Source organism: Bradyrhizobium sp. USDA 376 (assembly GCF_054063675.1).
In genome coordinates this window covers 7,610,673-7,666,034 of sequence record NZ_JBSSGN010000001.1, presented here as the reverse complement: position 1 = coordinate 7,666,034, position 55,362 = coordinate 7,610,673, and the positions used below count along the sequence as shown (strand labels likewise).

Annotated in this window: 56 protein-coding genes and 1 pseudogene (2 of these 57 running past the window's edge); 32 read left to right on the top strand and 25 right to left on the bottom strand. The window is 65.5% G+C overall.

The genetic code is table 11. The features are described from left to right. Positions 1-869, bottom strand: partial view of an ABC transporter substrate-binding protein gene (locus tag ACVJ19_RS36115; protein ID WP_453953794.1) — the 5' portion only. It extends 499 nt beyond the left edge of the window; the window shows 869 of its 1,368 coding nt (coding positions 1-869); it begins with the start codon at positions 867-869; the stop codon falls past the left edge of the window. 264 nt (positions 870-1,133) lie between these two features. Here ACVJ19_RS36115 and ACVJ19_RS36110 point away from each other — a divergent pair, with 264 nt between their 5' ends. The 4 genes from ACVJ19_RS36110 to ACVJ19_RS36095 all read left to right on the top strand — a co-directional run bounded on the left by ACVJ19_RS36110 (position 1,134) and on the right by ACVJ19_RS36095 (position 8,748). Continuing rightward, positions 1,134-2,933: an ATP-binding protein gene (locus ACVJ19_RS36110; protein ID WP_456739494.1), complete on the top strand. Its 1,800-nt coding sequence runs from the start codon at positions 1,134-1,136 to the stop codon at positions 2,931-2,933. A gap of 290 nt (positions 2,934-3,223) precedes the next feature. After that, a complete protein-coding gene (locus tag ACVJ19_RS36105) occupies positions 3,224-5,035 on the top strand; it encodes a caspase family protein (protein WP_453953792.1) in 1,812 nt (603 codons plus the stop codon). Between the two features lie 25 nt (positions 5,036-5,060). Next, complete coding sequence (locus ACVJ19_RS36100) at positions 5,061-6,911, top strand: caspase family protein (protein ID WP_453953791.1); 1,851 nt, start codon at positions 5,061-5,063, stop codon at positions 6,909-6,911. Between the two features lies 1 nt (position 6,912). Next, entirely contained in the window at positions 6,913-8,748 is a 1,836-nt protein-coding gene (locus tag ACVJ19_RS36095; protein ID WP_453953790.1) for a caspase family protein, read from the top strand. Positions 8,749-8,789: 41 nt separating this feature from the next. Here the strand turns inward: ACVJ19_RS36095 and ACVJ19_RS36090 are convergent, their stop codons facing one another. After that, entirely contained in the window at positions 8,790-9,962 is a 1,173-nt protein-coding gene (locus tag ACVJ19_RS36090; RefSeq protein ID WP_453953789.1) for a M20 aminoacylase family protein, read from the bottom strand. A 134-nt stretch (positions 9,963-10,096) separates the two neighbouring features. After that, entirely contained in the window at positions 10,097-11,404 is a 1,308-nt protein-coding gene (gene purB, locus ACVJ19_RS36085) for an adenylosuccinate lyase (protein ID WP_453953788.1), read from the bottom strand. Between the two features lie 562 nt (positions 11,405-11,966). Between purB and ACVJ19_RS36080 the strand changes: the two genes are divergently transcribed. Continuing rightward, positions 11,967-12,554 (top strand): TetR family transcriptional regulator, encoded by a 588-nt coding sequence (locus ACVJ19_RS36080; protein ID WP_453953787.1) that lies wholly within the window; start codon positions 11,967-11,969, stop codon positions 12,552-12,554. 419 nt (positions 12,555-12,973) lie between these two features. Here ACVJ19_RS36080 and ACVJ19_RS36075 read toward each other — a convergent pair whose 3' ends face one another. Continuing rightward, complete coding sequence (locus ACVJ19_RS36075) at positions 12,974-13,627, bottom strand: response regulator (protein WP_453953786.1); 654 nt, start codon at positions 13,625-13,627, stop codon at positions 12,974-12,976. Between the two features lie 7 nt (positions 13,628-13,634). Beyond that, the gene (locus tag ACVJ19_RS36070) at positions 13,635-15,005 is read right to left on the bottom strand and encodes a sensor histidine kinase (protein ID WP_453953785.1); all 1,371 of its coding nucleotides are present in this window, start codon (positions 15,003-15,005) and stop codon (positions 13,635-13,637) included. A 200-nt stretch (positions 15,006-15,205) separates the two neighbouring features. Here ACVJ19_RS36070 and ACVJ19_RS36065 point away from each other — a divergent pair, with 200 nt between their 5' ends. From ACVJ19_RS36065 to ACVJ19_RS36045, 5 genes are all read left to right on the top strand, one after another. Beyond that, positions 15,206-15,991 carry a MotA/TolQ/ExbB proton channel family protein gene (locus ACVJ19_RS36065; RefSeq protein ID WP_453953784.1) on the top strand — a complete coding sequence of 262 codons (786 nt, stop codon included), beginning with the start codon at positions 15,206-15,208 and terminating at the stop codon, positions 15,989-15,991. Next, positions 15,988-16,674: a hypothetical protein gene (locus tag ACVJ19_RS36060; protein WP_453953783.1), complete on the top strand. Its 687-nt coding sequence runs from the start codon at positions 15,988-15,990 to the stop codon at positions 16,672-16,674. The genes ACVJ19_RS36065 and ACVJ19_RS36060 overlap by 4 nt, the downstream gene beginning before the upstream one ends. After that, positions 16,667-17,272, top strand: coding sequence for a hypothetical protein (locus tag ACVJ19_RS36055; RefSeq protein ID WP_453953782.1), 606 nt, complete (start codon positions 16,667-16,669; stop codon positions 17,270-17,272). The genes ACVJ19_RS36060 and ACVJ19_RS36055 overlap by 8 nt, the downstream gene beginning before the upstream one ends. Positions 17,273-17,389: 117 nt before the next feature. Continuing rightward, positions 17,390-18,130: a metallophosphoesterase family protein gene (locus tag ACVJ19_RS36050; RefSeq protein WP_453953781.1), complete on the top strand. Its 741-nt coding sequence runs from the start codon at positions 17,390-17,392 to the stop codon at positions 18,128-18,130. Between the two features lie 6 nt (positions 18,131-18,136). Further along, positions 18,137-19,558, top strand: coding sequence for a serine/threonine protein kinase (locus tag ACVJ19_RS36045; RefSeq protein WP_453953780.1), 1,422 nt, complete (start codon positions 18,137-18,139; stop codon positions 19,556-19,558). 107 nt (positions 19,559-19,665) lie between these two features. Here the strand turns inward: ACVJ19_RS36045 and ACVJ19_RS36040 are convergent, their stop codons facing one another. The 5 genes from ACVJ19_RS36040 to rpe all read right to left on the bottom strand — a co-directional run bounded on the left by ACVJ19_RS36040 (position 19,666) and on the right by rpe (position 21,637). Further along, a complete protein-coding gene (locus ACVJ19_RS36040; RefSeq protein WP_453953779.1) occupies positions 19,666-19,857 on the bottom strand; it encodes a hypothetical protein in 192 nt (63 codons plus the stop codon). 19 nt (positions 19,858-19,876) lie between these two features. After that, the gene (locus ACVJ19_RS36035) at positions 19,877-20,050 is read right to left on the bottom strand and encodes a hypothetical protein (protein WP_453953778.1); all 174 of its coding nucleotides are present in this window, start codon (positions 20,048-20,050) and stop codon (positions 19,877-19,879) included. A 5-nt stretch (positions 20,051-20,055) separates the two neighbouring features. Continuing rightward, the gene (locus ACVJ19_RS36030; protein WP_212343183.1) at positions 20,056-20,196 is read right to left on the bottom strand and encodes a hypothetical protein; all 141 of its coding nucleotides are present in this window, start codon (positions 20,194-20,196) and stop codon (positions 20,056-20,058) included. Positions 20,197-20,286: 90 nt separating this feature from the next. Beyond that, positions 20,287-20,886 carry a hypothetical protein gene (locus ACVJ19_RS36025; RefSeq protein WP_453953777.1) on the bottom strand — a complete coding sequence of 200 codons (600 nt, stop codon included), beginning with the start codon at positions 20,884-20,886 and terminating at the stop codon, positions 20,287-20,289. 49 nt (positions 20,887-20,935) lie between these two features. Further along, a complete protein-coding gene (gene rpe, locus ACVJ19_RS36020; RefSeq protein WP_453953776.1) occupies positions 20,936-21,637 on the bottom strand; it encodes a ribulose-phosphate 3-epimerase in 702 nt (233 codons plus the stop codon). Between the two features lie 256 nt (positions 21,638-21,893). On the opposite strand from rpe, the gene ACVJ19_RS36015 reads away from it, so the two are divergent. Further along, positions 21,894-22,688, top strand: a complete 795-nt coding sequence (locus ACVJ19_RS36015) for an EF-hand domain-containing protein (protein ID WP_453953775.1) — start codon at positions 21,894-21,896, stop codon at positions 22,686-22,688. A gap of 157 nt (positions 22,689-22,845) precedes the next feature. Here the strand turns inward: ACVJ19_RS36015 and ACVJ19_RS36010 are convergent, their stop codons facing one another. Both ACVJ19_RS36010 and ACVJ19_RS36005 read right to left on the bottom strand, forming a co-directional pair. After that, the gene (locus tag ACVJ19_RS36010) at positions 22,846-23,844 is read right to left on the bottom strand and encodes a P1 family peptidase (protein ID WP_453953774.1); all 999 of its coding nucleotides are present in this window, start codon (positions 23,842-23,844) and stop codon (positions 22,846-22,848) included. 54 nt (positions 23,845-23,898) lie between these two features. Then, positions 23,899-26,709 carry a PAS domain S-box protein gene (locus ACVJ19_RS36005; RefSeq protein ID WP_456739493.1) on the bottom strand — a complete coding sequence of 937 codons (2,811 nt, stop codon included), beginning with the start codon at positions 26,707-26,709 and terminating at the stop codon, positions 23,899-23,901. Between the two features lie 236 nt (positions 26,710-26,945). Here ACVJ19_RS36005 and ACVJ19_RS36000 point away from each other — a divergent pair, with 236 nt between their 5' ends. Then, positions 26,946-27,332: a response regulator gene (locus tag ACVJ19_RS36000; RefSeq protein ID WP_018645858.1), complete on the top strand. Its 387-nt coding sequence runs from the start codon at positions 26,946-26,948 to the stop codon at positions 27,330-27,332. 80 nt (positions 27,333-27,412) lie between these two features. Here ACVJ19_RS36000 and ACVJ19_RS35995 read toward each other — a convergent pair whose 3' ends face one another. The 5 genes from ACVJ19_RS35995 to ACVJ19_RS35975 all read right to left on the bottom strand — a co-directional run bounded on the left by ACVJ19_RS35995 (position 27,413) and on the right by ACVJ19_RS35975 (position 32,509). Continuing rightward, entirely contained in the window at positions 27,413-28,531 is a 1,119-nt protein-coding gene (locus ACVJ19_RS35995; protein ID WP_453953772.1) for a branched-chain amino acid ABC transporter substrate-binding protein, read from the bottom strand. 150 nt (positions 28,532-28,681) lie between these two features. Then, positions 28,682-29,425 (bottom strand): ABC transporter ATP-binding protein, encoded by a 744-nt coding sequence (locus tag ACVJ19_RS35990; protein ID WP_212343200.1) that lies wholly within the window; start codon positions 29,423-29,425, stop codon positions 28,682-28,684. Further along, on the bottom strand, positions 29,422-30,264 hold the full coding sequence (locus ACVJ19_RS35985) for an ABC transporter ATP-binding protein (protein WP_453953771.1): 843 nt from the start codon (positions 30,262-30,264) through the stop codon (positions 29,422-29,424). The genes ACVJ19_RS35990 and ACVJ19_RS35985 overlap by 4 nt, the downstream gene beginning before the upstream one ends. Beyond that, entirely contained in the window at positions 30,261-31,580 is a 1,320-nt protein-coding gene (gene livM, locus ACVJ19_RS35980) for a high-affinity branched-chain amino acid ABC transporter permease LivM (protein WP_453953770.1), read from the bottom strand. Before livM ends, ACVJ19_RS35985 begins: the two co-directional genes overlap by 4 nt. Before the next feature lie 11 nt (positions 31,581-31,591). After that, the gene (locus ACVJ19_RS35975) at positions 31,592-32,509 is read right to left on the bottom strand and encodes an ABC transporter permease subunit (RefSeq protein ID WP_453953769.1); all 918 of its coding nucleotides are present in this window, start codon (positions 32,507-32,509) and stop codon (positions 31,592-31,594) included. Between the two features lie 281 nt (positions 32,510-32,790). Here ACVJ19_RS35975 and ACVJ19_RS35970 point away from each other — a divergent pair, with 281 nt between their 5' ends. Both ACVJ19_RS35970 and ACVJ19_RS35965 read left to right on the top strand, forming a co-directional pair. Beyond that, a complete protein-coding gene (locus ACVJ19_RS35970; RefSeq protein WP_453953768.1) occupies positions 32,791-32,958 on the top strand; it encodes a hypothetical protein in 168 nt (55 codons plus the stop codon). A 264-nt stretch (positions 32,959-33,222) separates the two neighbouring features. Further along, positions 33,223-33,762, top strand: a complete 540-nt coding sequence (locus ACVJ19_RS35965) for a hypothetical protein (RefSeq protein ID WP_453955272.1) — start codon at positions 33,223-33,225, stop codon at positions 33,760-33,762. Here the strand turns inward: ACVJ19_RS35965 and ACVJ19_RS35960 are convergent. The 3 genes from ACVJ19_RS35960 to ACVJ19_RS35950 all read right to left on the bottom strand — a co-directional run bounded on the left by ACVJ19_RS35960 (position 33,724) and on the right by ACVJ19_RS35950 (position 36,395). Further along, positions 33,724-34,116 carry a carboxymuconolactone decarboxylase family protein gene (locus ACVJ19_RS35960; RefSeq protein WP_024340834.1) on the bottom strand — a complete coding sequence of 131 codons (393 nt, stop codon included), beginning with the start codon at positions 34,114-34,116 and terminating at the stop codon, positions 33,724-33,726. The two genes, ACVJ19_RS35965 and ACVJ19_RS35960, sit on opposite strands and share 39 nt — an antisense overlap. Before the next feature lie 127 nt (positions 34,117-34,243). Next, positions 34,244-35,026 (bottom strand): 3-oxoadipate enol-lactonase, encoded by a 783-nt coding sequence (gene pcaD / locus ACVJ19_RS35955; protein ID WP_453953767.1) that lies wholly within the window; start codon positions 35,024-35,026, stop codon positions 34,244-34,246. A gap of 13 nt (positions 35,027-35,039) precedes the next feature. Continuing rightward, the gene (locus ACVJ19_RS35950) at positions 35,040-36,395 is read right to left on the bottom strand and encodes a 3-carboxy-cis,cis-muconate cycloisomerase (RefSeq protein ID WP_453953766.1); all 1,356 of its coding nucleotides are present in this window, start codon (positions 36,393-36,395) and stop codon (positions 35,040-35,042) included. Positions 36,396-36,579: 184 nt separating this feature from the next. On the opposite strand from ACVJ19_RS35950, the gene ACVJ19_RS35945 reads away from it, so the two are divergent. From ACVJ19_RS35945 to adhP, 11 genes are all read left to right on the top strand, one after another. Then, the gene (locus ACVJ19_RS35945) at positions 36,580-37,026 is read left to right on the top strand and encodes an SRPBCC family protein (RefSeq protein WP_018645847.1); all 447 of its coding nucleotides are present in this window, start codon (positions 36,580-36,582) and stop codon (positions 37,024-37,026) included. A 149-nt stretch (positions 37,027-37,175) separates the two neighbouring features. Continuing rightward, entirely contained in the window at positions 37,176-37,661 is a 486-nt protein-coding gene (locus ACVJ19_RS35940) for a (2Fe-2S)-binding protein (RefSeq protein ID WP_008137528.1), read from the top strand. 27 nt (positions 37,662-37,688) lie between these two features. After that, complete coding sequence (locus tag ACVJ19_RS35935) at positions 37,689-38,495, top strand: FAD binding domain-containing protein (protein WP_453953765.1); 807 nt, start codon at positions 37,689-37,691, stop codon at positions 38,493-38,495. Positions 38,496-38,556: 61 nt separating this feature from the next. Further along, on the top strand, positions 38,557-39,480 hold the full coding sequence (locus tag ACVJ19_RS35930) for an AAA family ATPase (RefSeq protein ID WP_453953764.1): 924 nt from the start codon (positions 38,557-38,559) through the stop codon (positions 39,478-39,480). A gap of 121 nt (positions 39,481-39,601) precedes the next feature. Beyond that, positions 39,602-40,804, top strand: a complete 1,203-nt coding sequence (locus ACVJ19_RS35925; protein WP_453953763.1) for a vWA domain-containing protein — start codon at positions 39,602-39,604, stop codon at positions 40,802-40,804. A gap of 10 nt (positions 40,805-40,814) precedes the next feature. Then, on the top strand, positions 40,815-41,138 hold the full coding sequence (locus ACVJ19_RS35920) for an XdhC family protein (RefSeq protein WP_008564652.1): 324 nt from the start codon (positions 40,815-40,817) through the stop codon (positions 41,136-41,138). 2 nt (positions 41,139-41,140) lie between these two features. Then, positions 41,141-41,842 carry an XdhC family protein gene (locus ACVJ19_RS35915; RefSeq protein ID WP_453953762.1) on the top strand — a complete coding sequence of 234 codons (702 nt, stop codon included), beginning with the start codon at positions 41,141-41,143 and terminating at the stop codon, positions 41,840-41,842. Continuing rightward, positions 41,839-43,443 carry an NTP transferase domain-containing protein gene (locus ACVJ19_RS35910; protein WP_453953761.1) on the top strand — a complete coding sequence of 535 codons (1,605 nt, stop codon included), beginning with the start codon at positions 41,839-41,841 and terminating at the stop codon, positions 43,441-43,443. The genes ACVJ19_RS35915 and ACVJ19_RS35910 overlap by 4 nt, the downstream gene beginning before the upstream one ends. Positions 43,444-43,644: 201 nt before the next feature. Beyond that, the gene (locus tag ACVJ19_RS35905; RefSeq protein WP_453953760.1) at positions 43,645-44,034 is read left to right on the top strand and encodes a DUF4189 domain-containing protein; all 390 of its coding nucleotides are present in this window, start codon (positions 43,645-43,647) and stop codon (positions 44,032-44,034) included. 141 nt (positions 44,035-44,175) lie between these two features. After that, positions 44,176-44,586, top strand: a complete 411-nt coding sequence (locus tag ACVJ19_RS35900; RefSeq protein ID WP_453953759.1) for a DUF2000 family protein — start codon at positions 44,176-44,178, stop codon at positions 44,584-44,586. Positions 44,587-44,734: 148 nt separating this feature from the next. Then, the gene (gene adhP, locus ACVJ19_RS35895; RefSeq protein ID WP_453953758.1) at positions 44,735-45,760 is read left to right on the top strand and encodes an alcohol dehydrogenase AdhP; all 1,026 of its coding nucleotides are present in this window, start codon (positions 44,735-44,737) and stop codon (positions 45,758-45,760) included. A gap of 240 nt (positions 45,761-46,000) precedes the next feature. Here adhP and ACVJ19_RS35890 read toward each other — a convergent pair whose 3' ends face one another. The 3 genes from ACVJ19_RS35890 to ACVJ19_RS35880 are packed head-to-tail and all read right to left on the bottom strand — an operon-like array spanning position 46,001 to position 47,220. Then, positions 46,001-46,414: a GFA family protein gene (locus tag ACVJ19_RS35890; RefSeq protein WP_453953757.1), complete on the bottom strand. Its 414-nt coding sequence runs from the start codon at positions 46,412-46,414 to the stop codon at positions 46,001-46,003. 12 nt (positions 46,415-46,426) lie between these two features. Continuing rightward, entirely contained in the window at positions 46,427-46,888 is a 462-nt protein-coding gene (locus ACVJ19_RS35885; protein WP_453953756.1) for an SRPBCC family protein, read from the bottom strand. After that, the gene (locus ACVJ19_RS35880; RefSeq protein WP_011088398.1) at positions 46,885-47,220 is read right to left on the bottom strand and encodes an ArsR/SmtB family transcription factor; all 336 of its coding nucleotides are present in this window, start codon (positions 47,218-47,220) and stop codon (positions 46,885-46,887) included. Before ACVJ19_RS35880 ends, ACVJ19_RS35885 begins: the two co-directional genes overlap by 4 nt. A gap of 108 nt (positions 47,221-47,328) precedes the next feature. Between ACVJ19_RS35880 and ACVJ19_RS35875 the strand changes: the two genes are divergently transcribed. From ACVJ19_RS35875 to ACVJ19_RS35850, 6 genes and pseudogenes are all read left to right on the top strand, one after another. Continuing rightward, positions 47,329-48,024 (top strand): TetR/AcrR family transcriptional regulator, encoded by a 696-nt coding sequence (locus ACVJ19_RS35875; RefSeq protein ID WP_453953755.1) that lies wholly within the window; start codon positions 47,329-47,331, stop codon positions 48,022-48,024. After that, on the top strand, positions 48,021-48,809 hold the full coding sequence (locus tag ACVJ19_RS35870) for an HlyD family secretion protein (protein WP_453953754.1): 789 nt from the start codon (positions 48,021-48,023) through the stop codon (positions 48,807-48,809). Before ACVJ19_RS35875 ends, ACVJ19_RS35870 begins: the two co-directional genes overlap by 4 nt. Beyond that, on the top strand, positions 48,806-49,738 hold the full coding sequence (locus ACVJ19_RS35865) for an ABC transporter ATP-binding protein (RefSeq protein ID WP_453953753.1): 933 nt from the start codon (positions 48,806-48,808) through the stop codon (positions 49,736-49,738). Before ACVJ19_RS35870 ends, ACVJ19_RS35865 begins: the two co-directional genes overlap by 4 nt. Beyond that, positions 49,735-50,898 (top strand): ABC transporter permease, encoded by a 1,164-nt coding sequence (locus tag ACVJ19_RS35860; protein WP_453953752.1) that lies wholly within the window; start codon positions 49,735-49,737, stop codon positions 50,896-50,898. Before ACVJ19_RS35865 ends, ACVJ19_RS35860 begins: the two co-directional genes overlap by 4 nt. A 110-nt stretch (positions 50,899-51,008) precedes the next feature. Further along, positions 51,009-52,315, top strand: a pseudogene (locus tag ACVJ19_RS35855) (adenylate/guanylate cyclase domain-containing protein). 555 nt (positions 52,316-52,870) lie between these two features. Further along, positions 52,871-53,785: a PhzF family phenazine biosynthesis protein gene (locus ACVJ19_RS35850; RefSeq protein WP_453953751.1), complete on the top strand. Its 915-nt coding sequence runs from the start codon at positions 52,871-52,873 to the stop codon at positions 53,783-53,785. 45 nt (positions 53,786-53,830) lie between these two features. Here ACVJ19_RS35850 and ACVJ19_RS35845 read toward each other — a convergent pair whose 3' ends face one another. Beyond that, positions 53,831-54,292, bottom strand: coding sequence for a DUF488 domain-containing protein (locus tag ACVJ19_RS35845; protein ID WP_453953750.1), 462 nt, complete (start codon positions 54,290-54,292; stop codon positions 53,831-53,833). Positions 54,293-54,301: 9 nt separating this feature from the next. After that, positions 54,302-55,138 (bottom strand): DUF72 domain-containing protein, encoded by an 837-nt coding sequence (locus tag ACVJ19_RS35840; RefSeq protein WP_453953749.1) that lies wholly within the window; start codon positions 55,136-55,138, stop codon positions 54,302-54,304. 102 nt (positions 55,139-55,240) lie between these two features. Here ACVJ19_RS35840 and ACVJ19_RS35835 point away from each other — a divergent pair, with 102 nt between their 5' ends. Further along, positions 55,241-55,362, top strand: the 5' end (the start) of a protein-coding gene (locus ACVJ19_RS35835; RefSeq protein WP_453953748.1) for a hypothetical protein. The gene runs 259 nt beyond the window's last position; 122 of the gene's 381 nt are visible here — the first part of the coding sequence; the start codon lies at positions 55,241-55,243; the stop codon falls past the right edge of the window.

Sequence of the window (55,362 nt, the reverse complement as noted above, 5' to 3'; positions counted from 1 at the left end):
CGCCCCTGCAGGAAGTCGTCCAGCACGTGGTACCATTCATAGCTGCCGACGCCGCCAGGCCCGGCCTGGCTGAGCAGGCGTCCGTACATCTCGACGGCCGCGATCGCTTCGGAGCTTGCGAAAACGGCCTTGTTGTCCTTGACCATGGCGCCGCCGTAAGAGAACACGAAGCCCATGGCCGGCGGGGAGGAATTGCCGCCGGCCTGGGCTCGCATAGCGATCCCCGACATCTCGCTGGACTTGAGCGCCTTGGCGGTCACCAGCAGCTCTTCGAACGTCTGCGGGACCGGCAGGTTCTTGGCCGCCAGCGCGTCCCCGTTGATGAACATGGTCATCGCTTCGGAGGTGATCGGCATGGCGTACCGTTCGCCGTCAGACCACAGCGGGAAGGCCCGAGCGGTCTTGAGCAGGTCGTTCTCGTCATACCAGCCGAGATCGGTCAGCGATTTGTTGGAATAATAGCCGTTCAGCGGCTCGAGCCATCCTCCTGAGATGCCCTGGCCATAGGTCGTGAACATGAAGACGTCGGGCGTCGTACTGCCGCGGGCAAGTCTGATCGGCAGGGCGCCGAGATATGTGGTTTCGAGTTGGAAATCGATGGTGACGTTGATGCCGGTGAGCCGGGTGAACTCCGGCAGCAGCGGCGTGATCGCATTCGACCAGGGATGGATCGCGCCCGAAAGAGAGATCGTCTGTCCCGCAAACTGCTTCCAATCGATGTTCGCGTTGGCGTAGGTCGCTGCGCGATCCTCGGCGAAGCTCCAGCGCGGCAGCGCGGCCAGCGTCGGCAAGACTGCGCCCGCTGCCCCCAGGCCCTTGACGAAGCTGCGACGGCTGGTCGGAATTCGACCGCTCTGTGCATGCGTCATACTGGCTCTCCCTGCGACGGGCCATCATTCGCAACACGAGCCATACCGGTGATGTGCGGCCCTCGCGCGACGACTGACGGCCAAACCGGTGTAACCTTGGCGGCGAGAATGTCGGGTTCTCGCCCCACCTAACCATGCTATTATTCTATCATGCTCTGGCGTCGACACCAGAAGACGCGCTGTCACACGAGCATCGAAGACCCAAGGCCGATGTCAGTCCCTGCTGTGGTCCCGTCTTTGCGATGGCTGGCTCGTCCGCTGATCGTGGCGGTCGTGGCGCTTCTGACGCTGTTCGCTGCGACGGGGTTTCTCGGCCTGCAATATCAGCAGGAGCGGCAGGCGGCCCATGACCTGCTTGGGCATAGCCGCCAGGTGCTCGAAACACTCGATCGGTTGCGTTCGATCACCGCCGAGCTGGAGACCGAACGGCGCGGGTATCTAATGACCCTCGACCCAACCTATCTCAAAGCCTACGGCGTCTCCGACGAAGGTGTGCGGCGCGAGGCGCAGGCGCTGCAGGCGCTGGTCGCGGACGATCCGTTGCAGAGTCTGCGCGCGCAACATTTGGCGCTGACCGTTTCGGCAAAGCTGCGCGAGATCGACGAGATGGTGAAGACCGCCGGCACGTCCGGGCAGGCGGCGCTGGCGATGATCCGCAGCATGGACGAGATCCGCTCGCAAATCGATCAGATGGTGGATCACGAGCGCTTTCGGCTCGCCGACCGGGAGACGCATGCCGAAGCATTCGAGGAGCGCTGGACCTGGCTGATGGCCGGCGCCGTTGTCCTCGTCGTCGCGCTGGCGGGGGCGGCGTTGGCGCTCGCGCGGCTCGAAGCGAAGCGGCGGAGACAGGCGACCGAGGAGAACGTTCAACTGCAGAGCGATCTTGCAGCGCGAGACATCAAGATCCGGCGCCTGTTCGACTCCAACATCATCGGGATCATCATCTGGGAAGTCGAGGGACGCATTCTCGAGGCCAATGACGCGTTCCTGCGCATCGTCGGATACGACCGGGACGATCTCGCCTCAGGGCGCCTGCATCGATTCGACCTCACGCCGCCGGAATGGCGCGACCGCGACGTGCAAACCGTGGCGGAATTGAAGCGGCTCGGGACGGCCCAGCCATTCGAGAAGGAATATCTGCGGAAGGATGGAAGCCGTGTCTCCGTGCTGATTGGCGGGACGATGTTTGCACAAGGTGGAGATCAAGGCGTCGGCTTTGTCCTCGATCTGACGCCTCTCAAGCGGGCAGAGGCCGAAGCTCGCGAACACGAGCGGCTCTACCGCGAAGCCCTGATGGAGCTCGCGCACGCAAATCGCGTCACCACGATGGGGCAGCTCACGGCTTCGATTGCCCATGAGGTCAACCAGCCTATCGCCGCGATCGTGGCGAACGCCGAGGCCGGGTTGAATTGGCTGGAGGCTCAACCGCCAAATCTGGAGCGGGTTCGACAGACGTTCGGCTGGATCACCGGCGATGGCATGCGAGCCGGCGACATCATCGGCCGGATCCGGGCGCTGATAAGGAAAGCGCCGCCGCAAAAGGAGGATATGGACATCAACCAGGCCGTGCTCGAGGTCATCGCGCTGACCCGCAGTGAAGCGTTCAAGCACGGCGTCTCGGTACGAACGCAACTTGCCGAAGGCTTGCCGGCCATTCAGGCAGATCGGGTTCAACTTCAGCAAGTGGTGCTCAACCTGATTGTCAACGCGATCGAGGCGATGGGCGCGGTTGGCGACGAGGAGCGCGAGTTGCTGATCAGCACCGATCGGGATGTATCGAACGGCGTGCATGTCACCTTGCGGGATTCCGGTCCGGGACTGGATCCGAAGAATGTCGAGTGCCTGTTCGAGGCCTTCTACACCACCAAGCCGACAGGCATGGGGATGGGCCTCGCCATCTGCCGCTCGATCATCGAGGCGCATGGCGGACAGATGTGGGCCGGCGCAAACGAGCCTCGGGGCGCCGTCTTTCAGTTCACCCTGCCGCTCGCCTCAGACGAGGCCACATCCCGCCTGTTGGAGGCGGACGAGCCAACGGGCCTGCGCTCTGTGGCCCGCTGACGGGGCCGCGTAACCTGTTCTTTTGCGGCTACGCAGCTGCGCAGCACGCGCCTTTCGCGATCCGGGCCGTGGTACAACCGCAGGAGGTGAGGCGGCATCAGACCTCAGCCTGGCCGGACCGGAGAGCGGCGCTTCGTCGCACGATCACCAAGCTGTCCGTGATGCCTTGTGTGACAATAGTCACATAAGGAGGATTTGGCATTCGGCCATGCTGCGAATAGTCTCATGGAATTGCATCCGGGGGGACGCAAGTGATTCCGGTTCGGCTATTTGCTTTGTTGATATTTGCGATGAGCCTTGCCTGCGGACCGGCGCATGCCGACCGGCGGGTCGCGCTCATCATAGGCAATTCCGCCTACAAGAGCGCGCCCAAGCTCGGCAATCCCGTGAACGATGCCACGCTGGTCGGCGGCATGTTCAAGAAGGCCGGCTTCGATTCCGTCGACGTCAGGCTGGATCTCAGCGCCAGCGAGATGCGGCGCATGCTGCGTGAGTTCGCCGGCAGGTCGCGCGATGCGGAGATGGCGGTGATCTATTACGCCGGCCACGGCATCGAGCTCGACGGCAACAATTATCTCATTCCGACCGACGCGACGCTGGAGACGGACGGTGACGTGCTCGACGAGACCATCCCGGTCGAGCGGGCGCTGTTCGCGGTCGAGCCGGCCAAGCAGCTGCGCCTGATCATCCTGGACGCCTGCCGCGACAACCCGTTCGCGAAGACGATGAAGCGCACGCTGGCCTCGCGCGCCATCGGACGCGGCCTCGCCAAGGTCGAACCGACCAGCCCCAACACCATGATTGCGTTCGCAGCCAAGGCGGGATCGACCGCATCGGACGGCGATGCCAGAAACAGCCCGTTCGCTGCCGCGCTGGTCGAGCACCTGCCGAAGCCGGGACTCGATCTGCGCAAGGCCTTCGGCTTCGTGCGCGACGACGTGCTCAAGGCGACCGGCTACAAGCAGGAGCCCTATGTCTACGGCTCGCTCGGCGGCGACGACGTGCCCCTGGTCGCGAAGCAAACCCCGACCGGTCCCCAGGCAAATCCGCAGGAGGCCATTCGCAGGGATTACGAGCTCGCTCTCCAGCTCGCGACGCGCGACGCCTGGGAAGCGTTTCTGGCGCAATATCCCGATGGCTTCTATGCCAACCTCGCCAAGGGCCAGCTGAACAAGATCGGCGCCGAAGAGACGCGTGCTACGGCCGAACAAAAGGCCAGGGCGGCCGAGCAGGAAAAGGCGAGGCTGATTGCCGAGCGCGCCCAGAAGGCCGAGCAGGAGAAGGCGGCCGCCGCCGCCAAGGCGGCCGAAGAGGCGCGGATCGCGGCGGAGAAGAAGAAGGAGATCGAGCAGGCAAAAGCTGAAGCGGCCGAACGTGAGCGCAAAGCGGCGGAGGCGGCGGCTGCGAAGGCGCTGGCCGAGAAGCAGGCGGCAGAGAAGGCCAAGGCCGAGCTTGCTGCAAAGCAGGCGGCGGAGAGAGCAGAGCAGGCTGCAAAGCCGGCGGTCGACCGGCAGTTACCGGAAGTCGAGCAAAAAGTCGCGGCGCTGTCGCCCGGGCCGACATCGCCATTGTCCCCTGCCGATCTCACGAAATCCGTGCAGAGCGAATTGCGCCGTGTCGGCTGCCTCACGTCGGCTGCGGAAGGCGAGTGGACGTCGGCCGCGCAGCGTTCGCTGACGCTGTTCAACAAATATGCCGGCACCCAGTTCGACGTGAAGCTTGCCAGCGTCGACGTACTCGATGCGCTCAAGGCGAAGCCGGGGCGGGTCTGCCCGCTGGTGTGCAATTTCGGCTTCAAGGCCGACGGCGATCAATGCGTGAAGATCACCTGCCGCGCCGGCTATCGCGTCGGTGACGACAACGAATGCGAGAAGATCCAGGAGAAGAAGCCGGTCGCGACGCGGGAAGATTCGCGGAAGCGGGACGCAGACCGGAAGGCAACCGAAGCTGCGCCGTCCAAGCCGGAAGCGAGCGGGCAGATCTTTTGCAATTCGGCGGGATGCCGCCCAGTGCAGAAAGGATGCCGGCTCGTGAGCGGAGTTATCCCGGGAAGGGTTAGCCCCAACGTCGCTACCGGCGGCAATTACGAGGTCTGTAACTAATCGTGCAGTCGAACAAAACCGCCGGATGAATTGCGTGGCCATCGCTCGATATTTCTGCTTATTGATATTCGCAGCTCTCGTGACTTGCGCGCCGGCGCAGGCCGAGAAGCGGGTCGCGCTCGTCATCGGCAATTCCGCCTACAAGAGCGTGCCGAAACTTGCCAATCCGGCGAACGACGCCGGCTTGATCGGCGGCATGCTGAAGAAAGCCGGCTTCGACACGGTTGACGTCCGGCAGGACCTGAGCGCGCCCGAAATGCGCAAGGCGCTGCGCGAGTTCGGCGCGCGCACGCGCGATGCGGATGTCGCCGTGATCTACTACGCAGGCCACGGTCTCGAAGTGGACGGCACCAATTATCTGATCCCGACCGATGCGGCGCTCGAGACCGACACCGACGTTTACGACGAAGCGTTGCCGATCGATCGCGTGCTGGTGAGCATCGAGCCCGCCAAGCAGCTTCGGCTCGTCATCCTCGACGCTTGCCGCGACAATCCCTTCGCCAAGACGATGAAGCGCACCGTGGCCTCGCGCGCGGTCGGGCGCGGGCTCGCCAAGGTCGAGCCGACCAGCCCGAACACCATGATCGCGTTCGCGGCCAAGGCCGGCTCGACCGCGTCCGACGGCGATTTTCGCAACAGCCCGTTCGCGGTGGCGTTGAGCGACCATTTGCCGAAACCCGGGCTCGACCTGCGCAAGGCCTTCGGGTTCGTCCGCGATGATGTGCTGAGGAGCACCGCGAACAAGCAGGAACCCTTCGTGTACGGCTCGCTGGGCGGCGATGACATGCCGCTGGTTCCTGCCAGGCCGGTCGCAACGGGTCCGCAGGCAAATCCGCAGTCGGAACTCAGGCGAGACTACGAGCTCGCGCTCCAGCTTGCGACGCGCGACGGCTGGGAAGCGTTTCTGGCGCAGTATCCCGACGGCTTCTATGCCAACCTCGCCAAGGGGCAGCTGAACAAGATCGCTGCCGAAGAGACGCGCTCGGCGGCCGAACAAAAAGCCAAGGCGGCCGAGCAGGAAAAGGCGAGGCTGATTGCCGAGCGCGCCCAGAAGGCCGAGCAGGAGAAGGCGGCCGCTGCCGCAAAGGCGGCCGAAGAGGCGCGCATCGCGGCGGAGAAACAGAAGCAGATCGAGCAGGCGAAGGCTGAAGCGGCCGAACGCGAGCGCAAGGTGGCAGAAGCGGCGGCTGCGAAGGCGCTGGCCGAGAAGCAGGCGGCGGAGAAGGCCAAGGCCGAGCTTGCCGCAAAGCAGGCGGCCGAGAGGGCCGAGCAGGCTGCAAAGCCGGCGGCCGACCGGCAGTTACCGGAAGTCGAGCAAAAAGTCGCGGCGCTGTCGCCCGGGCCGACGTCACCATTGTCCGCGGCTGAGCTCACGAAATCCGTGCAGAGCGAATTGCGCCGTGTCGGCTGCCTGGCGTCAGCCGCGGAAGGCGAGTGGACGTCGGCCGCGCAGCGTTCGCTGACGCTCTTCAACAAATATGCCGGCACCCAGTTCGACGTGAAGCTTGCGAGCGTGGACGCGCTCGATGCGCTGAAGGCGAAGCCGGGGCGGGTCTGCCCGCTGGTCTGCAATTTCGGCTTCAAGGCCGACGGCGATCAATGCGCGAAGATCACCTGCCGCGCCGGCTATCGCGTCGGTGACGACAACGAGTGCGAGAAGATTCCGGAGAAGAAGCCGGTCGCCACGCGCGAGGATTCGAGGAGGCGGGACGCGGACCGGAAACAGACGGAGGCCGCGCCATCCGCACCGCAGGCCTCGGGGCAAATGATCTGCAACGCCGCCGGATGCAGACCGATCGCCAAGGGATGCCGGCTCGGAACGGCCAACCACCCTTCCAATCCCGCGAATAAAATACCGGCCGAAATATGCAACTGACATGACGCATACCGTTCGGACTTCCTCCTTTGTGCTCGGAGCACTGTTTCTTGTGCTTGGAATCTGCCTCGGCAGCAGCCCTTGTCTTGCCGAGAAGCGGGTCGCGCTCGTCATCGGCAATTCCGCCTACAAGAGCGTGGCGAAGCTTGCCAATCCGGCGAACGACGCCGGCTTGATCGGCGGCATGTTGAGGAAAGCCGGCTTCGACACGGTCGACGTCAGGCAGGATCTGAGCGCGCCCGAAATGCGCAAGGCATTGCGCGAGTTCGGTGCGCGGACGCGGGATGCCGATGTCGCCGTGATCTACTACGCAGGCCACGGCCTCGAAGTGGACGGCACCAACTACCTGATTCCGACCGATGCAGCCCTTGAGACCGACACCGACGTTTACGACGAAGCCCTGCCGATCGATCGTGTGCTGGTGAGCATAGAGCCCGCCAAGCAGCTTCGGCTCGTCATCCTCGATGCCTGCCGCGACAATCCCTTTTCGAAGACGATGAAGCGCACGGTGGCTTCGCGCGCGGTCGGTCGCGGGCTTGCCAAGGTCGAGCCCACCAGCCCGAACACCATGATCGCGTTCGCGGCCAAGGCCGGCTCGACGGCGTCCGATGGCGATTCCCGCAACAGCCCGTTCGCGGTGGCGTTGAGCGACCATTTGCCGAAACCCGGGCTCGACCTGCGCAAGGCGTTCGGGTTCGTCCGCGACGATGTGCTCAAGGCGACCGGCTACAAGCAGGAGCCGTATGTCTATGGTTCCCTCGGCGGCGACGACGTGCCGCTGGTGCCGGCGAAGCCGGCGGCCGTTGCCGGTCCGCAGGCCAATCCGCAGGACAGCGTGCGCAGGGACTACGAGCTTGCGCTTCAGGCCGGCCTGCGTGAGGCCTGGGAAGCATTCCTGCAAACCTATCCGGACGGCTTCTATGCCAATCTCGCACGCGTGCAGTTGAAGAAGATTGCCGCCGAGGAGGAGCGTGCGCAGGCGACGGAGAAGGCGCGGCTGGCCGAGCAGGAGAAGGTGAAGCTCGCCGCTGAACGCGCCCAGAAGGCGGAGCTGGAAAAGGCCGCCGCGGCCGCCAAAGCTGCCGAAGATGCGCGCATCGCCGCGGAGAAGCAGAAGCAGATCGAGCAGGCGAAGGCTGAAGCGGCCGAACGCGAGCGCAAGGCGGCCGAGGCGGCTGCTGCAAAGGCGCTCGCGGAGAAGCAGGCGAACGAAAAAGCCGCAGCCGAGGCCAAGACGAAGCAGGCCGCGGACAAGCAAGCCGCCGATGCCGAGAGCAAAAGGGTTGCAGCGCTGGCGCCGCCGCCGAGCCCCTCGCTGCCGGGCGATCTCCCCAGATCCGTCCAGCTCGAGCTGCGCCGCGTCGGCTGCATGAAGGCTGAGCCGAACAGCGAGTGGAGTGAGACCGCACAACGTTCGCTGACGCTGTTCAACAAATACGCTGGCACGAAATTCGATGCGAAACTCGCGAATGCCGACGTGCTCGAGGCCGTCAAGGCAAAGGCCGGACGGGTGTGCCCCTTGATCTGCGACCACGGCTTCAGGGCGGATGGCGATCAGTGCACCAAGATCGTCTGCCGCGCCGGCTATCGCGTCAGCGACGACAATGAATGCGAAAAGGTCCCGGAGAAGAAACCCGTTGCAACGAGTGGTGGGTCTAGCCGTCGCGATGAAGAACGGAAGCGGACGGAGTCCACGCCTGCGGCTCCTCAGGCAAAGTCGACAGGGCAGATAGTCTGCACCAATGCCGGCTGCCGGCCGCTGCGTCCAGGTTGCAAGCTGGGGCGGTCTCCGTCGGTTGCCGTCAACGGTGGCGGACTGACTGAAGTCTGCGACTAACGGGCAGCGGTTGCCGCCCGTTAGCTGCGAAGTGGCTCGGTTTAACCCGCCGGCATCCGCGTCTCGATCATGCGCACCCAGAACGAGGCGCCGTGGCCGAGGATGTTGTCGTTGAAGATATAGGCCGGGTGGTGGCACTCGTTGCCGTCGCCCATGCCGACCAGCACCATGGCGCCGGGACGCGCTTCGAGCATGAAGGAGAAATCCTCGGCGCCCATCATCGGGATGAACCTGTCGTTGACGCGATCAGTGCCGACGATGTCGCGGGCGACGTCGGCGGCAAGGCCGGCTTCGCGCGCATGGTTCATCGTCACCGGATACATCCGCGTGTACTTGGTCTCGGCCGAGCCGCCATAGGCGCGGGCGACACTCTCGGCGACCTCGCCGATGCGGCGCTCGACGAGATCGCGCACTTCGGGGTCGAGCGTGCGCACGGTGCCGGCCAGCTCGGCGACTTCAGGAATGATGTTGAAGGCGGTGCCGGAGTGGAATTGCGTGATCGAGATGACGGCCGATTTCAGCGGATCGACGTTGCGCGCGACGATCGACTGCAGCGCATTGACGATCTGCGAGCCGATCAGCACGCTGTCGACCGATTTGTGCGGACCCGCGCCGGCGTGACCGCCCTTGCCGTGGACCGTGATCTGGATGTTGTCGGAGGACGCCAGCATTGCGCCGGGCGTGGTGGCGAAATGGCCCTCCGGCAGGCCCGGCATGTTGTGCATGCCGTAGACTTCCTGGATGTTCCAGCGCGTCATCAGCCCATCCTCGACCATGGCCTTGCCGCCGCCGCCGCCTTCCTCGGCGGGCTGGAAGATCAGAACCGCGGTGCCGTCGAAATTGCGGGTCTCGGCGAGATATTTGGCGGCGCCGAGCAGCATCGCGGTGTGGCCGTCATGGCCGCAGGCGTGCATCTTGCCGGGCACCTTCGACGCGTAGGGCACGCCCGAGGTTTCCATGATCGGCAGCGCGTCCATGTCGGCGCGCAGGCCGATGGTCTTGCCGGAGGCCGACTTGCGGCCGCGGATCACGCCGACCACGCCGGTGCGGCCGATACCCGTCACCACCTCGTCGCAGCCGAACTCGCGCAGCTTGTCGGCGACGATGCCGGCGGTGCGGTGGACCTCGTAGAGCAGCTCCGGGTTCTCGTGGAAGTCATGGCGCCAGGCGGCCATTTCGTCGGAGAGGGCGGCGATGCGGTTGACGATGGGCATGGGGGGATCCGTTTTTTGTGGGCTTTATCGTCATTCCGGGGCACGCGAAGCGTGAACCCGGAATCTCGAGATTCTCAGGTGCGCAATCGCGCACCATAGTTCACGCTTCGCGTGCCCCGGAATGACGGGAAGTTTCAGCTCTCCCCGAACACGCGCCTGAAGATCGTGTCGACGTGCTTGAGGTGATAGCCGAGGTCGAACTGCTCCTCGATCTCGGCGTCGCTGAGATATTTCTTCACTTCAGCGTCCTTCTTCAGGAGCTGGAGGAAGTCGCCTTCGCCGCGCCAGACCGGCATGGCGTTGCGCTGCACCAGCTTGTAGGCGTCCTCGCGGCTCGCGCCCTTTTGCGTCAGCGCCAGCAGCACGCGCTGCGAATGCACGAGGCCGCCGAGGCGGTCGAGGTTCTTCTGCATGTTGGCGGGATAGACCAGCAGCTTGTCGATCAGGCCGGCGAGGCGCACCAGCGCGAAGTCGAGCGTGACGGTCGCGTCCGGGCCCATCATGCGCTCGGCCGAGGAGTGCGAGATGTCGCGCTCGTGCCAGAGCACGACGTTCTCCAGCGCCGGCGTCACATAGGCGCGCACCATGCGGGAGAGGCCGGTGAGGTTCTCTGACAGCACCGGGTTGCGCTTGTGCGGCATCGCGGAGGAGCCCTTCTGCCCTTCGGAGAAGAACTCTTCGGCCTCCAGCACCTCGGTGCGCTGCATGTGGCGAATCTCCACTGCGATGCGCTCGATCGAGGAGGCGATCACGCCGAGCGTCGAGAAGTACATGGCGTGGCGGTCGCGCGGGATCACCTGGGTCGAGATCGGCTCCGGCACGAGGCCCATGGCTTTCGCGACATGCTCTTCGACGCGCGGGTCGATCTGAGCGAAGGTGCCGACGGCGCCCGAGATGGCGCAGGTCGCGACTTCTTTCCGCGCCGCGATCAGGCGCTCCTTGGCGCGCGTGAACTCGGCATAGGCATAGGCGAGCTTGAGGCCGAAGGTGACGGGCTCGGCATGGATGCCGTGGCTGCGGCCGATGGTCGGCGTCATCTTGTGCTCGAAGGCGCGCTTCTTCAGCGCGGCCAGCACCTTGTCGAGGTCGGCGAGCAAGAGGTCGGCGGCGCGGGTGAGCTGGACATTGAGGCAGGTGTCGAGCACGTCGGAGGAGGTCATGCCCTGGTGGACGAAGCGCGCCTCGGGGCCGACGATCTCGGCGAGGTGGGTGAGGAAGGCGATGACGTCGTGCTTGGTCTCGCGCTCGATCTCGTCGATGCGGGCGACGTCGAAGGTGGCGTCCTTGGCCTTGGCCCAGACCGTTTTGGCGGCCTCCTTGGGGATCGTCCCGAGCTCGGCGAGGGCGTCCGCCGCATGCGCCTCGATCTCGAACCAGATCTTGAACCGGGTCTGCGGCTCCCAGATCGAGGCCATTTCGGGACGGGTATAGCGGGGGATCATCTGACGGCTCCAGGAAGGTGGGCGGGCGACCTCTAAGAGGCGACGCCGGCCAAAATGCTTTTTACGCCGTGATTTAACAGAGCGGGCAGGGCGAAACAAACGGTCTGGGTCCCAGGAGAGGAGGATCGCCGAGCTATCCACCGGACCGGCCAGCTGGGGGTGGCGCCGCCCGACCGCAAATATTAACTGTCAATCACGGATCATTGACTGACAGATATTGAAATCTGTCAGCGAGAGATGTATATCCGTTCCCGGACGCTCCGATTGGGCGTCCCGCGGTTATCCCACCGGGGAGCCCCAGATCCGAAACAAATGCGGATTCAGGGGCGTAATTCGGAGGTGGGCGCCGCGGACGAATGGAGACTTAAGACAATGACGACCGAAATCCTCAATTTCACCGGTACGATTGGGCATTGGCTCAATTTGCTGGTGGCGCGCCAGATCGCGGCGCAGGCTGCAAAACTGCCTCATTAAGGCGAGAGCTTTCCGAAACGATCGGTGAGGGGCGCTCCGGAATTAGCGCCGTCGCCGGGTGAATCCTGAACGGGAACAAGGTGCTGGCATGAACGAAGCCGTTATCCTGACGCCGGAGCGGATCCTCGAAGTCACCGAGGACGTGTTGCGGCGCTACGGACTTGCCAAGGCCACCGTGGTTGACGTTGCCCGTGCGCTCGATGTGAGCCACGGCAGCGTCTATCGCCATTTCCCGAGCAAGGCCTCGCTGCGCGAGGCCGTTGCCAAGCGCTGGCTGGACCGCATCGACGCGCCGTTGCTGGCGATCGCCAGGGAGCAGGGCCCGGCGCCTGATCGGCTCGACCGCTGGCTGCGCACGCTGTTCGCAGCCAAGCGTTCGCGCGTGCTCGACGACCCCGAGATGTTCGAGACCTATCTGACCCTGGCGCGCGAGGCCTGTGCAGCCGTCAAGTGTCACAAGGACACCATGATCGACCAGATCGCGGCGATCCTGACCGATGGCGTGAGCCAGGGCGTATTCGTCGTGGGCGACGTCAAGGCGACAGCGCGAGCGATCTTCGATGCGACCTGCCGCTTCCACCATCCGGCGCATGCCGATGAGTGGAAGGACGCCGATTTGCCGGCGCGTGTGGACGCGACGCTCGCGCTGGTGCTGCGCGGGTTGAAGGCGGCCTAGACGCCTGACTTACCCTCTTGCCTTGTGAAGAAGCGCGCTCCCGTGAACGGAGGGCGAGGCGGTTGCGTGCCTGCGCGGGTGAAACCCGCCATTGGCCGGTACGACCGGCGGGCTCTCCGGATACGTATTGACCGCAATTTCGACGGCATCCTTTGACCGCCTCCGAAGGCGGTAGAATGTCAGCTCCTGCTCGAGCATGGGGCAGCGGAAGTGGACGACGGCCGTATCAGGCAGGCGGCAAAGTTCGTCGATGAGCTCGCCTACGGTAATGATCGGGGGATGGTCGATTGCCTTGTGATGAGCCTTACTCATGGCGATTCCTCCACTCTACTCCTAACCGGGGCTGGATAGCCTCCGTTCCATCCCGCCCGGCAGATTCAAGATCTTCAAGTGATGTGGGGGAAGGGGCAGCCCCGCTGCTAGATCTTCGTCAACCCGCACGTCGCGGCGAGCCGCACCAGCTGCGCGTCCGTGCGCGTGCCGGTCTTGGTCTTGATCAGATAGTGATAGTTCTGCACCGTCTTCACACTGAGATTGAGATGCGTCGCGATCTCTTCGGTGGTGGCGCCGCCGGCGAACTGGCGCAGGATCTCGATCTCGCGCTCGCCCAGTTGGTCCAGCACCGAGCCGGTCGGCGACAGGCTGTCCTCGGCGAGGATATGCGCGATGTCGTCGCTCATGGCGCGCTCGCCGCGGGCGACGCTGCGGATTGCGTTCACGACCGCGGACGGCTCGCTGCTCTTGGTGACGAAGCCGGAGGCGCCGGCGCTGAAGGCTGATTTCACCAGCACGGCCTCGTTGTGCATGGTGAAGACGAGGATACGGGCCCGCGGGCTGCGGGCGCGGATGTTGCGGATGGCCTCCAGCCCGCTCGCGCCGGGCATCGAGATGTCCAGCACGACGACGTCAGGATCGTGCGCCTTGAAGGCGCTGTAGGCATCCGCGGCGTTGTCGGCCTCTGCCACGACATGCAGGTCACCCTGGCTCTCCAGCACGCGCCGGTAACCCTGCCGCACGATCGGATGATCGTCGACCAGCAGAACGGAGATGCCTGTTGCCGCGACATCGCTCATGTCGGCCTCACGCGGCGAGCGGGATGGTGGCGGCGACGCTGAGGCCGCGGGTTGCAGGCAGGATCGACAGCGATCCGCCGGCCGCCGCGACGCGCTCGCGGATGCCGGTGAGGCCGAAGCCGGCCGACTGCGCGACGCGCGCGGCATCGCCGCCGCCGTCGTCCTCGACACGGATCAAGAGCGCATCGTCCTCGCCCGCGCGCCGCTCGACCCGCAACGAGATCTCGCGCGCCGCACTGTGACGCAGCGCGTTGGTCAGGCATTCCTGCGCGACACGATAGGCGGTGGTGGCGGCCGGGCCGCTGATGTCGGTGAGGTCGCCCCTGAGGTCGAGCTGGATCGTGGGCCGCGCCGTACTGTGCGAGCGCCAGCTGTCGACGAGATTGACGAGGCTTGCCTCGAGCCCGAGTTCCTCGGGCAGCGGATTGCGCAGCCGCTTGAGCGCATCGCGCAGCGAGGCCATCAGATGATGTGTGGCTTGCGAGATCATGCGTGCGTCCTGCGCAATCCCATCGTCCTTGTTCTGCTTCGCGCTCGCCGTCTCGATGGTGTTGGCGAAGGCGAGGATGGCCGAGAGGTTCTGCCCGAACTCGTCGTGCAGCTCGCGGGCGAGCGCGCGGCGTTCGTCGTCGCGGATCTCGATCAGGCGTCGCGTCAGCGCCGCGCGCTGTTCGGTGGCTTCCTCCAGTCGGCCGCCGAGCTCGTCGACGGCGCTGCCGATCATCGCCAGCTCCATCGAGCGGAAGCGCGGCAGTTTGGTGCGATACTGTCCGCGCGCCATGCGCTGGAGAGCGGTGACGATCGCGCGCGCCGGCGCAAGTGCGTGCGCAATGGCGAGCGAGGCGAGCAGGGCGATCGCCGCCGCCATCAGCAGCGCGACATCGATGACGTTGAGGATGTATTCCCAGGCGAGCGAGATCGCGGCAGCCGCATCGGGCGTCGCAACCACCGTCCCGGCGGCTGCGGCGCGCGGACTGACGGGCCGCACCACCTCCGCATGGCTGCCGAGGAAGGTCGGCACAATGGACGCGAACCAGCGCGGCGGGGTCTTGCCCAGCCCCTCGCTCTGGCCGCAGAGCGGCTTCTCGAATGCGGTCGCCGGCTGGAACTCGACGCAGACGCCGGGCGAGATCAGCTTCATCGTCTCCAGCGTGCGCCATTCCGGAACCGGCAGCAGGTGCTCGCGCGCTCTGCTGCTGCGCAACAACAGCTCGTGCCAGTACAGCGCCTGGAGCGCCTGCGCGACCCGCTGCGCCGAGGCCGCGGTCGCCCGGTCAACGCTGCGATAGGCCTCGAAAGTGGCCCATACGGTCGCGGCTCCCAGGCACAGCGCCACGATGAGCAGCAGGCGGGCAACAAGCTGAAGCACGAGGCGCATGCGATCACCCCCGACGTTTGGTAGGATCAGCCTAACAACGCCGCCGCGCCTTGCCAATTGCGGGGTTTGGGCCGGATTGCAGCTCGGGCAAATTTCCCAAGCCGGATTGGGCATGGGTCTTTGGACCGGGCGCCGCGGTTTTGATCTAATCGGGCAGGAATCTTTATAGGCCCATCGTTGCGAGCAAGGAGCGGTGCAGCATGAGTTCGATGACGATGGGACCGATCACGGGCCAGGCTGCCGACCCATCCGAGCGCAGCGCGTTGCTGTTCTGGATGATCTTCACCGGGCTGTCGGTCTTCGCCGTCGTGCTGCTGTGGCGCTTCGGCCTGATCCATCTGATGCTGACCTCGGACCGCACCTACATTTCGAGCGTCATCGCGGTGCTCTACATCCTGACCTGCGGCCATTGCTTCCTGCGCACGCGGGCGATCGCGCGGGAGGGGGCGGCGACGCGGCGTTGCCGGGCAGCGCTCGCGGCGCCCGACGGCGGCAAGGTGCTCGATGCGCGTGCGGCGGCGCTGCCGCGCGGGCTGGTGCGCGATCACATCGAGAGCCTGGTGACGAAGGCGGCGGCGCAGGATTACCGCCCCGTGGACCAGACGCTGCTGCTGCGGACGCTGGCGGACCGCCTGCGCGGCTCCAACGGGTTCGGCGCCTTCGTCTCGGACACGCTGATGAAGCTCGGCCTGCTCGGCACCATCATCGGCTTCATCATCATGCTGGCGCCGATCGCGGGGCTGGATGCCGCCGACAAGGTCGCGATGCGCTCCTCGATGGGCTTGATGAGCGACGGCATGGCGGTCGCGATGTACACGACGCTGGCCGGCCTCGTCGGCTCGATTCTGGTCCGCATCCAATACTACATGCTGGATGCCGCGACCCAGCGGGTGTTCTCGGATGCGGTGGTGCTGACCGAGACCTATGTGACGCCGGTTTTGGAACGCAAGGGCGCTGGAATTAAAGTCGCCGGAACTCCGTCATGATGGATGATTTCGGCCTCTATCCGCGCGAGGAGTCGTTCGATCCCCTGGGCGTGATGCTGTTCAAGGCGCTCCAGGTGATCGCCTTCCTGTTCTTTCTCGCGCTGCTCGCGGTGTCCCCGGATGCCAAGGACGGCAAGATCGACTCCAAGGCCGAGTTCATGATCACGCTGGACTGGCCGGACAACCACCCCGACGATCTCGACCTGTTTGTGCAGGATCCCGCCGGCAACATCGCCTGGTATCGCCACCGCGAGGCCGGCTTCCTCACGCTCGACCGCGACGACCGCGGCGGGGCCAACGACTTCATCATGGTGGCCGGCAAGAAGATCGCTTCCCCCATCCGCGAGGAGATTGTCACGGTGCGCGGCATTCTCGCCGGCGAATACACGGTGAATGTCTCGCATTTCGCCGCCACGACCGGCGAACCGGTCCAGGCCAATGTCAAGGTGCAGAAGCTCAATCCGACCGCGCAGGTCGTCTTCGACAACAAGTTCACGCTCGACCACACCGGCGACGAGAAGACCGCGGTGCGATTCCGCATCGATGCGGAAGGCAAGGTCGTCAATGTCGATCAGCGGCCGAAATCGCTGCTGGAGACGTTCCGCAGCAGCTGGCGCAACGGCGCCGATCTCGATCCGCGGACCGGTGTAAGCAGGAACACTGCGAGGGTACGCCGTGACTAGCCTGCAAACGGTCATCCTCACGCTGTCGGTCGCCTACGCCGTGATCGGCGCCCTGCTGCTGGTCGTGCTGGTCTATGCGCGGCTGCACTGGTCGCTGAAGGCGGTCGCGGTGGTCGTGACCAGCGCCTTTTATGTCGTCAGCTTCACCGAGATGCGCGGGCTGCTCGGGTGGGCGAGCGCCGACCGGCTGCCGGCCTCCTTCAAGCTGCTGAAGGCCCGCATCGTCGAGCCGCATTCGCTGGAGGGCGATCCCGGCTCGATCTATTTCTGGGTCGAGGCGCTGGACGATGACAATCGTCCGAGCGGCATCCCGCGCGCCTTTCGTGTGCCCTACAATGACAGACTGGCCGACAAGACCCATGCCGCGGAGAACGAGATCGCGGCCGGGCATCCGCAAGGCGGGCGCGCGGCCGATTTCGGCGGCGGCGACGGCAGCCTGATCGACATGGTCCGGGAATATGTGACGCCCAAGACGATTTTGGAGACAAGCGGCGGCGATTCCTCGACCGGTGAATTCAATGCTCCGCCGGCCGGTGCGCAAGGCGCGCTGTTCACCCCGATTCCGCCGCCCCGGATGCCGCCGAAGGACGAGCAATAGGCCTTTCACCATCACCGCAGGGCTGCGCTGGTAAACGGCCCAGTGCTGGCGCATCCTCTTGACCTCCCTCAATTTGGCCTTATCGGCCTCCAATAAGAATTTGAGGGTGGAGGGTGCGTGCTTCTCGCTGTCTTCTCGGATATCCACGGTAACCGGCAGGCGTTCGAGGCCTGCCTGAAGGTTGCCCGCGCCAAGGGGGCGGAGCGGTTCATCCTGCTCGGCGACTTCGTCGGCTATGGCGCCGATCCGGAATGGGTCGTGGATACCGCGATGGAGCTGGTTGCGCAGGGGGCCGTTGCCGTGCGCGGCAATCACGACCAGGCGGTCAATTCCTCGGCCGAGACCATGAATGCCGAGGCGCAGATCGCGATCGAATGGACTCGCGGCCGGCTCGATGCCGCGCAGCGGCGATTCCTGGCCGAATTGCCGATGCTGGTGGAGGACGGCGACCGCCTGTTCGTGCATTCGGAAGCCTCCAGCCCGCAGCGCTGGCACTATGTCCGCTCGACGGCGGATGCCGCCAAGAGCCTGATATCGACACCCGCCCATGTCACCTTTTGCGGTCACATCCACCGTCCGGCGCTCTATTCGATGTCGGTGACGGCGAAGATGACGAGCCTCGTGCCCAAGACCGACGTCTCGGTGCCGCTGCTGCGCGGACGGCAATGGCTCGTGGTGCTCGGCTCGGTCGGCCAGCCCCGCGACGGCGATCCGTCCGCGGCCTTCGCGCTGTTCGACACGGTGTCGTGCCAGATCACCTATTGCCGCGCGCCCTATGATATCGAGACGGCCGCGAGCCGGATCCGCGAGAACGGCCTGCCGCACTGGCTCGCCGACCGGCTGTCGCAGGGGCGCTAGAGGCCGATGCCGAAACCCCTGGTCAAGTCAGGCGCGGTGATCGACGGCTACACCATCGGCGAATGCGTCCATGCCGGCGGCATGGCGACACTGTGGACCGTCACCCATCCCGGCATCGAGGTGCCGCTGCTGATGAAGATTCCGCGGGTGTCGGAGGGCGAGGACCCGGCCGCGATCGTCTCCTTCGAGATGGAGATGATGATCCTGCCGCGGCTTGCGGGGCCGCACGTGCCCACGTGTTTCGGCACCGGCGATTTTGCGCACCAGGCCTATGTCGTGATCGAGCGCATCTCCGGGACCACGCTCTACAAGCGGCTGCCCGACCTGCCGCTGCCGTATGACGAGGCGCGGCAGCTCGTCGCCAAGGTCGCGACCGCGCTCGCCGACCTGCATCGGCAGAACGTGATCCATCACGACATCAAGCCGAGCAGCATCATGTTTCGCGATAGCGGCGAAGCCGTGCTGATCGACTACGGCCTGTCGCATCACGACCATCTGCCTGATCTTCTGCAGGAGGAGTTTCGACTGCCTTACGGCACCGCGCCCTACATGGCGCCGGAGCGGCTGCTGGGCGTGCGCGACGATCCGCGCAGCGACCTGTTTTCGCTCGGCGTGCTGCTCTATTTCTTCACCACGGGCGAGCGTCCGTTCGGCGAGGGCGAGACGCTGCGCGCGATGCGGCGGAGGCTGTGGCGCGATCCGCATCCGCCGCGCGCGCTTCGCGCCGATTATCCGCCCTGGCTTCAGGAGGTGGTGCTGCGCTGCCTCGAGATCGAGCCGGTGTGGCGCTATCCGACCGCGTCCCAACTCGCCTTCGATCTCGCTTATCCCGACCAGGTCAAGCTCACCGCGCGCTCGGAGCGGCTGAAGCGCGATCCGCTCAGCGTCGCCTGGCGGCGGCGCTTCAATCAGGGCGTCATGGCGCCGCGCGCGAAATCGGATGTCGCAGCTCAAATCGCATCGAGCCCGATCCTGGCGGTCGCGCTCGACACGGTGGAGGGCGCGCCGGAGCTGAACGAGGCGCTGCGCGTCACCACCGAGCGCATTCTCGCCACGCTGCCCTCGGCGCGGCTTGCCTGCGTCAACGTCCTCAAGCTCAACCGCATCGCGATCGACCGGACCCTGGACGAGCAGGGCTCCAACAAGCATATCGACCGCATGGTCGCGCTCCGCCATTGGGCGACGCCGCTGAAGTTAGATGAGAGCCGGCTGTCGGTTCACGTGCTGGAGGCGGTCGATCCCGCGGCGGCGCTGCTGGAGTTCGCCGAGGTCAACCAGGTCGACCACGTCATCATCGGCGCGCGGCAGAGCTCGTTCCGCCGCACGCTGCTCGGCAGCGTCTCGGCCAAGGTGGCCGCGGAGGCGGCCTGCACCGTCACCGTGGTGCGGCCGCCACGAATGGCTGCGGATGCGGATGAGGTTGGCTAAAGCATGATCCGGAAAAGTGCGAAGCGGTTTTCCGGAAAGATCATGCGCAAACAACAACCCAAAGCGCGATGACGATTCCTCCGAATCTCATCGCGCTTGAGACGAAATCAGGCCGCGTGAGCGGTGTGGACGACGCGCTTGCGGCGGATGGGCCAGGAGAATTGCGGATCGGGCTCGCCGTGGTCCGCGCTGCCGCCAAAGTACTGGATGATCTCGCGGCAGGGCTCGCAATTGAACAGGTTACGCGACGCGGATGCCTTGGTCATTTCCTTCAGGCAGTTCGGGCAATGCGGTTTCATGGGGGCGTTCCCGAGATCTTCAGTGGTGGCGCTGCGACGGATGGTCCAGGTCCGAATTGTCGAGCCTGTTATCGTCGACCGGCGCGCCGTCAGTGCGTTCGAACCGACCGAAGAAATAGTCGAGGTTCGGATGCGGGCGCCGCGGAATCCGGCACCTGCGTTTCGGCTGGCGCTTCACGAGGGCGATCTGCATGGGCGTCAGGCCCGATAACGGTCGCGGCGGATGTTGCGGGCCGAACGTGCCGGGGCCTCGACCGGTCCGGCCGATGGGCCGAACACGACAAACGCACTGAAACCAATCCACAACGCCACGCCAGTCCAAACCAGGGTCGTCGTCATGATGTGCTCCCGCGAAAACAGGCAGGAATCACTTGCAGTGATTTGCACGAATCAGTGAAGCCCGGATGAGTACGGGTCGAAGTTGTAATTTTAGGCATCGCGCGCCGCAGCGCCCGTAAGAACCGCAGCTTTTTCCGGGGGCGCCCGCCGTATCTTGCCTGCGCGCGCGGCTTCGAGGATGTCGCGCAGGCGTGGAGCGTCGCGAACGCAGCGAAATCCATAGCGGCCGGTGTAGTCGGTATCGGGCGAACGGGTCGATCGCCCAGATGCGAAGTTGAGGTGGCTGGCGCCGCGGCCGATGTCGAGGATTTCGAAGACTGCGTCCATGGTCCCGAACGGCGTTGGGCTTACCGTCCGTCGGCCCCAGGCCGTTCGCAGGATGAGCGCGCGGCGATCGGTGATCAGATAGAGAGTCTGCAGGTCTTGAAGCAGCATCACCAGTGGGGCCGCAACCATCGCAACCCCGAGCATCAGGAGAGGGTGGACCGCCTGGTCGATCCAATCGGCTCCGGCGGCGACGACGGTCAGCAACAGCCAGGGCCATCCGATCCACCAGAGAAATCGCCACATCATCACGCGGGCGACGCCGTCGGGCTGGCCCTGCCAGATCACCTGCTCGCCGTCCTGCAAGGCCTCGGCGCGCAGGCGCTGCAGGCCTGCGGAAAAGGGAGTGGCGCGGATCTCGTCCATTCCTGTTGGTCGCAGCGGCCGCAAGGCCGGTTCGGACCGCGACCCGCCGTCAGATGGCCTCGCCGCGTGCCCCGAGCGCCGCGTTGCGGATCGCGGCGATGTTGGTCTTGTAGGCGTCCTGAGTGCCGCCCTTGAATACGGAGGTGCCGGCGACGAAGGCGTTGGCGCCGGCCGCGGCCAGCGGGCCTGCGACGTCGGGACCGACGCCGCCGTCGACCTCGATGTCGATCGGACGGCCCGCCGTCATCGCGCGGATGTCGCGGATCTTGCCGATCGCCGAGGGGATGAAGGCCTGGCCGCCGAAGCCGGGATTGACCGACATCACCAGCACGAGGTCGACGAGGTCGAGGACGTATTCGAGTACGCCGATGGGCGTGCCCGGGTTGAGCGAGACGCCGGCCTTCTTGCCGAGCGCGCGGATGGCCTGGAGCGAGCGGTGCAAATGGGGACCGGCCTCCGCATGCACCGTGATGTGGTCGCAGCCGGCCTTCGCGAAGGCCTCGAGATAGGGATCGCAGGGCGAGATCATCAGATGCGCATCGAAGATCTTCTTGGTGTGCGGGCGCATCGCCTTGATGACGTCGGGACCGTACGAGATGTTGGGGACGAAATGCCCGTCCATCACGTCGAGATGGATCCAGTCGGCGCCGGCGGCGTCCACCGCGCGCACTTCCTCGCCGAGCCTGGAGAAATCCGAGGCCAGGATCGAGGGCGCGATGGCCAGGGGGCGGGGGGTGAAGGCTTGGGTCATGGCGCTGTTTCCCGTGGCGGCCGGACGACGAATGGGCCTCGCGTAACATGGGCCTCCGTGGCGGGCAATGCAGCAGGGGCACGCTTCCTGTGGGCGGAAAATTCTGCCGTCTGCGGCATGAATTGCCGGTGTTCCCGCGACCTGCACAGCGTGGCGAATGCGGATTTCATTGAGCTTTTCGCGCTGGCACGACGCTTGCTGACTTCACCTGCAGAACATTGGCCGCGGCATGCCGCGCATCGGTTGGAGTTGTGCAATGTTGTTCGCCCTTGGCGCCGTCTCGAGTGCGCTCGACGCGATCCAGTCGCTGACGAACTCGAAATCGTCGTCGTCGACGCAGAAGACGGGATCCGCGCAGAGCGCGCCGACCAATCCGTTCGCGATCGACAGCGGCAGCAGCACGACCGGCAACGCCACCTCATCGGTCAACGCAGGCAAATATCCGCAGATCTCGCCGGAGACGATGAACGCGTTGTTCGCCGCGCAAAGCCAGTCCTCGGACGGCACCGACAGCGCGACCACCTCGACCTCGTCCAGCTCGACGTCCTCGACCTCGTCGGGCCGCGATGCCGCGCTGAAGCACCTGTTCTCGCAGATCGATGCCGACGGCGACGGCAGCATCACCAAGTCGGAATTCGAGGACGCGCTCGGTGCCGGCGGCACCAATCTGGCGCAGGCCGATGACGTGTTCTCGAAGCTGGATTCGAATTCGGACGGCAGCGTCAGCCTGGATGAGATGTCGAAGGCGCTGAAGGGCGGCCACCATGCCCATGGCGCAAGCGACGCGGACGAGGCCTCCGGCAGCGGCTCGGATTCCTCGTCGTCATCGAGCGGCGGATCGACCTCGACCACGACGACCAATGCCGACGGCTCGACCACCACCACCGTCACCTATGCCGACGGCTTCAAGATGTCGACCACGGTGCCGGGCGCCTCCAGGTCCTCCGCCAATTCGGCCTACGATCTGTTCGCACAGTTGATGCAGCGGCAAGGTGGGCAGGGCCAAGGCGCCTCAACGACTGCCGGCTCGTCCATGTCAATGAGTGTGTGAGCTAAGAGCGCTCTCTCGGCAAATGACGCTGTCGTGCCCCGCGAAAGCGGGGCATCCAGTACGCCGCGGCCCTCCAGTTCAATCACAACCGTCTCTGGAATACTGGATCGCCCGGTCTTCGCCGGGCGATGACACCTGATGTGTGACGGGCGTTTAACTACCCACCGAACCGATCCCTCCACGCCGGCTGCGCGCCGGGGAACGGCAACGCCGTCGCGCTGTAGACGCCGAGGGCGATCGCGCGCGCGACCACATTGGCTGCGACCGTGCCGAGCTCGGTGAGGCCGGCCAGCGGCTCGATCGGCTTCTCGCCGGTCGCAGCCGCAAACAGCACGTCGCCGTCGGTCGGTGCGTGCACCGGATAGATCGCGCGGGCAAAGCCGGTGTGCGCGATCATCGCCAGCCGCTTGGCCTGGGGCTTGGTCAGCACCGCGTCGGTGACGACGGCGCCGATGGTGGTGTTTTCGCGCGCGGTCGCCGCGGGACCGCCCTTGATGCGCATGCGCAGCATGTCTTCAGTGAACTTCCCGGGCAGGCCGCGTCCGCCGAATTCGCCGCCCACCTCGAACGGCGCCGCCCAGAACCACGGCCCGTCGCCGACGGTGACACTGCCGACCGCGTTGACGGCGACGATCGCCGCGACCTTCACGCCGTCAGGCGTCACGGCCGAGGCCGAGCCGAGCCCGCCCTTGAACGTCGCCGTGGTGGCACCGAGACCTGCGCCGGCGCTGCCCAGCGCGAAGTCCGTGCCGGCCGTGGCGGCCGCGGCGTAGCCGAGGTCGCGATAGGGCGAGAAGCGCCCCCAGGCCTTGTCGCCGCCATTGAGGAGGTCGAACAGGATCGCGCCCGGCACGATCGGGATCAGCGCTTCGCGGACCCGGTGCCCGCGACCCTGCTCGGCGAGCCAGGCCTGCACGCCGCCGCCGGTGTCGAGGCCGAAGGCGGAACCGCCCGATAGCGCGATCGCGTCGACGCGCTCGACGGTGTTGGCGAGATCGAGCAGTGCGTCCTCGCGCGTGCCGGGGCCGCCGCCGCGGACGTCGATCGCCGCGACCGCGGGCTGGTCGAAAATGATCGCGGTCGTGCCGGAGGCAACTTTGGCATCCTCGGCATGGCCGACGCGGACGCCGGCGATGTCGGTGAGAAGGTTTTTCAAGGGCGGCACTCCATGCGCTGCTGGTGTCAGCGATAGCGCAGGGATGCCGCAGGCTCAACTGGCGAGCGCGGTCCTGAGCATCTTGGCAAGCTCGGACTTGCGGTAGGGCTTTGCCAGCAGCAGCACGCCGGAATCGAGCCTGCCGTGATGGACGATGGCGTTCTCGGTGTAGCCCGAGGTGAACAGCGTCTTCAGGTCGGGGCGGCGGCGGGCGGCCTCGTCGGCGAGCTGGCGGCCGTTCATGGAGCCCGGCATGATGATGTCGGTGAAGAGCAGGTCGATGTTCTTGTCGGCGTCGATGATGGTGAGGGCTTCGGCCGCGTTGGCGGCCTCGAGCGCGGCATAGCCGAGGCTCTTGACCTGGGTCACCACATATTGCCGCACCAAGGCGTCGTCCTCGACGATGAGGATCTTCTCGTCGCCGCCGGTGATGGGGACGTTCTGCAGCGCCTCGAACTCGGTCTCCTGCACGCCGGTCGAGCGCGGCAGGTAGATCTTCACGCTCGTGCCGTGGCCTTCCTCGCTGTAGATCTTGATGTGTCCGCCGGACTGCTTGACGAAGCCGAACACCATGCTGAGCCCGAGGCCGGTGCCCTTGCCGACTTCCTTCGTGGTGAAGAACGGGTCGAACACCCGATCGATCAGATCGGCCGGGATGCCGCTGCCGGTGTCGCTGACAGCGATCATCACGTAATTGCCGGCGGTGACGTCGGGGTTCATGCTGGCATAGCCGTCGTCGAGGAAGACGTTGCGGGTCTCCAGCACCAGTGTGCCGCCGTCGGGCATGGCATCGCGCGCGTTCAGCGCCAGGTTGAGGATCGCGGTGGAGAGCTGGCCCGGGTCGACCAGCGTCGGCCAGGCATCCTCGGTGAGCTGCGGCATGATGGTGATCTGCTCGCCCAGCGTCGGATGCAGGAGCTTGGCGGCCTCGAGCGCCAGCGCATTGACGTCGATCTCGCGCGGCTGGAGCGGCTGCTTGCGGGCGAAGGCGAGCAGATGCTTGGTCAGTTGCGCGCCGCGCTCGGCGGCATCGTCGATCAGCTTGGTGATGGCGGCAAGCTCGGGCCGGTCGGCCACGGCATCCGCCAGGATGCCGATCGTGCCGGTGATGACGGTCAGCACGTTGTTGAAGTCGTGGGCGACGCCGCCGGTGAGTTGGCCGATGGAGTCCATCTTCTGGACCTGCCTGAGCTGGGCCTCGGCGGCCTGCTTCTCGGTGAGGTCGCGGCCGATGAAGAAATGGCGTTTCACCGGCTCGGACCAGGTGCCCATCCAGTTCAGCGTGACCTCGTGACCGTCGCGGTGGTAGTAGCGCGCCTCGAAGCTGCGCTTGACCGCCCCGCGCCGTGCCGCGCGCATCTCGCCCCGGGTCTTCTCGAGGTCGTCGGGGTGGATGAACTCGATCGCGCTGTGCCCGACCATGTCCTCCGGGCTGAAGCCGAGGATGGTCTTCACGCTGGGGCTGACCTGGATGAAATTGCCAAAACCGTCGGTGACCAGGATCAGGTCCTGCGAGGTCTCGAAGATGCGCTGGCGCTCCTCGATCTCGCGATTGAGAGCCATCTCGGCTCGCTTCCGCTCCGTCACGTCGCGGGCCACCTTGGAGGCGCCGATGATCTTGCCGTCGGTTGATCGCAGCGGGACCTGGCTCAGCACCACGTCGATCGGTTGGCCGTTCTTGTGCAGCCGCACCGCCTCCAGCTGGTCGATGACCTCGCCATTGCGGGTGCGTGCCAGGTTCTCGGCGATGTCTTCACGCTGGTCGTCCGGCATGATGATGTCGATGGAGCGGCCGACCGCCTCGCTGGCGGAGTAACCGAAGACGCGCTCGGCGGCGTGGTTCCAGGTCGTGATCGTGCCGTCGAGCGACTTGGTGATGATGGCGTCGTTGGAGGATTCGACGACCGCGGTGAACAGCCGCTCGCGTTCGGCGTGATAGTCGCGCTCGGCGTCCGACCTGCGTTTCAATGCGCCGACCATGCCCGCGGTCTGGGCCTGGAGACGGACGTTCTCGACCAGCAGCACCGCGAGCACGAAGGTCGCCGAGCAGAGGCCGTAGAGGCGGCCGGCATAGAAGCCGAGATCGAACCGTGCGACGTTTACGATCGCCGAGAGCGCGATGTCGAACAGCCAGGCGCACATCACGACCATGAGCCAGATGTCGATCACCGAATGCGGCTTGCGAAACCACAGCGAGACGAGTGCGGCAAAGCTCAGCGACCAGACGAAGGACACGACGCCGATCATGGTCGGCGTGTAGCGGCCGTCGCGCAGCAGGACCGGGAGCAGGTCGTGCTGGGCGGTGACGATCCAGGTCAAGACGGCCATGGCGGCGATGACGCCGAACACGATGGTGCAGATCGCGCCGGCCGTCGTGCCGCGAATCCTGGCGCCGCCATCGGCCTCCTTCAACCAGGCATAGCCCAGCACGCAGAGGGGAAAGCCGGCGTGCCAGATCATGTAGAGCCAGACCGTGGTCTGCCGGCCCGCGCCGAAAAGCCCGGTCGGCGTGAACAGGCCGGGGAAGGTGAGGGCATGGACCAGCGCGGCGGCGGCGGTGAACAGATAACCGGTCGCGAGCCACAGCAGCGCGCGGGTCCGCAAGACCGCAAACTGCGACAGCAGCAGCACCGCGGTGATGATGTCGCTGACGGCGAGAGCGGACTGATAACTTGCGACAAACGCCGGGACTGGCAGGAGCGGGATACCTGCGAAGGGGACGGCCAGCGCAAACAGGATCGCGGACACGCCAACGATCGCCAATGCGGCGGTGCGGTCGGTCGAGGTGGCCGGCAGGGTCGAAAGGAATGTGCTTCGGTCGATCGTTGCGGGCACGTCCACCTCTCGCAGAGCGGTCTTCGCCATCATCGACGTCATTCGGATTTGCCGTGGGCCTCTATGGTAGCGGGTTATAGGCTCGTATCCTGTACCGCTGCGGCCGCGACTCAACCGAAGGTTACAGTTTACTTAATTTGGGTGGGGACGCGGAATAGGTCGGGGTAAGATGCGCTTTACTGAACGGTGCCATAATGCCCTTCCGCCGTGGTGGGTTCCAGGTTTGAATCATTCGATTTGATCTCGATATCCGGGAGTAGTTCCCTATGCCCCGCGTTCTCATTATCGACGACCAGAAGGACGTTCGCGCCATGGTCGCGATCGTGCTCCGGGTCAATCGTTTCGAGGTCGTGGAGGCCGAAAGCGGCGCGGCCGGGCTGAAAGCCTTTGCGGAAAGCCCGTGTGACGCGGCAATCGTCGATATCTTCCTTGGCGACACCAGCGGCGTCGACGTCATCGCGAGCCTGCGCGAGCGTGCGCCGGGGCTTCCCATCATTGCGGTGTCCGGGATGACGACACTCGATTTCCTGGACCAAGCGCCTCACCTCGCCAATGTGGTCTGCCTGCAAAAGCCGTTTCGGCCGAACGACCTCCTGCAGGCACTGCGGAAGGCCCAGACAGCGGCCGGCGGCGAGCTGCCCGCCGCCGTCTGACTTTGGCGCAAGAAGAAACGCCCCGGGGCAAGCCGGGGCGTTGTGAGGGGTGGATGGCAGCCTGAGGCCCGGCAAGCGGGTTAGGTGCCGTTGCCCTTGATCTCGGCGTAGCCGCCCTTGGCGTCCCACTTGTAGACGACGTAATCGATCTGCTTGATGTCGCCCTTGGCGTCATACTCGATCGGGCCGATCACGGTGTCCCACTTGCCGGCCTTCATCGCCTCCATGACCTTCTTGGCGTCGGTGGTGCCCGCCTTCTTGGCCGCCTGCGACCACACCTGCATCGCCGCGTAGGTGTAGAGCGTATAGCCTTCGGGGTCGATGTTCTTGGCCTTGAAGGCATCGACGATCTTCTTGGCGGTCGGCTTGTTGCGCGGATCGGGGCCGAAGGTGAACAGGGTGCCTTCGCCGGCGGGGCCGGTGATGGAGGCGTACTCCTTGTCGGCGAGGGCGTCGCCGGCCATCAGGATGGTCTTGAGGCCCTGGTCACGCATCTGGCGCAGGATCAGGCCGCTCTCCTGATGGTAGCCGCCGACATAGACGAGGTCGATGTTGTCACGCTTCAGGCGCGAGACGATCGCGTTGAAGTCCTTGTCGCCCTTGTTATAGGACTCGTACATCTTCTCGGTGATGCCGGCCTTGTTGAGTGCCTTCTTGGTCTCGTCGGCAAGACCCTTGCCGTAGGTGGTCTTGTCGTTGAGGATCGCGATGTTCTTGCCCTTGAAGTTCTTGGCGATGTACTGCGCCGCGATCAGGCCCTGCTGATCGTCACGGCCGCAGACGCGCGCCACGTTCCAGAGCTTGCGCTCGGTGAAGAGCGGGTTGGTCGAGGCCGGGGTGATCTGAAGGACGTTGCCGTCCGCATAGGCCTCTGAGGCGGGGATCGACGACGACGAGCAATAGTGCCCGGCGACGAAGGGGATCTTGGAGCCGGCGATCTTCTCGGCGATCGAGCGTGCCTGCTTCGGATCGCAGGCATCGTCCTCGACGGAGAGCGCAAGCTTCTTGCCGTTGACGCCGCCGGCGGCGTTGATGTCGGCCACCGCCATCTCGGCGCCGTTCTTCATCTGGCGGCCGAAGGCGGACTCGCCGCCGGTCATCGGGCCTGCGACTGCGATGGTGACATCCTGCGCGAATGCCGCGCTCGACAGCGCGATCGACGCGCCGAATGCCAGACCGATGAGCTTCAGTGATTTCATGAGATACCTCGCGGGTGGTCGCCTGTGGAAGTCGCCGGGCATGCCCGGTCCAAACCGGCCCCATTCTTGAATGAATTCGAGGAGAAGTCACCGGCAAAATACGGGCATTGGCGGAGATATCTCGCCGCATTGCGCTGCATATGGCCGCGCTCAGCCGTGCCGGCCGCCTTCCAGATAGGCGGCGCGAATCTCGGGGCGCTGCAGCAACTCGGCGCCGGTCCCGGCCAGCGTGATCAGGCCATTGACCATGACATAGCCGCGGTGGGCGAGCTTGAGCGCATGGTTGGCGTTCTGCTCGACGATCAGGACAGTCAGGCCGTCCTGCCGGTTCAGGGTGCGGATCGCGTCGAAAATCTGGCGGGCGATCAGCGGCGCGAGCCCGAGCGAGGGCTCGTCGAGCAGGAGCAGGCGGGGACGGCTCATCAGGGCACGGCCGATCGCCAGCATCTGCTGCTCGCCGCCGGACAGGGTTCCGCCGCGCTGGGCGTAGCGTTCCTTCAGCCGCGGAAACAGTGTGAAGACGCGCTGCAGCGTCGCCTCGCGCTCCGCGTCGGTGCATCCGGTGGCATCGGCCCCCATCTGGAGGTTTTCCGCCACGCTCATGCGCGGGAAGATGCGGCGGCCCTCCGGCGATTGCGCGATGCGCAAATGCGCGATCTCATGGGTCGGCACGTCGGTGATGTCGCGGCCTTCGTACAGGATCTGGCCGGCGCGGGCCCGCGGCTTGCCGAAGATCGTCATCATCAGCGTCGACTTGCCGGCGCCGTTGGCGCCGATCAGCGCCACGATCTCGCCGGCATTGATCTCGACGTCGACGCCCTTCAGCGCCTCGATCTTGCCGTAGGCGGCGCGCAAGGACCGGATCGCGAGCAGGGGAGTGGGTGCCGCCGTCACGTCCCGCCCTCCATCACGGCCGCCGCCTCTTCCTCGTCGGTGCCGAGATAGGCGGCGATCACCTTGGGATCGTCGCGGACCTCGCGCGGCGTGCCTTGCGCGATCTTCACCCCGTGGTCCATCACCACGATGTGGTCGGAGATTTCCATCACCACCGACATGTCGTGCTCGATCAGCAGGATCGAGGTGCCATCGTTGCGGATCGAGAGCAAAAGCTCGCTGAGAGCGGCGCTCTCGCGCGCGTTGAGGCCGGCGGCGGGCTCGTCGAGGCACAAAAGCGCGGGTTCGGTGCACATCGCGCGCGCGATCTCGAGCCGGCGCTGGTCGCCATAGGCGAGGTTGCCGGCGGCGTCGTCGGCGCGGTCGAGCAGGTTGACGCGCCTCAGCCAGTCGGTGGCGAGATCGATCGCGTGCTTCTCGGCGTCCCGGTACACGGGCGCGCCGACGAGGCCTAGCAGGGTGAAGCCGGAGGCGCGCATCAAGGCATTGTGCTGCGCCACCATCAGGTTTTCCAGCGCGGTCATGCCGGGAAACAGGCGGATGTTCTGGAAGGTGCGCGCGACCTTGGCCTGCTTGGCGATGCGGAAATCGTTCAGCCGCTCCAGCGCGATGACCCGGCCGTCGTCATGGGTGAGGCGGATGGTGCCGCCGGTCGGCTTGTAGAAGCCGGTGATGCAGTTGAAGACGGTGGTCTTGCCGGCGCCGTTCGGTCCGATCAGCGCGGTGATCTTCTTCCGCTCGGCGGCGAAGGAGAGATCCTGAACGGCGACGATGCCGCCGAAGCGCATGGTCAGCCGGTCGACGCCAAGAATCTTGTCGCTAGTCTTGTCGCCGCTCATCCGTGCCCTTCCTTGACGAGGTCGGAGGAGATCGCCTTCGCCTTGGTCAGATACACGGTCGGGGCACGATGGCCGATCAGGCCGCGCGGCCGCCAGATCATGATCAGCACCATGGCCATGCCGAACACCAGCATGCGGTAGGTCTCGAGGCCGCGGAACAGCTCGAAGCCGCCGATCATGGCGAGCGCGGCGAGCGCGACGCCGAGCTGCGAGCCCATGCCGCCGAGCACGACGATGGCCAGCACCAGCGCCGATTCCTGGAAGGTGAAGGATTCCGGACTGATGAAGCCCTGGCGGGTGGCGAAGAACGCCCCGGCGAAGCCGCCGAACATGGCGCCGGTCGCAAATGCCGTGAGCTTCGTCGTCGTGGTGTTGATGCCGAGCGCGCGGCAGGCGACCTCGTCCTCGCGCAGCGCCTCCCAGGCGCGGCCGATCGGCAGGCGGCGCAGGCGGATCGTCACCCAGTTGGTGAGCAGCGCCAGCGCCAGGATCAGGTAGAACAGGAAGACGATGCGGTGGGTCGAGGAGTACTCGATGCCGAGTTTTGCTGCTAACCCGTCATCGCTGTTGTCGAGCGGGATGCCGAAGAAGGTGGGACGCGGAATGCCGGAGACCCCGTTCGGGCCTCCGGTCAGGCTCTGCCAGTTGATGATGACGAGGCGGATGATCTCGCCGAAGGCCAGCGTCACGATGGCGAGATAGTCGCCGCGCAGCCGCAGCACGGGAAAGCCGAGCAGCACGCCCCAGAACGCGGCGAGGATGCCGGCGAGCGGCAGGCAGATCCAGAACGACCAGCCGAAATTGGTGGCGAGCAGCGCGTAGGAATAGGCGCCCACCGCATAGAACGCGACATAGCCGAGATCGAGCAGGCCGGCGAGCCCGACCACCACGTTCAATCCCCAGCCCAGCATCACATAGGTGAGTACGAGGATCGCGAGATCGAGGATGTAGCGCTGGTTATAGAAAATGACGGGTACCAGCAGCGTGAAGATCAGAAGCGCCGGCGCGAGGTAGCGGCCGACGAACGACATTCCGCTTTGTATCGCCGGCGGCACCAGCTTCTCGGTGCCGGTCGGGCCGATCCACTGCCGCAATAGCTCGATCACGATCGAGCCGCCGAACACGATGCCGACGAGGGAGGCGAGCTCGCCAAAACGCGTCATATAGGTGAGCTGGCCGTCGGAGCCTGCCTCGGTGCGGATACCGACCATCAGCGAGAACAGCACCAGCGCGACGAGGGCGTTGATGAAGGCGGTCTTGAGGAGGGCAAGGATGCCCGTTGCAGGTTTGGCTGTATTGAGCGAGGGAGCCGTCACGCGCGCGCCCGTCAGACTTTTTCGACTTCGGGACGGCCGAGCAGGCCGGTCGGCATGAAGATCAGCACGACGATCAGGATCGAGAACGCCGCGACGTCCTTGTACTCGACCGAGAAATAGGCCGACCAGAACGTCTCGATCAGGCCGATCGCAAGCCCCCCGAGCATGGCCCCCGGCAGCGAGCCGATGCCGCCGAGCACGGCGGCGGTGAACGCCTTGATGCCGGCGACGAAGCCCATGAAGAAGTCGACCAGGCCGTAATAGAGCAGGTACATCAGGCCGGCGACCGCGGCGAGCGCCGCGCCGATCACGAACGTCATGGAGATGGTGCGGTCGACGTCGACGCCGAGCAGCGCCGCCATGGTCTGGTCCTGCTCGCAGGCGCGCATGTCGCGCCCGAGCCGCGTCCGCGACACCAGCCAGGTGAAGATCGCCAGCAGCACGATGGTGGTGATGACCACCATGATCTGGATGTTGGAGAGCTGGATGACGAAGCCGTCCGTGCTCTCGTGCAAGGTGTAGCCGCCGGTGATGAAGGGCGGGATCGGCTTGACCCGGGCGCCCTGCGCCACCTGCGAGTAGTTGGTCAGCACGAAGGACATGCCGATCGCCGACAGCATCGGGGCGAGGCGGAAGGAATGCCGCAGCGGCCGGTAGGCGATGCGCTCGATGGTCCAGCCGTAGAGCGCGGTGATCGCCATCGACACCAGCAGCACGACGAGCAGGATCACGGGGATCGCGGTGAGGCCGAGCGAAACCAGGATCAGAAAGGTGATCAGGGCGATGAAGCCGCCGATCATGAAGACGTCGCCATGGGCGAAATTGATCATGCCGACGATGCCGTAGACCATCGTGTAGCCGATCGCGATCAGGCCGTAGATGGAACCGAGCACGAGGCCGTTGATGAGCTGCTGGGCGAAATAATCCATAGGCTGCCGTTACCAAACCTAAAGCGGCTCAAAGGGAGCTCTTCGAGAGAGAGTGCTAGAGTTTCTTCTCGGGCCCCGGCAGCCCTTGAGCGTTCTGCTGGTTTTGTAACAGGAGGGAACTGGCCGCCGCAACAGCTCACGCCTCGGCAGAAGGTATTGTACAGAGGTCATTTTTCGGTTTCCGGGTTCTGCACTTGCGAGGAACCGGGTTCCCAGGGCAACCAAAGTCGAGGTCCGCCGTTATCACCGTTCTCTGACGCCCAACAAGGGAGTTCCCCCGAATGACGAAGCAGCAGAACCAGAATCCGGGTCAGCAGAATCAGAACCCCGGCCAGCGCAACCCGCAGCAAGGCGGCGGCCAGAAACCCGGACAGCAGCAGCAGGATCCGATGCGCCAGGGCGATCGGCCCGGCCAGCAGCAGGGCGGCCAGCGCGATCAGGACGAGTAGTTTGGGAGCCCGGGAGTAGCAGTGGCCTCGCCGCAAGGCGGGGCCTTTTTCTTTGCTTGGTGTCATTCCGGGGCGGCGCGAAGAGCCGGGCCCGGAATCTCGAGATTCCGGGCCCGGTGCTGACGCACCATCCCGGAATGACGACGTCTGTGGCGGCCAGTTAAGGTAAACAAAGGGTTTAAATTGCCGCCACAGTCCGGTGCGAGTTAGCTCCCCGCAAAGCCTTCCCCTCGAAGGCGGATGGCAGGCGAAGCGGGTAGCGGCATGTTCAGGAATTGGCGGATCGGCTCGGTCAATGGCGCGCTGCTGGCGGCCTATTTCATCCCGGCCTGGGCGCTGGTCGCCTTCAACATCTTTGTTGCCCCGGTGCACGGCCTCTACGAGCGGCCGAGCGTCGCGGTGGCGCTGTTCCTCAGCGATCATCTCCAGATGGCGGGGATGGACACGGTGCGCGCGGCCTGGCTGCTGGCACTGGGACGGCTGACCGTCGTGGCGTTCTTTGCGATCTACCTCGCGCTGCTGTGCATTCCCCGGACCCGCAGGAATGGCGGCAGTGACGAGGCGCTCGGCATTGCGCTGGCGATCGGCAGCCTGATCTCGTTTGCGAGCATGGTCATGGCCTCGAAGGTCGGCGAGATGGCCGCCCTCCGTCTGCATGCCACCGAGCTTCTGCTGCTGCTGGGGGCTGCGATCGTGCTGGTGATCGAGCGGCCGGAGGCGCCGCCCAAGGCCGTCGAGGCCGCCGCGCCGCCAAGTCTTCAGCCGCTAGGTCTTGAGCAGGCCGAGCTCCTGCACAATCGCTGAGGCTTCCTTGACGGCGTGGTTCGCCGCCGGCACGCCGCAATAGATCGCCTGCTGCAGCAGGATTTCCTTGATGTCATCGGGCGTGAAGCCGCCCTCGGCGAGCGCCGCGCGCACGTGCAGGCGGAATTCGTCCCATTGGCCGAGCGCGACCATGGTGCCGATCACGAGCACGCGCCGCGTGCGCTCGTCGAAATGCGGCCGCGTCCAGATCTCGCCCCAGGCATAGCGCGTGATCAGGTCCTGGAAATCGGTGTTGAAGGCATTGCGGTTCGCGATCGATTTGTCGACCCAGGCATTGCCCAGCACTTTTCGCCGAACGTTCATGCCGGCATCGCGGCGCTTCTGGTCGTCCATGGTGTTTCCTCCGGTGAGTCATTCCGGGGCGCCTCGAAGAGGCGAACCCGGAATCTCGAGATTGTGAATGCCGATCGAGATTCCGGGTTCGATGCTTTGCATCGCCCCGGAATGACGATGGGCGCGGCTAGCGCTGTGTCAGAAAGCCCACCACCGCATCCGTGAACGTATGCGGCTGCTCGACATTCGAGATGTGCGCGGCGTCGATGATGGTCATGCTCGCGCCGGGAATGCTGGAGCGGATCAGCTCGGCCGCCGGGATCGGCGTCGCCATGTCGTGGCGGCCGGCGATCACCAGTGTGGGGCTCTTGATCTTCGGCAGCAGCGCGCGCTGGTCGAGCGTCGACAGTGCCTCGCAGCAGGCGAGGTAGCCCTCGACGGGCGAGGCCAGCAGCATCGATTTCATCTTCGCCGTGATCTCAGGCTCGCGCTCGCGGAAATCCTGGGTGAGCCAGCCCGCAAGCACGGCATCGGCGACCGCTGCGATACCACCCTTCTTCACCGCGTCGATGCGCTCCAGCCATTTGGTCGGCTCGGCATAGTAGCAGGAGGTGTTGGCGAGGATCAGCTTGCCGAAACGCTCCGGCGCATTCGCGCCCAGCCATTGTCCGACCATGCCGCCCATCGACAGGCCGCACCAATGTACCTTCTCGATGTTGAGGTCGTCGAGGATCGCGAGCACGTCGCGGCCGAACCGCTCCATCGTGTAGGGACCGGGCGGCACGTTCGACTTGCCATGGCCGCGGCGGTCGTAGCGAATGACGCGGAACACCTGCGTCAGCGCCTTCATCTGCGGCTCCCACATCTGCAGCGTGCAGCCGAGCGAGTTGGACAGCATCAGGGTCGGCCCGCCGTCGCGGCCCTCGACGGAGACGTTGATGAGGCAACCGTCGGCATCGATCATGGGCATGCGGCGTCTCCGTCTATTCTCGCTCAAGGCTGTCCAGCAGGCGGTCGATCAGGGCCTGCGAAGCCCCTTGATAGGCCATCGGCTCGAACAATGCCGCAATTTTTTCCGGCGCTAGATGCGCGGTGACCTGCGAATCGGCTGACAGCACCTCACGCAGATGCTTCTTCTCGGCGACCGCGCGCTTGCTCGCGGCTTCGACGAGATGATGCGCATCGCTCTTGCCGATCTTGTCGGCCAGGGCAAAGGTGACGGCCTCGGCCATGATCAGCCCGTGCGTCGCGTCGAGATTGCTGCGCATGCGCGCGGCATCGACGTCGAGGCCCTCGGCGATGTCGACGATCGCCGCGAGCGCGCCGGAGGCGACCAGCATCAATTGCGGCAGCGTCGGCCATTCCGCGTGCCAGGGTCCGGCGCTGCGCTCATGGTCCTGCACCTGCGCGGCGAAAATCGTCGCGGCGAGCTGCGGCGCCATGGTGGCTGCGCCGAGTGCGCTTGCGGCGGCCACCGGGTTGCGCTTGTGCGGCATGGTCGATGAGCCGCCGCGACCCTCGCCGGCGGGCTCGAACGCTTCGCCGACATCGGTCTGCATCAGCAGCGAGACGTCGCGCGCGATCTTGCCGCAGCTCCCGGCCAAAATCGCGAAGCTTGAAGCAGCCTCCGCGATGCGGTCGCGATGGGTGTGCCAGGGCGCTTCCGGCAGCGGCAGGTTCAGCTCATGCGCCAATCTTTCCGCAACGACGAGACCCTTGTCGCCGAGAGCGGCGAGCGTGCCGGCCGCGCCGCCGAATTGCAGTGCCAGGCCCTCGCGGCGCAGCCGCCGCAGGCGGCAGCGGGCACGGGCGAGGCTCGACGCGTATTCCGCGGCCTTGAGCCCGAACGGCATCGGCAGCGCGTGCTGGAGCCAGGTCCGTGCCACCATGGCGGTGCTGCGATGGGCGCGGGCGAGCGCCGCAAAACCCTTGATGGCGCGGCTGAGGTCGGCATCGAGTGCATCGATGCCGGCGCGAAGGGTGAGCATGGTCGCGGTGTCGATGACGTCCTGGCTGGTCGCGCCCCAATGCACGTAGCGCGCGGCCTCCGCATCGGCTTTCGCGACATTCGCGGTCAGCGTCTTCACCAGGGGAATCGCGAGATTGCCGGATCGCGTCGCGGCATCGGCCAGGGCTGCGATGTCGAAGGAAGGGGCCTTGCAGGCGGCTTCAATCGGCCCAACGGCGGCCGCGGGAATCACGCCCGTAGCGGCCTCGGCCCGCGCCAGCGCTGCCTCGAAATCGAGCATGTTCTGCAGGGTCGACTGGTCGTCGCAGACGGCGCGCATGGCCGCGCTGGACAGCATCGGCGCGAGCAGGGGGGAGAGGGATGTGCTCATATCGTCCGGGACCTAACCATCATGGCCCGGCTCTGCCAATCCAAATCCGCTCGCGCAAGCTTTTTGCAGTTGCGAATATGCATTGCACGTGACCGGGGGTGCCCTTTCCTTTGCGGCCTCCGTACGTTACTTGAGCAGCACTATAGTTTGCGCGATCCAGGTTCGAGATTCCGGGAGGCACCCCATGGCCATGACAATGAACGGCGAAGTCCAGCTCGCAGCGCCGCGCGAGGCCGTGTGGGCCAAGCTCAACGATCCCGAGGTGCTGAAGGCCTGCATCCCCGGCTGCGAGGAGCTGGAGAAGACCGACGACGGCGGCTTCCGTGCAACGGCAAAAATGAAGGTCGGGCCGGTGTCGGCGCGCTTCAAGGGCAAGGTGATGCTCTCAGATCTCGACCCGCCGAACGGCTACAAGATCTCAGGCGAAGGCGAGGGCGGGGTGGCTGGCTTTGCCAAGGGCGGGGCCGCGGTCAAGCTCGCGGAGAAGGACGGCGGCACGCTGCTCTCCTACGATGTCGAGGCGCAAATCGGCGGCAAGTTGGCGCAGCTCGGACAGCGCCTGATCAACGGCACCGCCAAGAAGCTGGCCGACGAGTTTTTCGCGAACTTCGCCAAAGCTGTACAGGGCTAGCGGTACAGGGCTGAAACCTATCGCCTTTTGGCATGGCGCCTTGCGTCCGGGGTGATGTTGCCCCAGGGGACAATGGCCCATATGATGGGTTGGAATAATTATAAGAACCGCTTCGACGGGACCCGTCGGGGCGCTGATAGAGAGTGCTTATGGCAAAAATCTCCCTCATCGTGAACGGCAATCCAGTCACGGCCAACGTCGATCCCCGCACGCTTCTGGTGCAGTTCCTGCGCGAGAATCTGCGCCTGACCGGCACCCATGTCGGCTGCGACACCTCGCAGTGCGGTGCCTGTGTCGTGCATCTCGACGGCAAGGCTGTGAAGTCCTGCACCACGCTTGCCGTGATGGCCGACGGTCACGAGGTCAAGACGATCGAGGGACTGGCCGCCGACGGCGCGCCGCTGCATCCGATGCAGGAAGCCTTCCGCGAGCACCATGGCCTGCAGTGCGGCTTCTGCACCCCGGGCATGATCATGACCGCGATCGACATCGTGCACCGCAAGGGCAACGAGCTCGACGACCACACCATCCGCGAGGAGCTGGAAGGCAATCTCTGCCGCTGCACCGGCTACCAGAACATCGTCGCCTCGATCTCCGCCGGCGCCAAGGCGATGGCGAAATCCGATCTCGCGTAACGCGCCCCCCGCGATCAGGACATTCAGATGTACGAATTCAAATATCATCGCCCCGGCACCGTGCGCCAGGCGGCTAACCTGCTGGTGAAGAACGAGGACGCCAAGGTGATCGCCGGCGGCCACACGCTGATTCCCGTCATGAAGCAGCGCCTCGCAAGCCCGCCGCATCTGGTCGACCTCTCCCACATCGAGGGGCTCGACACGATCGAGATGAAGGGCCGTTCGCTGGTGATCGGCGCTACCGCCAAGCACGCGGAGGTCGCGACCTCCGCGGTCGTCGGTGAGGCGATCCCGGCGCTGGCGAGCCTTGCCGGCGGGATCGGCGATCCCGCCGTACGCCACAGGGGCACGATCGGCGGCTCGCTCGCCAACAACGATCCGACCGCGGACTATCCGGCTGCGGTGCTTGCGCTCGGCGCCACCATCGTCACCAACAAGCGCCGCCTCAAGGCCGAAGAGTATTTCCAGGGCCTGTTCTCGACCGCGCTGGAAGCCGACGAGATCATCACCAAGGTGATGTTCCCGCTGCCGAAGAAGGCCGCCTACGTCAAATTCCGCAACCAGGCCTCGCGCTACGCGCTGGTCGGCGTGTTCGTCGCGCGCCGTCCGTCGGACGTGCGGGTCGCCGTCACCGGCGCCGGGTCTGAAGGCGTGTTCCGTGTCACCGCATTCGAGGAAGCGCTGAAGAAGCGCTTCTCCTCGAAGGTGCTCGATGGCATCGACGTGCCGGCGGAAGGCCTCAACAGCGACATCCACGGCAGCGCCGAATACCGCGCGCATCTCATCGGCGTGCTGACGCGGCGGGCGGTCGACGCGGCCAACGCGAAGGAATAAGCGGGCCACCAACTGGCCCGATACTTGCCCCGTGTGAGGGCGTAAACGAGACTGGCCTTTCATGACTTCAGCGGCCAATACTTCCGGTGCCATGCCGGCATCGGTCGATGCGATGCTCGAACTCTTGACCTCGCGCGGCTATCTGGCCGAGCGGTCGCTGGCGACGGTGACCTATCTGTCGCTGCGCATGGGCCGGCCGCTGTTTCTGGAAGGCGAGGCCGGCGTCGGCAAGACCGAGATCGCAAAGGTGCTCTCGGTGGCGCTGGGACGGAAGCTGATCCGCCTGCAGTGCTATGAAGGTCTCGATGTCTCCTCCGCGGTCTACGAGTGGAACAGCGCGGCCCAGATGATCGCGATCCGGATGGCGGAGGCCGCCGGCGATACCGATCGCGATCAGCTGTCGAGCGACATCTTCGCCGATCGCTACATGATCAAGCGGCCGCTGCTCCAGGCGCTGGAGCCCGACGTTGCCGGTCCGCCGGTGCTGCTGATCGACGAACTCGACCGCGCCGACGAGGCGTTCGAAGCCTACCTGCTCGAAATCCTCAGTGACTTCCAGGTGACCATCCCAGAATTCGGCACCGTGAAGGCGCCGCATCCGCCGATCGTCATCATCACCTCCAACCGCACCCGCGAGATCCACGACGCGCTGAAGCGGCGCTGCCTCTATCACTGGGTCGATTATCCCGCCGCCGAGCGCGAGCTTGCGATCGTCAAGACGCGCGTGCCCGGCATCTCCGCCAAGCTGTCGCAGCAGGTCGTCCGCTTCGTGCAGGCGCTGCGCAACCAGGACTTCTACAAGTCGCCCGGTGTTGCCGAGACCATCGACTGGGCCACCGCTCTGTCCGAGCTCGACGCCCGCTCGCTGACGCCGCAAGTGGTCGGCGACACGCTGGGCGCGCTGCTCAAGTACCAGGACGACATCACCCGGATGCAGGGCGACACCCTGCAGAAGGTGCTGAAGGAAGCGACGAGCGAGAATTGATCGTCGTCGTTCAGGGGCGATGCGTAGCATCGAACTATGGTGCGCAATTGCGCACCTGAGAACTTCGAGATTCCGGGTTCACGCTTCGCGTGCCCCGGAATGACGGCAGAGGTAGCACACCATGGCCATCAACCACCTTGCCCCCGAGCAGACCGAGCAGTTCGCCGACAACATCGTCGGCTTTGCCCGCGCGCTGCGCTCTGCCGGCATGCCGGTCGGGCCGGGCGCGGTCATCGATGCCATGAGCGCGCTGCAGGTGATCGACATCGGCAACCGGTCCGATGTCTTCACCACGCTCGAGGCGATCTTCGTCAAGCGCCATGAGCATGCGCTGATCTTCAAGCAGGCCTTCAACCTGTTCTTCCGCGCCTCGGAAGAATGGAAGCACATGCTGGATTCGGTGCCGCTGCCGGAGCAGGCCAAGAAGAAGCCGCAGGCCGGCGCGCGCCGCGTGCAGGAGGCGATGTCGCAGCCGCGCATGACCGAGACGCCGCACCACCAGGAGCAGGATCTGCGCCTGTCGGTCTCCGACAAGGAGATCCTTCAGAAGAAGGATTTTGCGCAGATGAGCGCGGCCGAGATCACGGAAGCTCTCCGCGCCGTCGAGCGGATGCACCTGCCGCAGGCCGAGTTGCTGACACGCCGGCACCGGCCTGACGCTCGGGGCCTGCGCCTCGACCTCCGCCGCACGCTGCGCGCCTCCTTGCGCACCGGCGGCGACATCATCGACATCCATCGCCTTGGACGGATCGAGAAGCCGGCGCCGATCGTCGCGCTGCTCGACATCTCGGGCTCGATGAGCGAATACACCCGTCTGTTCCTGCATTTCCTGCATGCGATCACGGATGCGCGTAAGCGCGTCTCGGTGTTCCTGTTCGGCACGCGTCTCACCAACGTCACCCGTGCGCTGCGCCAGCGCGATCCCGACGAGGCGCTGGCGAGCTGCTCGGCCTCGGTCGAGGATTGGGCCGGCGGCACGCGGATCTCGGCCTCGCTGCACAACTTCAACAAATTGTGGGCCCGGCGGGTGCTGAGCCAGGGCGCCATCGTGCTCCTGATCTCCGACGGGCTGGAGCGGGAGGCCGATTCCAGGCTCGCCTTCGAGATGGACCGGCTGCACCGCTCCTGCCGGCGGCTGATCTGGCTCAACCCGCTGCTGCGGTTCGGCGGCTTCGAGGCCAAGGCCCAGGGCATCAAAATGATGCTCCCGCACGTTGACGAATTCCGCCCGGTACATAATTTGAGTTCGATCCAGGAGCTGATCACCACGCTCTCCCAGCCGCTGCCGCCGCATCACCGCAGCCTGATCCGCTCCGCAGCTTGAGAGGCCAGCCATGCTCGATCGCGACGAGGACATTCTGAAGGCGGCGGAGGACTGGCAGAAGGCCGGCCGGGGCGTCGCGCTCGCCACCGTGGTCGAGACCTGGGGCTCGGCGCCGCGCCCGGCGGGCTCGAGCCTCGTCATCAACGACGAGGGGACCTTCCTGGGCTCGGTCTCCGGCGGCTGCGTCGAGGGCGCCGTGGTCACCGAGGCCATGGACGTGATCGAGAGCGGCAAACCCAAGATGCTGGAGTTCGGCGTCGCCGACGAGACCGCATGGAATGTCGGGCTGTCCTGCGGCGGCACCATCCGCGTTTTCGTCGAGAAGGTCGGCTAGCCGTGAAGCTCGCGATTTTGCACGAACTCAATGCCGAGCGCGCCGCGCGCCGGCCTGCCATTCTGGTTACCGACACCGAGACTGGCGAGCAGCGGCTGGTGAAGGCTGCGGACTTTGCCAAGGACCCGCTGCGGGCCGAGCTGGAGAAGCAGCTTCGCATGGGCAAGAGCGCCAATGTCGAGGCTGGCGGCAAGAAGCTGTTCCTCAATGTCTACGCACCGACGGCCAAACTCGTCATCATCGGCGCGGTCCATATCAGCCAGGCCCTGGCGCCGCTGGCGCGCTCGCTCGGCTATGACGTCACTGTCGTCGATCCGCGCACAGCGTTTGCAAGCCCCGAGCGCTTCCCCGACATTCCGCTCGTCGCCGAGTGGCCCGACACCGCGCTGCCGCCGCTCAATGTCGACGCCTATACGGCGTTCGTCGCGGTGACGCACGATCCCAAGATCGACGATCCCGCGCTGCTGCACGCCTTCGAGCGCAACTGCTTCTATATCGGCGCGCTCGGCTCGCGGAAGACGCACGCCAAGCGCGGCGACCGGCTGCGGGCACAGGGCGCCAAGGAGAGCGACATCGCGCGCATCCACGCGCCGATTGGCCTTGCGATTGGCGCGGTCTCGCCGTCCGAGATCGCGGTGTCGATCATGGCCGAGATCACCGCGGTGCTCCGGCTGCCTCCCAAAGAAAAAGAAGAAGCGGCATGAAGTTCGGCCCGGCGAGCCCCAGGGATGCGATCGGCGGGGTCACCGTCCACACCCTGCGCCAGGGTCCGCTGGTGCTGAAGAAGGGCACGACGATCGGACCTGCCGAGGTCGAGGCTCTGGAGCGCGCCGGCATCAAGGATATCGTCGTGGTGCGGATGGAGGAGGGCGACGTCTCCGAGGACGTCGCGGCCGCCAGCATTGCGCTTGCGGTCGGCGGCGAGGGCATTCATGTCGAGCGTGCCTTCACCGGCCGCGCCAATCTGTTCGCCGCGCAGCCGGGCGTGCTGGTGATCGACCGCGCCGCGGTCGACCGCATCAACAATATCGACGAGGCCATCACCTTTGCCACGCTCACCGCCTACAAGCCGGTGGTCGAGGGCGAGATGGTCGGCACCGTCAAGATCATCCCCTTCGGCGTCGAGGGGAGCTTGCGCGATGCCGCGGTGAAGGCCGCGGGCAAGGACGTCCTCAAGATCGCGCCTTACGTGATCCAGCGCGTCGGCGTGGTCTCGACGCTGCTGCCGGGTCTGTCGTCCAAGGTGATCGACAAGACGCTGCGCGTCACCGCCGAGCGCCTTGCGCCGGCCGGCGCCAGCATCATCGCCGAGCGGCGGGTCCAGCACGACGAGCGCGCGCTGTCGGCCGCGATCAGGGAATTGCTCGGCCTCGGCGCCGAGCTCGTCATCGTGTTCGGCGCCTCGGCGATCGCAGACCGCCGCGACGTGATCCCCGCGGCCGTCACCGGCATCGGCGGCGAGATCGAGCATTTCGGCATGCCGGTCGATCCCGGCAATCTCTTGCTGATCGCCCGCGCCGGCAATGTGCCGGTGCTGGGCGCGCCGGGCTGCGCGCGCTCGCCGGTCGAGAATGGGTTCGACTGGGTCTTGATGCGGCTCCTCGCCGGCATCAAGGTGACGCGGTCCGAGCTGATGGGCATGGGCGTCGGCGGCCTCTTGATGGAGATCGTGACGCGGCCGCAGCCGCGCGCCCAGCCGGAGACCGAGGGCAACAGCCAGGTCGCGGCCATCGTGCTCGCGGCCGGCCGCTCCACGCGCATGGGCGGGCCGAACAAGCTGCTTGCCGAGCTCGATGGCAAGAAGCTGGTGCGGATCGCGGCCGAGCAGGCGCTGGCCTCCAAGGCATCCGAGGTGATCGTCGTCACCGGCCATCAGACCGAGCTGGTCGAGCAGGCGCTGCAGGGCCTCAACGTGAAGTTCGTCAGGAATCCGGATTTCGCCGGCGGTATCGCCAGCTCGGTCAAGGCCGGCATCGCGGCCGTGCCCGAGACCTGCGATGGCGCGCTGGTTTGCCTCGGCGACATGCCGCTGATCGATGCCGGCCTGATCGACCGCCTGATTGACAGCTTTGCGCCGGACCGCGGCAATCTCATCGTCGTCCCCGTCAGCGAAGGCCGCCGCGGCAACCCCGTGCTGTGGTCGCGCCGCTTCTTCAAGGAATTGATGACCCTCGACGGCGACGTCGGCGCGCGGCACTTGATCGCCAAGCACACCGAGGCCGTCGCCGAAGTGCCGGTGGACGGCGAGAGCGCCTTCCTCGACATCGACACGCCGCAGGCGCTGGAAGCGGCGCGGCGGGGGTGAAGGTGCCGTAGGGTGGGCAAAGCGAAGCGTGCCCACCAATCTTGAATCGCGGTGTGGATGGATGGTGGGCACGGCGCTTCGCGCCTTTGCCCACCCTACGGCACCTCCCAACCCTCCCGATTTCAACCACCCGTTCACCATCTGGAAACGACCGCCGCTTAGAGTTGCCGCCACCTGCCTTGGGGGTGAGGGGTTTTTTCCATGGCTTCGAACGTCGTCGCGCGCCGTTGCGCGATGTTTTTCTTTGCGCTGTCGGTCTGTGTTGCCGGTGCCCGCCACGTCACGAATGCGCATGCCGCCGGCGCCATCGCGGTCGGCAAATGCGGTGCCTATGGCCAAGCCTTTGACTATGGCGCCGAGCACGAGGCCCGCGCCGCGGCGCAGAAGCAGTGCAAGGGCGATTGCACGACCGTGACGATGAAGCGCGCCTGTGCCGCGATGTCGGTCGATCTCGCCAACCCCTGCGGCGCCTATGGCTATGCCGTCAAGCCGAAGATCTCGGCCTCGCTCAATGCCGCCACACGCGAATGCTACAAGTACGGCGGCAAGGAATGCGTGATCCGCGCCTGGGCCTGCGACGCCAAGGGGTGATTTCTGACTCCGTCATTCCGGGGCGCGCGTAGCGCGAACTATGGTGCGCACTCGCGCACCTGAGAATCTCGTGCAACAATCTCCAGATTCCGGGTCTGCGCCTGACGGCGCATCCCGGAATGACAATTTGTGGAGACATGCATGCAGTTCGACACCAAGATCGCCGTCGTGATCCGTACCGATCTTCAGGCCTGGCAGAAGCTCAACGTTGCGGCTTTTCTCACCAGCGGCATCGCGGCTGCGTTTCCCGACTGCATCGGTGAGCCCTATGCGGATGGCTCGGGCACAACGTATCACGCGCTGATCGGCCAGCCGATCCTGATCTACGGCGCCGATGGTCCCGCCTTGTCGCGCGCACTCGATCGCGCACTGACGCGTGGCGTCAAGCCGGCGGTCTACACCGAAGACATGTTCAAGACCACGCATGACGCCGCCAATCGCGAGGCGGTGAGGGCGGTGGCGCGCACCGACCTCAATCTCGTCGGGATCGCGATGCGCGCCGAGCGTAAGGTGATCGACAAGATCGTCGACGGCCTCAAGTTCCACAGCTGAGCCGGCTGCCGCGCCTCGCGCCACGTTGTCATCGCGATGTCACGATTGCGCGAGCGCTTTGCGTAAACTTTGTGCCGTTTGACCCCAATCAAAGGCGCGCGGCGAGGTGCCGCTAGTCTGTTCCCGCAATTCAAAACGGAGCAGACCCATGCCCACCATGAAAGCCGCAGTCGTCAGACAATTCGGCAAGCCGCTGGTGATCGAGGAGGTGCCGGTGCCGCAGCCCGGTCCCGGCGAGGTTCTGGTCAAGGTCAAGGCCTGCGGTGTCTGCCACACCGATCTGCACGCCGCGTCCGGTGACTGGCCGGTGAAACCGGTTCCGCCCTTCATCCCCGGCCACGAAGCCGCCGGCATCGTCGCAGCACTCGGGCCCGGCGTGAAGAATCTGAAGGTCGGCGATGCCGTCGGCGTCGCCTGGCTGCATGACGCCTGCATGGCTTGCGAATATTGCGAGACAGGCTGGGAGACGCTGTGCGAGCACCAGCACAACACCGGCTACAGCGTGAACGGCGGCTTTGCAGAATATGTCATCGCCTCGGCCGCCTTCGCGGCAAAGCTGCCGGCAACGATCGATTTCGCGGGCATGGCGCCGATCCTGTGCGCCGGTGTCACCACGTACAAGGGCTTGAAGGAGACCGAGGCAAGGCCCGGCGAGTGGGTGGTGATCTCGGGCGTTGGCGGGCTCGGCCATGTCGCGGTCCAGTACGCCAAGGCGATGGGACTAAAGGTCGCCGCGGTCGACATCGCCGAGGACAAGCTCAAGCTCGCGCGAGAGACTGGTGCCGATCTTGCCGTGAACGCCCTTGCAGCCGATGCGGTGGACAAGGTGCTGGCGGCGACCGGAGGCGGAGCCCACGGCGTGCTGGTGACAGCGGTCTCGACCCCGGCATTCGCGCAGGCGCTGAAGATGGTCCGGCGGAAGGGCACCGTCAGCCTCGTCGGCCTGCCGCCGGGGGAATTCCCGACGCCGATCTTCGACGTCGTGCTCAAGCGCATCACGGTGCGCGGCTCCATCGTCGGCACCCGCCGCGACCTCGACGAAGCCATCGCATTCGCCGCCGACGGCAAGGTCAAGGCCGAGGTGACCAAGGTGCCGCTCGCCGAGATCAACAACGTGTTCGACAGCATGAAGGCCGGCAAGATCGAAGGCCGCATGGTGCTGGATTTTGGCTAGCGCATCGTGAGGCAAAGTTTGAGCGCTACCAAGAAGGAGGTGCGCTCCCTCTCCCGCTTGCGGGGGAGGGCTGGGGTGGGGGTTTCTCCGCGTCGGGATCGTCCGAGGTTTACCGAAGAAGTCCCAACGCCGAGAGAGCCCCCACCCAGCGCTTTGCGCCGACCTCCCCCGCAAGCGGGAGAGGTGAATCGAGTTCGCGGCGAAGATTTTCGTGCCAAAGAGCCGTCACGCTCTCGCTGCTCACCCCGGCGGCATGCCTGCGAATTTGGACAGGCTGGGGTCGAGATGATCCCAGCCATGCCCGCGCGCGGAATAGGTCACTGCCTGCGGCCTGTAGCGGGCGGGCTCGTCGAGGCTCGCGGCGCGGATGGTGAAGACGTCGGGCATCGCGGCGAAGGTCATATAGACCGGCAGACCGCACTGCGGACAGAAGCCGCGCGTCTTCACGTTGCCGCTGTCGCCGACCATGTCCCAGTGCTTCGCCTCGCCGCTCAGCGTGACGCCGGCCCGCGCGAAGGTCGCGTAGGAGCCGTGGCCGCTGCCGCTTTCCCGCTGGCAGTCCCGGCACTGGCAGTGATTGCTGAACAGCGGCTCGCCGAGAATCGAATAGCGGATCGCGCCGCAGGCGCAGCCGCCGGTATAGGGCTTGTCCATCGCGATATCTCCTCACTCTTCGCCGCTGATCTCGTCAAGCTGACGCACGACCTTCTTCCAGCCGCCGCTCATGACTGTGTAGGCCGACTCGTTCCTGGGCAGGACGAAGCCGGCATGAACCAGGCGGATCCGCGTGCCGGCTTCGACCGGGGTGAGGGACCACGTCACGACAGTGTCGAGCGGCGCGCCGTAGCCGGTGTTGCGCGCGTCGCCTCCCTTCCAGGCGTAGACAAGGCGGCGGTTCGGCACGACTTCGAGAACCTGGCAATGGATCACGCCGTCCCAGTTGCCGCCCGGTTTGGTCTGGAACGTGAAGGCGTTGCCTTCGACGGCTTCGAAGCCGGTCGGCTGCATCAGCCAGCGCGCGATCAGCTGCGCGCTGGTCAGCGCCTTCCAGATCGTCTCGGCCGTGTGAGGGAAGACCTCGTCGATGACGATGTCTTTTGTTTCGGCTTTCAACGCGGCTGCACTCACGGATCGATCTCCTTCAGCAAATCACGCAGGTTCTGGAAGCGCTCGCGCCAGAAGACGCCGTAATGATCCATCCAGGTCACCAGCGGCTCAAGGCCTTGCGGCGCGGCGCGGTAATAGACGTTGCGCCCCTCGGCGCGCTCGGCGACGAGGCCGGCCTGCTTCAACGACTTCAGGTGCTGCGAGATCGCGCCCTGAGTAACGCCGCTGCCGCGCGTCAGCTCGGCGACGCTGATCTCCTTGCTTTCGAACACACGCTCGAACACGGCGCGCCGCGTCGGATCGGCGAGGGCGCGCATGACGGTGGTGACGGGGTTTGGCGCGGCTTCAATCATACAATTGAATTAGCGGCGGCTAATTCATTAGTCAATACTAATTCATCTGCTGGAATAGGGCTGCCTTGCTGGCTTGACTATGACTGACCAGTCAGTCATATATCTCAAATGACCAAGAACCCGACCAAACCCGCCCCGCCGTCTGCAACTCGCGCCAGCGCGAAGGGCCCAGCGCCTGCCGGCAGCGGGGAGGTGCCCGCCTCGAACCGCGCCACGCGCGCGGCGGAGCGGCGTGCGGCGATCGTGGAGGCGGCGATGGAGGAATTCATCGCGCGCGGCTTTGCCGCGACCAGGCTCGATGACATCGCCAAGCGTGCGGGCGTCGCCAAGGGCACGATCTACCTGCACTTCAAGGACAAGGAATCGATGTTCGAGGAGCTGGTACGCATCGTCATCGTGCCTGTGGTGGCGAGGCTGACCACGCTGCCGCCGCCGGCGGGTTCGGTGCGCGATCTCATCGAGAGTTTCGCCGGCAACTTCCTCAAGGAGGTGATCGGCACGAGGCGCGGGGATCTCGTGCGCCTGATCGTGGCGGAGGGGCCGCGCTTTCCCTCGGTCGCCGACTTCTACTACCGCGAGGTCGTCTCGCGCGGGATCGCCGCCATGCGCGCGCTGATCGAGCTCGGCATCGCCCGCGGCGAGATCCGTGAGAAGGACCTCGCACGCTATCCGCAGATCCTGGTCGCGCCCGCGATGATCGCGGTGATCTGGCAGAGTCTTTTTGCACGGCATGCGCCGCTCGACGCGCAGGACATGCTGCGCGTTCATCTTGATTTGATTTTTGGCGAACGGAGGACGACATGACGTCGTCGCGGATATTTTCTGCATTGGCATTGGCGCTCGTGCTCGCAACCGGCCTTGCCGGTTGCAAGGAGAAGCGCGATCCCGGTTTCCAGGGCTGGGTCGAGGCCGACATGATCTATGTCAGCCCCGATGAAGCGGGCCGGGTGACGAAGCTTGGCGTGCGCGAGGGCGACGAGGTCAAGGTCGGCGATCAGCTCTATTCCGTCGACGACGACCTCCAGCTCGCCGATCTCAACCAGCAGAAGGCGACGCTGGCGAATGCGCAGCAGACCTATGATCGTGCGGCTTCGCTCAACAAAACCGGCTCCGGCACGCAGGCCAATCTCGACTCGGCCGTCTCCGCCCTGCGTGTTGCGGAAGCGCGGGTGGCGACGTCGGAGACGCGGATGGCCCGGCGCAAGGGCTTTGCGCCGGTTGCCGGCACCATCCAGCAGATCTATTTCCGTGAGGGTGAGATGGTGGCGGCGCAACGGCCGGTGCTCTCCATCATGCCGCCCGGCAACATGAAGCTGCGCTTCTTCGTGCCGGAGACCGAACTGCCGAAGCTTGCGATCGGCGACACGGTGCGGATCGCCTGCGACAATTGCGCCGCCGATCTCACCGCGAAGATCTACTTCATCGCGACCTCGGCCGAATACACCCCGCCTGTCATCTATAGCCTCGAGGAACGCAACAAGCTGGTCTATCTGATCCAGGCGCGGCCCTCGCGCCCCGACGCCTTGCGCGTCGGGCAGCCGATCGACGTCTACCTCAACCCCAAGACACCCGTGGCGGACAAGCGATGAACGGCGGCAACGGCATCGCGATCGACGTCAAGGGCCTGTCCAAGTCGTTCGGCGGCCGCGAGGTCGTGCATGATCTGTCGATGCAGGTGAAGCGCGGCTCGATCTACGGCTTCCTCGGGCCCAACGGCTCGGGCAAGACCACCACCATCCGCATCCTCTGCGGGCTGCTGACGCCCGACAGCGGCGAGGGCACCTGTCTCGGCTACGACATCCGGCGCGATGCCGAGAAGATCAAGCGCCAGGTCGGCTACATGACGCAGCGCTTCAGCCTGTACCAGGACCTGTCGGTGCGCGAGAATCTCGAATTCGTCGCGCGGCTCTATGGCCTCACGGACGCCCGCGGCGCCGCGAGCGACATGATCAAGCGGCTCGGGCTCTCGGGGCGCGAGGAGCAGCTTGCCGGCGAACTCTCCGGCGGCTGGAAGCAGCGGCTGGCGCTGGGTGCCTGCACACTGCCGAGTCCAAAGCTGCTGCTGCTGGACGAGCCGACGGCGGGCGTCGATCCCAAGGCGCGCCGCGACTTCTGGAACGAGATCCATGCGCTCGCCGCCGACGGCCTCACCGTGCTGGTCTCGACCCACTACATGGACGAGGCCGAGCGCTGCCACGAGATCGCCTACATCGCCTACGGCCATCTGCTCGCGCACGGCACGGTGGAGGAGGTGATCGCGAAGTCGGCGCTCACGACCTACACCGTCACGGGCGAGGACCTGAACGAGCTCACGGCCGCGCTCACCGGCAAGCCGGGCGTGGACATGGTGGCGCCGTTCGGCACCTCGCTGCACGTCTCCGGCCGCGACGTCGCGGCGCTCGAAGCCAGCATCGCGCCGTGGCGCGAGAAGGGCGACCTGCACTGGCAGAAGTCGCATCCCTCGCTGGAGGACGTCTTCATCGAGCTGATGAGCCGCTCCAAGGATAATTTTCAATGAGCGCCACTGATCATCCCGCCCCCGCACCCGAAATTCGCGAGCGCTTCGGCTTTCTGCGGCGCTCCTATGCGATGCTGATCAAGGAGTTTATCCAGCTGAGGCGCGACCGCGTCTCGTTTGCGATGATCGTGATGCTGCCGGTGATGCAGCTCCTGTTGTTCGGCTATGCCATCAACACCACGCCGCACCGTCTACCGAGCGCGGTGCTGCTGCAGGAGGATTCCGATCTCGCCCGCTCGATCCTGAAGGCGCTGGAGAACACCGCCTATTTCCGTTTCCTCTACGAGGTGCACGACGTCGACGAGTTCGACAATCTGCTGAAATCCGGCAAGGTGCTGTTCGGCGTCGAGATTCCGCGCGGCTTCGAGCGGGCGGTGCGGCGCGGCGACAGGCCGGCGCTGCTGGTCGCGGCCGACGCCACCGATCCGGTGGCGGCGAGCTCGGCGATCGGCTCGCTCGGCATGGTCGTGCAGACCGCGCTCAAGCATGATCTCTACATCGGCGATCCCCCGGAGATGCCGTTCGAGATTCGGGCGCATGCCCGCTACAATCCGGCGGCGGCTTCGAGCCTCAACATCGTGCCGGGTCTCGTCGGCACCATCCTCACCATGACCATGCTGATCTTCACCGCGCTCTCGGTCACGCGCGAGGTCGAGCGCGGCACCATGGAGAGCCTGTTGTCGATGCCGATCAAGCCGGTCGAGGTGATGTTCGGCAAGATCATCCCTTACGTGCTGGTCGGCTTCGTCCAGGCCTTCCTGATCATCGGCATCGGCGTCGGCCTGTTCGGCGTTCCCGTGCTCGGCAATCTGTTCCTGCTGGCTCTGCTCTCGACGCTGTTCATCACCACCAATCTGTCGATCGGCTACACCATCTCGACGCTGGTGCAGAACCAGCTCCAGGCGATGCAGATGTCGATGATGTTCTTCCTGCCGAGCATCCTGCTCTCCGGCTTCATGTTCCCGTTCGCGGGCATGCCGGCCTGGGCGCAATATGTCGGCGAGGCCCTGCCGCTGACCCACTACCTGCGCATCGTCCGCGCCATCATGCTGAAGGGCGCGACCATGCAGAACCTGCACTTCGACGCGCTGGCGCTGGCGGCCCTGATGCTGATCGCCATGACCATCGCCGTGACGCGCTTCCGCCGTACGCTGGATTGAGGCAAACTGGTATCGATGTCATTCCGGGGCGATGCGTTAGCATCGAACCCGGAATCTCGAGATTCCGGGTTCGCGACTGCGTCACGCCCCGGAATGACCAGGGGGGGATGATGGCCAGGTTCGCGAGCAGGAAGATGCGGCAGCACGCCGTTCTGTCGGAGGACGTCGAGCGCGAGCTGACGCGGGAGGTGTTGCGCACCGAGCTGTTGCGGGTGCGGACGCTGATCATCACTGGCTGCGTGATGATCCTGTTCCTCACCTCGACCTTCCTGATCGACCCTGCTCTCGTGAACCGGGTCTGGCGCGGGACGGAGGGCCTCGTCCGCGAATACATCCTGTTGGGGGGCTTCATCCTCTTCGAAGCCTGGGTCCACAGCCAGATCAGGCGAAACCTCAAGCTCGATCGCGACCTACCGGTGATCCGGCGCTATATCGGCGCCTTTATCGAAACGTCGCTGCCGACGATCATCCTGATCCTGCAGATCCGTAGCATGGGCGCTGGGCCCGCGCTCGGTTTCGTGCTGCCACTGGTCTATTTCATCTTCGTCATTCTTTCGACGCTGCGACTCGATTTCTGGCTGTCCACCTTCACGGGATTCGTGGCTGCGGCCCAACTCCTGGCCGTCGCGCTGTATTACAATTCGGCGAGCGACGCAGGCGAGCCCCTGATCTACTTCCACGCGGTGCGCAGCACTGTCATCCTGATCTGCGGTGTGCTGGCGGGCGCCGTCGGGGCGCAGCTTCGCCGCCAGTTTGCCGCGAGCATCGCGGCCGCCACCGCGCGCGACCGGGTGACCAATCTGTTCGGCCAGCACGTTTCGCCGCAAGTGGTGGAGCGGCTGATGACGCGGGAACGAGCGCAAGCGGTGACGTCCGCCGCGTCGCGGTGATGTTCGTCGATTTCCGCGGCTTCACCGCCGGCGCGCAGACGCGCACGCCGCAGGAGGTGGTCGACCGGCTCGACGGCGCCTTCGCGGTGCTGGTCGACATCCTCGACCGCCAGGGCGGCATCGTGAACAAGTTCCTGGGCGACGGCTTCCTCGCGCTGTTCGGCGCGCCGCTGGAGGCATCCGACGCCGCGCATCGCGCGGTCGCCGCGGGCCGCGAGATGCTGGCCGCGATGGACCATATCAACGCGGAGACGAGCTGGCCGCTGCGGATCGGCATCGGCATCCATTTCGGCGAGGTCGTCGCCGGCAATATCGGCTCGCCCCGGCGCAAGGAATACACCGTCATCGGCGACACCGTGAACTTTGCGTCGCGCCTGGAGGCGCTGAACAAGGAGCTCGGCTCGCAGCTGCTGATCTCCGCGTCCGTTCGCGAGGCGCTGGGCGCGGACGGCGACGATGCCGTCGCGCTCGGCGAGGTCGAGGTGCGCGGCTACGAGCAGAAGGTGGCGGTGTTTCAGCTGGGGTAGGGCGCCTTCACATGTGAGTCGCGCTTCGTTGAAGCGGGGTCGCGCTGCCTTGAAGACGCGTGATGAAATATCCCTGCTAGCTTTCGGGTCCTGCACCGTGGAAGCCGAAACGTCTCGGCTTTCACTTGCACCCGGAGAAAGCCAATGACCCGATTGACCCTTGTTGCTGCCGCCCTGATCGCCGCCGCCACCCAGACTCAGGCCGCATCGGTGCGCCACGCAGCCCCGCCGCACGCTGCTGTAACTCAGGCGGCAACCGACTCCTGCGTCAGAGCTCCGGCAGAGGGTTCGTATGCCTCAGCGCCCTACACGCAGCCTCCCTGCCTGCCGAACACGGGCTACTCGTACGCCTACTAACGATCACGACCGACGACGCCGGGCCGGCGAAATCCGCTGGCCCGGCTTTTCGAATTGCTGCGGCTCGTTAGCTTCCAACACGTCAATGCCATTGCTCCGATTGCACTCAATTTTGGGGCATGACGAGCGATGTTTTCGGCTTGTAGAGTGCTGCGCGATGCGGCCGGTCGTGGCCGCCATTTGCATGGGGAAGTGACGATGCAGCGCCGCTACATCACCGTCGACGTGTTCACCGACCGCGCCTTCGGCGGCAACCAGCTCGCGGTGGTGCTCGATGCCGGCGGCCTGTCGACCGCGCAGATGCAGGCGATCGCCACCGAGTTCAACTATTCCGAGACGACCTTCGTGCTGCCGCCGCGCGACAAGGCCAATGATGCGGAAGTACGCATCTTCACGCCGGTGAGGGAGATGCCGTTCGCGGGCCATCCCAATGTCGGCACCTCCTTTGTGCTGGCAAGTCTCGCGAAGGAGCCGAAACCGCGCCTTCTGTTCGAGGAGAAGGCGGGCCTCGTTCCGGTCGACATTTTTCGCGAGCAGGGAAGGGTCATCAGCACCGAGCTGACCGCGCCGCAGCCGCTGTCGCGACTGGCGGAAGTTTCCGCCGCTGACGTCGCGGCCTGCATCTCCCTGACGGCTGATGACATCAGGACCGATCACCACGCGCCACAGGTCGTCGGTGTCGGAACGCCATTCCTTGTGGCGGAGCTGCAATCGCGCGATGCGCTGAGGCGGGCAAGGCCCGACGCGGCCGCGTTCGGCAGGGTCTTGCCGCGCGACGACGCCCGCTCGGTGTGGTTCTACACGCGCGATGTGCCCGCAGCGGAGGGGCCCAGCGAGCGGCAGGCGCGGATGTTCATGCGCGGCGCCGGCGGTCTCGCCGAAGATCCCGCCACCGGCAGCGCCACGGTCGCGGCCGCCGCACTGTTCGCCGATCTCGATCCCACGCGCGACGGCGAGCTGAAGCTCACGGTCGGCCAGGGCTTTGACATGGGCCGGCCGAGCCTGCTGCTGACGCGCGTGCGCAAGCAGGACGGCAAGATCATCTCCGCCCATGTCGGCGGCAGCTGCGTGCAGATGATGGAGGGGACGTTCCGGCTGGCGGGGAAGGGGTAGGTTGTCATTCCGGGTTCAGCCCTGCGGGCTGCCCCGGAACGACGATTACACCTGCCGCCCCGCCAGATTCTTCACCGTCACCCCATCGCGCTCCTCGATGATCTCCGCGATCATCTGGCGGTGGCAGTGGGTGTGGTCGCGCTCGTAGCAGAGCAGGCACACCGGACCTGCCTTCTTCACCAGCGCCGAGAGCTCGTCCATCTCTTCCTTCGCCTGCGGCGTCTTCAGGTGCTTTGAATAGACCTTCTCCAGCACGTCGTATTGCCCGCTGCGGGCGGCGAGGCGGCCTTCCTTGGGTGTGCCGAGTGCGGCGAGATGGACATAGGCGATGCCGCGCTCGTCGAGCCCGGCGGACAGCTGCTTCTTGGAAAAGCCCGGCCGGCGCGACGACGTCACTGCGCGCACGTCGACGACGAGCTTGACGCCGGCCCCTTCCAGCTCGTCCAGCACCGCCTTGGGCGGCGTCTGCTCATAGCCGATGGTGAACAGCTTCTTCGCCTTTGCCATGAACCATCCTCAGCTCACCCGCGCGATCAGCTCCATGGCGCCGTGCGGCGCGCGGACCTTGCCCTCGTGGATGACATAGGCAAATACGTCGCGCGGCTCCTTCTTAGGCTTCGTCTTGTCAACCTTCGGCAGGTCGTCGGGTTCACCGCCCGAAGCCCAATCCTTGAAGCGCTCGGCCCAGGCATCGAGCTGCTTCGGCGGATAGCAGGTCTTGATCTCGTCATTGCCCTTCTGCAGCCTGGCATAGACGAAATCGCCGGCAACGTCGGCGATGGCCGGATATTTGCCGTGCTCGGCGAACACCACCGGCGTCTCGAATTCGCGGATCAGCGCGACGAAGTCAGGCGTGCAGAAACTGTCGTGGCGGACCTCGACCACGTGGCGCAGCGCGCGCCCGTCGAGCTTGCGCGGCAACAGCTCCAAAAACTTGCCGAAATCGGCGCCGTCGAACTTCTTGGTCGGCGCGAACTGCCACAGCACCGGGCCGAGATGGTCGCCGAGTTCCAGCACGCCGGAATCATAGAACCGCTTGATGGAATCGCCGGCCTCGGCCAGCACGCGGCGGTTGGTGGCGAAGCGCGGTCCCTTCACCGAGAACACGAAGCCATCGGGCACCTCGCTGGCCCACTTGCGAAAGCTCTCCGGCTTCTGCGAGCCGTAATAGGTGCCGTTGATCTCGATCGAGGTCAGCTTCGAGGCGGCATAAGACAGCTCCTTCGCCTGCGTCAGCTTCTCCGGATAGAACACGCCGCGCCAGGGCTCGAAGGTCCAGCCGCCGATGCCGATGAAGATGTTGCCTGATTTTTTGGACACGGTTTTTGCTTTGGCCACGGAAGGATCTCGCATCGACGTGGAGGGAAGGCGGCATCCTAATCAAACCAGTTGTGATTGGCCAGTTGCCGCGTCCCGTCTAAGCTTCCGAAGATCATCTGCGAAAAGGAGAACAAGATGCGGATGCTGATGGTGGGAGCGGCGCTCATGATGATGACATCTGCTGCCATGACGTCCGGGGCCATGGCTGACGATGACGACGACAAGAACGCGCAGAAGCTCGCCATGCAGGGCCGCGA

Coding starts and splice junctions, on each gene's coding strand:
- ACVJ19_RS35925 (WP_453953763.1), top strand. CDS start 39,602: ATGGCCATCAACCACCTTGCCCCCGAGCAGACCGAGCAGTTCGCCGAC.
- adhP (WP_453953758.1), top strand. CDS start 44,735: ATGCCCACCATGAAAGCCGCAGTCGTCAGACAATTCGGCAAGCCGCTG.
- ACVJ19_RS35865 (WP_453953753.1), top strand. CDS start 48,806: ATGAACGGCGGCAACGGCATCGCGATCGACGTCAAGGGCCTGTCCAAG.
- ACVJ19_RS35940 (WP_008137528.1), top strand. CDS start 37,176: ATGGCAAAAATCTCCCTCATCGTGAACGGCAATCCAGTCACGGCCAAC.
- ACVJ19_RS35910 (WP_453953761.1), top strand. CDS start 41,839: ATGAAGTTCGGCCCGGCGAGCCCCAGGGATGCGATCGGCGGGGTCACC.
- ACVJ19_RS36035 (WP_453953778.1), bottom strand. CDS start 20,050: ATGCAGATCGCCCTCGTGAAGCGCCAGCCGAAACGCAGGTGCCGGATT.
- ACVJ19_RS35970 (WP_453953768.1), top strand. CDS start 32,791: ATGACGAAGCAGCAGAACCAGAATCCGGGTCAGCAGAATCAGAACCCC.
- ACVJ19_RS36015 (WP_453953775.1), top strand. CDS start 21,894: ATGTTGTTCGCCCTTGGCGCCGTCTCGAGTGCGCTCGACGCGATCCAG.
- ACVJ19_RS36045 (WP_453953780.1), top strand. CDS start 18,137: ATGCCGAAACCCCTGGTCAAGTCAGGCGCGGTGATCGACGGCTACACC.
- ACVJ19_RS35950 (WP_453953766.1), bottom strand. CDS start 36,395: ATGAGCACATCCCTCTCCCCCCTGCTCGCGCCGATGCTGTCCAGCGCG.
- ACVJ19_RS35965 (WP_453955272.1), top strand. CDS start 33,223: ATGTTCAGGAATTGGCGGATCGGCTCGGTCAATGGCGCGCTGCTGGCG.
- ACVJ19_RS36105 (WP_453953792.1), top strand. CDS start 3,224: ATGAGCCTTGCCTGCGGACCGGCGCATGCCGACCGGCGGGTCGCGCTC.
- ACVJ19_RS35875 (WP_453953755.1), top strand. CDS start 47,329: ATGACCAAGAACCCGACCAAACCCGCCCCGCCGTCTGCAACTCGCGCC.
- ACVJ19_RS36005 (WP_456739493.1), bottom strand. CDS start 26,709: ATGGCGAAGACCGCTCTGCGAGAGGTGGACGTGCCCGCAACGATCGAC.
- ACVJ19_RS36000 (WP_018645858.1), top strand. CDS start 26,946: ATGCCCCGCGTTCTCATTATCGACGACCAGAAGGACGTTCGCGCCATG.
- ACVJ19_RS36030 (WP_212343183.1), bottom strand. CDS start 20,196: ATGACGACGACCCTGGTTTGGACTGGCGTGGCGTTGTGGATTGGTTTC.
- ACVJ19_RS36100 (WP_453953791.1), top strand. CDS start 5,061: ATGAATTGCGTGGCCATCGCTCGATATTTCTGCTTATTGATATTCGCA.
- ACVJ19_RS35920 (WP_008564652.1), top strand. CDS start 40,815: ATGCTCGATCGCGACGAGGACATTCTGAAGGCGGCGGAGGACTGGCAG.
- ACVJ19_RS36070 (WP_453953785.1), bottom strand. CDS start 15,005: ATGCGCCTCGTGCTTCAGCTTGTTGCCCGCCTGCTGCTCATCGTGGCG.
- ACVJ19_RS35995 (WP_453953772.1), bottom strand. CDS start 28,531: ATGAAATCACTGAAGCTCATCGGTCTGGCATTCGGCGCGTCGATCGCG.
- pcaD (WP_453953767.1), bottom strand. CDS start 35,026: ATGCCCATGATCGATGCCGACGGTTGCCTCATCAACGTCTCCGTCGAG.
- ACVJ19_RS36025 (WP_453953777.1), bottom strand. CDS start 20,886: ATGGACGAGATCCGCGCCACTCCCTTTTCCGCAGGCCTGCAGCGCCTG.
- ACVJ19_RS35840 (WP_453953749.1), bottom strand. CDS start 55,138: ATGCGAGATCCTTCCGTGGCCAAAGCAAAAACCGTGTCCAAAAAATCA.
- rpe (WP_453953776.1), bottom strand. CDS start 21,637: ATGACCCAAGCCTTCACCCCCCGCCCCCTGGCCATCGCGCCCTCGATC.
- ACVJ19_RS36060 (WP_453953783.1), top strand. CDS start 15,988: ATGATGGATGATTTCGGCCTCTATCCGCGCGAGGAGTCGTTCGATCCC.
- ACVJ19_RS35905 (WP_453953760.1), top strand. CDS start 43,645: ATGGCTTCGAACGTCGTCGCGCGCCGTTGCGCGATGTTTTTCTTTGCG.
- ACVJ19_RS35900 (WP_453953759.1), top strand. CDS start 44,176: ATGCAGTTCGACACCAAGATCGCCGTCGTGATCCGTACCGATCTTCAG.
- ACVJ19_RS36075 (WP_453953786.1), bottom strand. CDS start 13,627: ATGAGCGATGTCGCGGCAACAGGCATCTCCGTTCTGCTGGTCGACGAT.
- ACVJ19_RS35890 (WP_453953757.1), bottom strand. CDS start 46,414: ATGGACAAGCCCTATACCGGCGGCTGCGCCTGCGGCGCGATCCGCTAT.
- ACVJ19_RS36080 (WP_453953787.1), top strand. CDS start 11,967: ATGAACGAAGCCGTTATCCTGACGCCGGAGCGGATCCTCGAAGTCACC.
- purB (WP_453953788.1), bottom strand. CDS start 11,404: ATGATCCCCCGCTATACCCGTCCCGAAATGGCCTCGATCTGGGAGCCG.
- ACVJ19_RS35930 (WP_453953764.1), top strand. CDS start 38,557: ATGACTTCAGCGGCCAATACTTCCGGTGCCATGCCGGCATCGGTCGAT.
- ACVJ19_RS35860 (WP_453953752.1), top strand. CDS start 49,735: ATGAGCGCCACTGATCATCCCGCCCCCGCACCCGAAATTCGCGAGCGC.
- ACVJ19_RS35845 (WP_453953750.1), bottom strand. CDS start 54,292: ATGGCAAAGGCGAAGAAGCTGTTCACCATCGGCTATGAGCAGACGCCG.
- ACVJ19_RS35975 (WP_453953769.1), bottom strand. CDS start 32,509: ATGGATTATTTCGCCCAGCAGCTCATCAACGGCCTCGTGCTCGGTTCC.
- ACVJ19_RS36095 (WP_453953790.1), top strand. CDS start 6,913: ATGACGCATACCGTTCGGACTTCCTCCTTTGTGCTCGGAGCACTGTTT.
- ACVJ19_RS35935 (WP_453953765.1), top strand. CDS start 37,689: ATGTACGAATTCAAATATCATCGCCCCGGCACCGTGCGCCAGGCGGCT.
- ACVJ19_RS35870 (WP_453953754.1), top strand. CDS start 48,021: ATGACGTCGTCGCGGATATTTTCTGCATTGGCATTGGCGCTCGTGCTC.
- ACVJ19_RS36090 (WP_453953789.1), bottom strand. CDS start 9,962: ATGCCCATCGTCAACCGCATCGCCGCCCTCTCCGACGAAATGGCCGCC.
- ACVJ19_RS36065 (WP_453953784.1), top strand. CDS start 15,206: ATGAGTTCGATGACGATGGGACCGATCACGGGCCAGGCTGCCGACCCA.
- ACVJ19_RS35945 (WP_018645847.1), top strand. CDS start 36,580: ATGGCCATGACAATGAACGGCGAAGTCCAGCTCGCAGCGCCGCGCGAG.
- ACVJ19_RS35880 (WP_011088398.1), bottom strand. CDS start 47,220: ATGATTGAAGCCGCGCCAAACCCCGTCACCACCGTCATGCGCGCCCTC.
- ACVJ19_RS35985 (WP_453953771.1), bottom strand. CDS start 30,264: ATGAGCGGCGACAAGACTAGCGACAAGATTCTTGGCGTCGACCGGCTG.
- ACVJ19_RS35850 (WP_453953751.1), top strand. CDS start 52,871: ATGCAGCGCCGCTACATCACCGTCGACGTGTTCACCGACCGCGCCTTC.
- ACVJ19_RS35960 (WP_024340834.1), bottom strand. CDS start 34,116: ATGGACGACCAGAAGCGCCGCGATGCCGGCATGAACGTTCGGCGAAAA.
- ACVJ19_RS36040 (WP_453953779.1), bottom strand. CDS start 19,857: ATGAAACCGCATTGCCCGAACTGCCTGAAGGAAATGACCAAGGCATCC.